Source organism: Kineococcus rugosus (genome assembly GCF_050871975.1).
Lineage (GTDB): Bacteria > Actinomycetota > Actinomycetes > Actinomycetales > Kineococcaceae > Kineococcus.
The window spans coordinates 113,820-171,036 of record NZ_JBJLSJ010000002.1 but is presented as its reverse complement, the minus strand read 5'-3'; the positions used below and the strand labels follow the sequence as shown (position 1 = coordinate 171,036).

Here is a 57,217-nt window from a genome sequence, read left to right as displayed (position 1 = left end):
CTCCGCGCCGTCGGCGACGCGGGGTGCCGCACCCGGCCCGGTGTGGGTCGCCGCGGTGCCGGGGACCACCCCGTGAGGTGGTCCCCGGCCCCGCGGGCCTCGTGGGCCCGGTCAGGACTCGAACGCGGTCGGCAGGTACTCCTCGACGTTGTCGGCCGTCACCACGGGCGCGTAGAGCTGGACGGTGCGGGGCACCTGCACCTCGACGAGGTCGGTCATGGCCTTGTCCTGCAGGATCAGCCGGGCCAGCCGGATGCCGTCGGCGGCCTGGGTGGACGGGTAGACGACGGTGGCCTTGAGCACCGAGTTCCCGGACTGGATGTCGCGCATCACGTTGGCCGACCCGGCGCCCCCGACCATGATGAACTCGTCGCGGCCGGCCTCGGAGATCGCCGCCATGACCCCGACGCCCTGGTCGTCGTCGTGGTTCCACAGGGCGTCGATCCGCGGCGCGGCCTGCAGGAGGTTGGCCGCGGCCGCCTGACCGCCCTGGACGGTGAAGTCCGCGGCGACGCGGTTGTCCACGTCGAGGCCGCAGTCGGACAGGGCGTCGGAGAAGCCCTGGCTGCGGTCCTGCGTCAGGGGCAGGGAGTCGATGCCGGCGATCTCGGCGACGACGGCGCCGGGCTTGTCGCCGACCTGCTCGCAGATGTACGTACCGGCTGAGACGCCCATCCCGTAGTTGTCCCCCAGGACGGTGGTGCGGGCGGCGAACCGGCTGGAGAACTCCCGGTCGACGTTGACGACGGGGATGCCCGCCTCCATGGCCCGGGTGGCGACCTCGGTGAGGGCGGCCCCGTCGTACGGGAGCAGGACGATGGCGTCGACGCCGTCGTTGATGAACTGCTCGACCTGGCTGATCTGCAGGTTGACGTCGTTGGTCCCCTCGGCGACGCGCAGCTCCACGTCCTCGTACCGGTCGGCCTCGGCCTGGGCGGCCTTGGTGATGGCGCCCATCCAGCCGTGGTCGGCGGCCGGGGCGGAGAACCCGATGACGACGGAGTCGCCGGGTTCGTCGTTGGCGCCGGCCGCCGCCGCGGGGGCGGACGGGGTGTCCTCGGGCTCCTCGGGGGTGTTCGACGTGCAGGCCGTCAGCAGGGTGGCGGTGGCCGCGGCGGCGCCGGCGGCGACCAGCCGGCGGCGCAGGCCGGTGCGGTGCGTGGACATGGGAGCTCCTTCGGTTCCTCGGTCCTCACGGGTGGTGCGACGGGACGAGCGGTTCGGGTGGTCTGCCGGGGACGGTCACCGCTCAGGAACTGCGGGAGCGGCCGGCGAGACGCTGCTGCAGCAGCACGGCCGCCACGATGATGGCGCCCTTGGCGATGGCCTGCACCGAGGTGGACAGGTCGTTCTGGACGAACACGTTCGTCAGGGTGGAGAAGATCAGCACCCCGAGCACCGTGCCGACGATGGTGCCCCTCCCCCCGGCCAGCAGGGTTCCCCCGACCACCACCATGGCGATGGCGTCGAGCTCGTACAGCTGGCCGTTCGTCGACGACCCGGCGGTGGTGCGGGCCAGCATCATCACCGCCGCGATGCCCGCCGTGAGCCCGGACAGGGCGTACAGGTAGGTCGTGTGCCGCTGCACCTTGATCCCGGCCAGCCGGGCGGCCTCCGGGTTGCCGCCCACGGCGACGGTGCGGCGGCCGAACGTGGTGCGGTTCAGCAGGAACCACCCGGCCAGCGCGACGAGCGCGAACAACCAGACGAGCACGGGGACGCCGAGGACGTCACCGCGGAACGCGTCGAGGAACGAGCGGACGTTCACCACCTGGGTCCGCCGGTTCGCGATGATCTCCGCGAGGCCGCGGGCGGCGACGAGCATCGCCAGCGTCGCGATGAACGCGACGACCCTCCCGTAGGCGATGAGCACCCCGTTCACCACCCCGCACGCCGTCCCCACCAGCAGCGCCGTGCTCACCATGACCAGCCAGTGGGTTTCCTCGGCCATCGTCTGCGTCGCCAGCGTGGAGGCCCATACCGAGGCCAGCCCCAGCACCGACCCGACGGACAGGTCGATCCCGCCGCCGGTGATGACGAACGTCATGCCGATGGCCAGGACCCCGTACACGGCGGCCAGGCGGAGGATGGTCAGCGCGTTGTCGACGCTGGCGAACCGGTCCCCCGCGGTCGCCACGCCGACGACGCACAGGGCGGCGAGGGCCACGACGAGACCGACGTCGCGTCCCAGGCCACCGCCGGGGACGGCCAGGCGACGCCCCGCCGGAGCACCCGGCGAGGACCCGGTGCGCTGCAGCGGTGCGGGGCGGTCGGGATCGGGGGGTACGCTCCCCGCGGTGGACAGCGGCGGCAGCTGCTCGCTCACGCGGCACTTCCTTCCATGACGAGGTCGAGCACCCGGTGCTCGTCGATCTGGGCGGCCGGTCCGCTGTGCACGACGCGGCCCTCGGCGAGGACCAGGACGTGGTCGGACAGGCCGAGGACCTCCTCGATCTCGCTGGAGACCACGACGACGGCGTTCCCCGCGCGCGACAGGGAGTTCACCAGCGCGTACATCTCGGCGCGGGCCCCCACGTCGACACCCCGCGTGGGTTCGTCCAGCAGCAGGACCCGGCACCCGTGGACGAGCCAGCGGGCCAGCATCGCCTTCTGCTGGTTGCCGCCGGACAGGGTCCGCACGGGCCGGTCCGGGTCGACCGGCCGCAGGTCCAGGGCCTGGATCTGCTCGCGCGCGACCGCGCGCTCGGACCGCTCGTCCAGCACCGGCCCGCGGGCGAACCGCCCGAACGTCGACAGGGTGATGTTGCGGTAGACGGGTTCGTCGAGCAGCAGGCCCTGCGCCTTGCGTTCCTCCGGTGCCAGCCCGATCCCGGCGCGCACGGCCGCCGGGACCGACCCGGGGCGCAGCGGACGGCCGCCGACGAGCACCTGCCCCGCGGTGGCCCGGCGCGCTCCGTAGACGGTTTCCAGGACCTCCGAGCGGCCCGACCCGACCAGCCCCGCCAGGCCCACCACCTCCCCGGCGCGGACCGTGAACGAGACGTCGGAGAACACCCCGCGCAGGGCCAGGTCGCGCACCTCCAGCAGCGGGGCGGCGTCGGCGGGCACCGGTGGCCGGGCGGGGAACGCCCGGTGCACGGTCCGCCCGGTCATGAGCCGGATCAGGTCGGCGGTCCGCGTCCCCGCGACGGGCAGCCCGGCGGCGACGGTGCGGCCGTCCTTCAGGACGGTGATGCGGTCACCGATCTGGCGGATCTCCTCCAGCCGGTGCGAGATGTACAGGACGGCCACGCCGTCGGCGGTCAGCTGCCGGACGACCCGGAACAGGTTGCCGACCTCCTCGGAGTCCAGCACCGCGGAGGGTTCGTCCATGACGATGAGGCGGGCGTCGTGGGACAGCGCCCGCGCCATGCTGACGACCTGCTGGTCGGCGGCGGACAGGGAACCCACCTCGCGGCCGGGTGACAGGCGGCCGTGACCGAGCCGGTCGAGCAGTTCCCGCGTCCTGTGGTGCAGCTCGTGGCGACGGGTGACCCCGCCCCGGGAGAGTTCGTGGCCCAGGAACACGTTCTCGGCCACGGTGAGACCGCCGACCACGTCCAGTTCCTGGTACATCGTGGCGATGCCGCTGCGCAGCGCGTCGACCGGTGACGTGGGGCGCACCTCACGGCCCTGCCACTCCACGGTTCCGCTCGTCGGCCGGTGCGCACCGGCCAGGACCTTGATGAGCGTGGACTTGCCGGCGCCGTTCTGGCCCAGCAGGCAGTGCACCTCCCCCGGGCGTACGTCGAGGTCCACCCCGTCGAGCGCGCGGACGCCGGAGAACTCCTTGACGATGCCCCGGACCGCGAGCAGGGGGGCGGGGGAACCGGGAACCGCAGGATCCCCTGAGCGGTCAGCGTCGACCATGGGAAGGAAACTAGGAGCACCTTCTGCCGGGCGTCAACCAGAAGTCGGTCACGGTTCGGAATCCCGGGTCCCCGGTGCGCCGGCACCGGTGGTTCACCGTCCGCCGTGTCCGGCGACGGCGGGGGCATCGGGAGGAACGAGGCCGACGGCCCCGGTCCCACCCCGCGGTCGCTGCGCGACGGGCGCCCCCGCACCCGGGCCGAACTCGGGCGGCTCACCGGTCAGTCCCGCTCGACCGTCTCCCAGCGCGTCGACCGGCTCGTCGCCGCCCGCCGGGTGTCCCCCGTCGGAGGGGCGGCCTCGACCGGGGGACGACCCGCGTCCGGGTGCCCCTCACCGACGTCGCCGCGATCGTCCTCACCGAGGAGTGCCGTCCGGTGGCGGTCGCGGAGGGGCCGCGGGCGGTGCTCGACCTGGTCGCCGGGGTCGAGGGGCGCGCCGGCTCGTGGCGAGCCCTGGGACGACGGCACGCGAGGTGAACCGTCGCCCTGCGGGAGGGGGTTTCGCGGTCTCGCCGGACTCGTGCTCCCCCGGCGGGCGGGGTGCGGCTGTTCCTCAGGCCGTCGCGCGGGCGGCTTGGACGATCACGTCGACGACCGCGCCGGGGCGGGAGACGGCGACCGCGTGGGAGGCGTCGACCTCGACGATCCGGGACTGGGCTCGCCGGCCCATGAAGACCTGCGCCTCGGGCGGGACGGCGAGGTCCTGGCGCGTGACCAGGGTCCAGGACGGGATCGTGCGCCAGGCCGCGGCGGTGGCCTTCTCGGAGAGGGCTTCGCTGGTGATGGGCCGCTGGGTCGCGACCATCAGTTCGGCGATCTCGGGGGCGACGTCGGCGGCGAAGACCGCCCGGAACCGCTCGGGCTGGATGTAGAGGTCGGTGACCGTGCCGCCGCGCCCGTCGCTGACGGGGACGGGGTCCAGGGCCGGTCCCAGTTCGTTGCCGGGGAACTTCCCGGCCAGCTCGCCGGTGCTCTCGCCCTCCGCCAGCAGGAAGCTGCCCACGTAGACGAGGGCTCGCACGCCGGGGTGCCCGTCGGCGGCCACGCTGACCACCGAGCCGCCGTAGGAGTGGCCGACCACCACCATCGGTCCGCCGACCCGGTCCAGGAGGCTGCGCAGCTGGGCGGCGTCGTCGGCCAGGCCGCGCAGCGGGTTGGCTGCGGCGACGACCGGGTAGCCGTCGACCGTCAGCTGCTCGATCACCCCGTTCCAGCTCGCGGACTCGGCGAAGGCGCCGTGCACGAGCACCACCGTGGGGTGGTCCCCGGTCGTGGCGCTCGTGCGGTCGTCGTCGGTCATCGTCGTCCCTCTCGGTCGGCAGCGGCCGGACGACCGGTGCGGCCGTCCCCTGCGCTGGTGGGTCGACGCTAGGGAGCCCGGTCCCCGCTCCGCGTACGTCGGATGACGGTCCCGCCGACGGTGGTCGGGCCGGTCAGGCGCCGAGCGCGGTCCGCAGGGCCCCGCGCGAGGTGATGCCCAGCTTGGGGAAGACGCGGTGCAGGTGCGTGCCGACCGTCCGGTGCGAGAGGTACAGGCGCGCGCCGATCTCCCGGTTGGTCAGACCGTCCGCGGCCAGTTGCGCGACCAGCAGTTCCTGGGGGCTGAGCTGCTCGCGCGCTTCGGGGGTGCGTGGTCGGCTCTGCTCGCCGGAGGCGCGCAGCTCCTGCCGCGCGCGGTCGCTCCAGGCGGTGGCGCCCAGGGCGTCGAGGGTGTCCCGCGCGGCGCGCAGCGGGGCGCGCGATTCCGCGGCCCGGCGCTGCCGGCGCAGCCAGGCGCCGTGGGCCAGCTGCAGCCGGGCGCGGGCGAAGGGCCAGGGGTTCAGGTCGGTCGTCAGGGCCGCGGCGAAGAGGTGTTCGGCCTCGTCGTCGGCGGCCAGGAGGGCCCGGCCGTGCTGGAGCCCGATGTGCAGTGCCGGGGACGGGGTGCGTGCTGCGACCGTCTCGAGTTCGGCGACGATCGGTTCGACGTCCGCCCGGTGCTCGCTGTGGACGGCGGCTTCGACCAGGTCGGTGACGGCGAAGGTGCGCACCACGGGGTGGTGAGCGGGGTCCGTCGCGGTGAACACGCGGAGGAGGTGGTCCCAGGCGGTGTGGTGCTGCCCGTGGTTGAGCGCGACGGCTCCGCGGGCGACCTGGACGCCGGCCAGGACGGCGCGGGAGTCGACCTGGAGCCCCAGCCGCGCCGCGTCGGCGAGGCGGTCCTCGACGTCGCCGGCGTCGCCGGCGTCGTGAACGCCCTGGGGGCCGCGGACCGCCGAGACCACCGCCTGGACCACCCGGGCGACGGTGCCCATCAGCGGTTGGGCGGAGTCGGCCGCGAGCCGGGCGGCCTCGTCCGCGGCCGTGGCGGCCAGGTCGAAGCGCCCGACGTTGAGCGCGCTCCACGCCTGCACCGCCAGGGCGCGGGCCAGCAGCCCGAGCCGGCCGTCCCCGCGCAGGCCGGTCACCGCCGACGTCAGGAACTGGACGGCGAGGGGGAAGTCCCCGACGACGCTCGCCGCCTCGCCGGCCGCCTGGGCCCGCGCGGTGTCGATCGGGCCGTCGGCCACGGTGCGCAGCCGGTCGAGCAGCACCGCGCCCCGGCTGAACGGCGCCACGTACGAGAGCACCTCGAGCGCGAGCACGTCGTCGAGCCCGAGGGTCTGCTCGACGACCTCCAGCAGGCGGGCGCGCGCCGAGGTGCCCGGTTCGGCCCACCAGCACCGCAGCGCCGCGGCGCGGAGGAACTGCAGCGCCTGGTCGGTTCGGCCGTCGGCGGCTGCTTCGACGGCCGCCTCGGTGAGCATCCGGGTGCCCGTGCGGACGTCGTGGACGCCTTCTTCGAACCCGTCCCGGATGACGGTCATGCGGACCCGTTCCCGTGCGGGCACGTCGAGCGTCGTGGTCTGGCGCAGCAGCCGGTCGACGGCGTCGGGGCGTCCCCGTTCGAACGCGAGCTCGGCGGCACGCAGGTAGCGTCGCGCCCGCTCGGCCGGGTCGGCGGTCAGCCGGGCCGCGCGTTCGATCGCCGCCTGTGCTGCGGCCGCGCCTCCGCGGCGTCGGGCACGGGCGCCGGCCTCCTCCAGCTCGGCGGCCAGGGCGTCGTCGGGGCCGTCGGCGGCGGCGGCCCGGTGCCAGACCTGCCGGTCGGGTTCACGTGAGGTCCGTGCGAGCGCGAGGTGGGCACGCCGGCGTCGGGGTGGGGTGGCCTGCTGGCGGATCGCGTGGCGGGCCAGCGGGTGGCGGAAGGTCAGCGTCCCGCCGTCGACGGCGACCAGTCCGGCCTCGACGGCCGGGAGGAGGGCCTGGGCGGTCACCGGTTCACCGCGCAGGGCGCTCGCGGCGGTCAGGGACTCCCCCGGGGTCTGGTCGTCCTCCAGCGCGGCGACGAGCAGCACGTCCCGGGTGGCGTCGGGCAGCGCGGGGAGCCGGGCCGCGAAGGCGTGCTCCAGCCGGGCGGTCAGGGTCGGGGGGTCGGCGTCGTCGTGCGCGCCGTCCAGGGGCAGTTCCGCCAGCGCGAGGGGGTTGCCCGCGGCCACGTCCAGCAGGCGTGCCCGGGTGGTCGGGTCCAGGTGCGGGGCGCGGCGGACGAGCACCTCCTCGGCGGTGCGCCGGTCCAGGCGCTGCAGGTGCTGCTCCTGCAGCCCCGGACCCGCCAGGACGTCGGGGAAGTCGTCGCGCTGGGCCGCGAGCAGGACCACCGGTTCGGACTCCAGCCGTCGGGCCACGAAGCCGAGGACGTCGGCGCTGGGCCGGTCGAGCCAGTGCGCGTCGTCGACGAGCAGCAGCAGGGGTCGGTCGGTGGCGCTGTCGCTGAGGAGGTTCAGCGCTGCCAGGCCGATCAGGAAGAGTTCGGCGGCGGTGTCGTCGGTCGTGCCGAACGCGGCCATCAGCGCGCGCCGCTGCGGGGCGGGCAGCGCGGGGAGCCGGCCGAACAGCGGCCGCAGGAGCTGGTGGAGGCCGGCGAACGGGAGGGTGGTCTCGGACTCCACGCCGGTCGCGCGCAGCACCCGCAGGCCGCGCTGGGCCGCGTCGTGGCCCGCGAGGTTCAGCAGGGCCGACTTGCCGATCCCGGCCTCGCCCCGGACGAGGACGGCGGCGCCGCGGTGCTGGACGTCACCGGTGAGCCGTTCGAGCGCGGCGAGTTCCGCGTCGCGGCCCACCACGTCGACCGCGGTCCCGTCCGCGCCCCTCAACGCCCACCACCGTTCGGCTGCCGCGAGGCGCGACCACCTCGACGACGGTCAGGGTAGTGCGCGCTCGCGGGGGCGCGGCTGAGGTGGTGGTAGCCGGTGCCGGGGCAGCGCATCCTGGCTGGGCCGACCTGGCAAGCTGCTCCCCGAGGAGGTGGGTGCCGGTGCTGCTGGGAGCCGCCGCTTGGGGCGTCGCGGTGCTGCTGGGTCTGGCTGCCGCCCGCCGGCGCAGCCGGGAGAACGCCGGGCGGTACCTGCCCTTCACCGTCCGCCGCTTCGACCGCGACACCGGCACGGTGGTGACCAGCAGGACCTGGTGGGCGCTGTCCCTGGCCGCGGTTGCGTGCACCGCCGCGGGTGTGTGGTGGGGCGTGGGACGCGTCGCCGGCGGGTACGGCGGTCTGCTGGCGCTGCTGGTGATCTGGGTGCCCGACGTGCTGGGCACGGTGGTGCACAACCGTCGCCTCACCTCGTCCGTGGATGCCGATCTGAGGGAGTTGTAGGCGACCCGGTGCGCGCCCGCTCACGACGCGGCGGGCGTCTGCCTGGCCCTGGGCGGCCGTGGTCGACCACCACCGGGTGGCACCCCACCGCCGGATCACCTCCCGGGGGCGCACCACGGGTGGGTCAGGTCCGCGGCCCGCGGCATCGGCGTGGGTTCCTCACCCCACCACGACAGGCGCAGCTCCTGCAGCAGCCCGTCGGCGGTGGTGAGGGTGACCACCCCGCCCTGCCCCGGAGCGGTGAAGTCGGCGGCCGCCGGGTGGGCGTCCAGGACGCTCGCGCGCGGGGCGTGGGCGTCGGTGACGAGCAAGGCGGTGGTGCCGCACCCGCACGGGCACCCCGGTGCGGCCAGCACGTCGGCCTCGTCCGCGCTCAAGGGGCGGGCGGCACCGGGGTCGTCCACGCGGCCACGCCAGGTCGCCGGCCCCGAGGAGCGCACTGGAGTCGTGGCGACCCCGGCGACGGTGCGCGGCGGGGACACCCGCCGAGCGCGGGGCGTCCTCGACAGCCCCGCCACGTCCAGCCCGGGGACGGGTACCCGTGGCCGGGCGCGGCGGCTCGGGTGCGGCGGCACCGCCTGCACCAGCAGCCTGACGCCCGCCGTCGACGAGGACCGGCGGCCGTGCACCTGCCGGTCGTCCCGCGATCGGAGGGTTCCGGTCAAGCCCTGGGTCATGCCCGGGTCATGCCCGGGTCACGCCCCGGGGCTCGGCCACGACCAGGTGCGCAGGTCACCGGGGGCTGCGTGCCCACGCGAGGAGCCGTTCGCGGTTCTCGGCCAGCTCCCGGCGTCCGGGGGCGGTCCAGCCGGTGCGCGTCGTGGCCTCGACGCTGACCATCGACCCGTCGCGGACCAGCACCAGCACCGCCTCCCCCACGGTCAGCGGCCCGCCCCGGGGCGCGCCCGTCCGGACGTCCTCGACGTCCGCCCGCCGGATGCGCCGCGTCCTCAGGGCGTTGCGCACCACCAGTTCCTCACCGTGCGTGCGAGCGCGCAGCAGCAGCAACCGGCTGAACAGGACGATCCCCACGGCCGCCATCGGCACGGTGACCAGCGCTCCGGCGTCGCCGTCGCGCAGTCCACGCACCGCGAGGGAGCCCAGGAGGCTGAGCCAGGCGGTGGCGAACACGACGGTGTAGATCCGTGCCCACCGCGGGGCGCGCACGTCCAGGTCGTCGGTGGGGGCCGGGGACTGGCGCTTCGACGTCGTCGACATGCCTCGGATCCTCGTGCTCCGTGGCGGCGTCGCCCACCTGGAGGGCGTGAACCACCCGATCGCAGGGCCGGTGTGGCGGTCCGCAGCCCGGTGGGCACCCACCGTCCTCAGCAGGCCGGCGCCGGTCTCCCGGTCGCTGCGCGGGGTCCGCAGCGCCGGGCTGCGCGCCGGAATCGGGCGGGCCCCCGCACCTGCGCTCCACGGGCGGCGGGGGTCTCAGGCGACGGCTGTGCGCATCAGCCGTCGCGCGGCCTCGCCGATGACGGCGCTGTAGGTGGGGTAGGCGAACTCGACGCGCGCCAGGGTCGCGACGTCGATCCCGGCGGCCATCGCCGTCGTCACGGCCTGCACGATCTCGACGGCCTCCTCCCCCACGGCGTGGGCGCCCAGCAGGACGTCGCGCCGCCGGTCGGCGATGAGCTTGAGGAACCCGCGCGTGCGGTCGTCGATGACGGCGCGTTCCACCGCCGCGAACGGCACGGTCGCCACGAGGCACTGCGGGTCCCGCGCCCGTGCCTCGTCCTCGGTGAGTCCCACCCCGGCGTAGTCGGGGTCGGTGAACCCTCCCGACGGCAGCAGCAGGTGGGGGGTGCGGCGGGTCGCGCCGAGGACGGCGTTGGTGGCGGCGGCCTCGGCCTCGGCGTGGGCGGCCTGCACGAGCATCGACTGCCCGTTGGCGTCGCCCGCGGCGAACACGTGGGGGGCTGAGGTGCGCAGGTGCTCGTCGACGGCGATGGCGGAGCGGGAGACCTCGATCCCGGCGGCTTCCAGGCCCAGCCCGTCCAGCGCCGCGGGCCAGCCGACGCTCATCACGACGGCGTCGAACGCCTCCTCGCGCCGCGCGCCGTCCTGCGACCAGGTCAGGTCGATGGCCCCGTCGGCGCGCCGGTGCAGGGAGTGCACGGCGTCGATGCCCGTCGCCACCCGGACGCCTTGTTCCTCGAACGCCCGCCGCACGGCGTGCGAGACGTCGGCGTCCGCCGTCGGCAGGACCCGCGGGGCGAGGTCCAGCAGCTGCACCTCGCTGCCCAGGGCGCCGAAGACGGTCACGAGCTGCGCGCCGGTGTTGCCCGCGCCCACGACGGCCAGGCGCCGGGGCACGGAGGGCAGGTCCAGGACGGTCTCGGGGTAGGTCGCGAGGTCGGCCCCGGGCAGCGGCAGCCGCCGGGAGCGTCCACCGACGCACAGCACGACGCTCTCGCCGCGCACCCGCCGCCCGGTCGCGGCGAGTTCGAGCACGTGCGGGTCGACGAAGCGCGCGCGGCCCTCGAGCACCAGGTCGACGCCGAGGTCGGCCAGCCGTCGCGGGTCCGCCTTCGCGGCCTGGACCCGTTCGACGGTGGCGCGCACGCGGGCGACGGTCGCGGGCCAGTCCACGCTCTGCTGCGGCACCGCGATGCCGTACTCCGCGGCGGTGCGGACCTCGCGGACGAGCCGGGCCGTCTTGGCCAGCACCCGGGTGGGCACGCAGCCGGTGTTCACGCAGGTCCCCCCGGTGCGGGAACCTTCCAGCAGCGCCGTCCGGGCGCCGAGCTCGGCGGCGCGGACCGCGGCCGAGACCCCGGCCGGGCCGGCGCCGACGACCACGACGTCGTAGGAGTCGACCGCGGTGGCGCGCACCGGGGACGGGGAGGTCGAGACGGCGGTGGGCGTCGGGGAACTCACCCGCACACCGTCCCGCGGTGCCTGCGGGCCCGCCACCTCGCCCGTTGTGACGGTGGCCACGCGGTCCGTCCCCGCCGCCGACCGCACGGGGTACCCGGCGGTCTGGCCCGGCGGTCTGGCCCACCGGCCGTGGCCGTCGGCAAGCTGACCGGGTGCCTCCCCGCGCGTCCACCACGACCCCGGCCGAACGGGCCGTCGCCCACGTCGGCCGGCGCGCCCCCGGCGGCCCCCTCGACCCCGCCTGGGCGATCACCGTGCACTTCCACCCCGACCGCCTCGTCCGCGGTCCCGGGGCGGGCACCCGCACCCGTGGCGCGGTACCGGTCCTGCGGGCCATGAGCGCCGACGGGCGCTACCGCTCGCAGTTCGAGACCGGCACCGGCAACGGCGGGCTGAGCGCCCACCCCGGCGGGGACCGCTGGAGGTGGGAGTCGCGCCTGTTCGCCGGCGCCTACGACACCGCACCGCCGGCGTCCCGCCCGGTCTACGGTTCCCTGAACCACCGGCAGCACGCCGTCGGCGGCTCACCCCGCTTCGGTTCGGCGCACCTGCGCCTGCACGCCCACGTCCTGCCCCGCGCCACCTTCTGCTACCCCGACAGCGCCGAGGAACCGGTCGACGTCGCCACCGCCGCCCGCTTCGACCTGCTGCGGGTGCGGCGGGAGCGGCCCGACACCGGCACCCGCGACCTGCTCGACGACTACGTGGAAGCCCACGTCCACGGCGGTCTGCGGTTCGAGCGCGACGTGGAGGCCCTCGTGCTGGACCCCAGCCACCGCGGCACCGACGTCGAGGACGACGCCGACCGGTTCGGCCGGCGCTTCGGGGTCGCCGTGCAGTGGCACCCCGGGTTCAGGACCACCGCGCGGGCCGTCGCCCGCCACCCCGGGTACCGCGGCCCGGTCGTCGTGGCCGCGGCGGCCCGCCTCGCCGCCGGCACCGCCGGCGGTGTCCTGACCCCGTGGGTCGTCGGCGCCGCGGCCCGCGCCGGTGGTGAGGACGAGCAGGTCCTCAAGCGGGTCTGGCACTGCCTGGCCCGTTTCGGGTGGCCGTCGCGGTGACGGGCCCGCCCCCGCGGCCTGCACCGCACGCGGTTCCCCTCCCTCCGCGTGCGGGGTTCCACCGGCTCGCCGCCTGCGGTCGCGGAGGCGTTGCGGGGCGGCCGGTTCAGCTCGCGGCGCGGGTGATGAGCTGGACGACCGCGCCCGGGTGCGAGACGGCCACGGAGTGCGAGGCCCCCTCGACCGTCACGGTGGCCCGGGAACCGGCGCGCTGGGCCATGGACCGCTGGGACCGCAACGGGATGTTGCGGTCGGCGCCGGCCAGCAGGAACCAGGAGGGGACGTCGGCCCAGGCGGGCCTGCCGGACGCCTCCTCGAGGGCGGTGTCGCGCACGGGGCGCTGGGTGGCGGCCATGAGCGCGGCCCGGGGCGCGGGGACGTCGGCGGCGAACTGCCGGTGGAACAGCGCGGGCCGGATGTACAGGTCCTGCGACCCGTCGGGCAGCGGGACCGGCGCCAGCGTCTGACCGAGCGTGCTGCCGGGGTGCTGCGCCGCGAGCTGGGCCGCGGACTCGCCCTGCGCCGGGGCGAACGCGGCGACGTACACCAGCGCCCGGACCTGCCCCGGGCGCGCCGCCACGTTGGTGATGACGGCGCCGCCGTAGGAGTGCCCGACCAGCACCACGGGACCGTCGAGGGTGGCCAGCCGCGCCTGGAGGGCGTCGGCGTCGGAGCGGACCCCGCGCAGCGGGTTGGCCACCGCGAGGGCCGGGTAGCCGCTGCGGTGCAACCGTTCCAGGACCGGACCCCAGCTGGAGCCGTCGGCGAACGCGCCGTGGACCAGGACGATCGTGGGTCTGCGCCCCGAGGGGGACGCGGGTGCGGGGACGGGCGCGGCCACCGCGCTCGGCGCGCCGAGCGCGCTGAACCCGGTGAACCCGGTGAACCCGGCGACCGCGGCGAGCGCGCCGGCGCCGACGGCCGCGCGGCGCGTGGGGTGGGTTTCGTGCACGGCGCGCCTCAGCTCGCGAGGAAGTCGAGCAGGGCGGCGTTGACCTCGGCCGCGTGGGTGAGCAGCAGGCCGTGCGGGGCGCCGTCGATCTCGACGTAGCGCGCCCCGGGCAGGCGGCGGCGGAACTCGCGGGCGGTGGCGTCGATCGGCAGGATCCGGTCGGCGGTGCCGTGCAGGATCAGCGACGGCACGTCGAGGCGTTCGACGTCGGCGCGGAAGTCGGTCAGCCACGCCGGGACGCACCGGTACGCCGCCACCGGCGCCGAGCCGATCGCGGTGATCCAGCTGGCCCGCAGGGCGGCCTCGCTGAGGCGGGTCCCCAGGTTCTCGTCGGTGTTGAAGAAGTCCACGAAGAAGTTCTCGTACCAGGCGAAGCGGTCGGCCTCGGCCTGCGCGGCGATGCCGTCGAACACCGTCTGCGGGACGCCGGCGGGGTTGTCGTCGGTCTGCAGCAGGAACGGTTGCAGCGCGGCGAGGAACGCGGCCTTCGCCACGCGCTGGGAACCGTAGGTGCACAGGTAGCGGGCGACCTCGCCCGAGCCCATGGAGAAGCCCACGAGGACGGCGTCGCGCAGGTCGAGCGCGGTCAGGACCTGGTTCAGGTCGGCGGCGAAGGTGTCGTAGTCGTAGCCCGTCATGGTCCGGCCCGAGCGGCCGAAACCGCGGCGGTCGTAGGTGATGACGCGGTAGCCGGCCTCGACCAGCGCGGTGGTCTGCTTCTCCCAGGACTGCCCGTCCAGCGGGTAGCCGTGGATGAGGACGACCGGCTGGCCCGAGCCGTGGTCCTCGTAGTGCAGTTCGACGGTGGTCGGGCCCTCGGCGCGCGCAGCGCCCTGGGTGTCGACGGCGCTGACGGTGCCGACGGTGATGGTTCCCACGGTGTGCCTTCCCGTCCCCTCCGCCCGGTGCGGAGCGGGACGGCACGAACGTAGGGAACCGGCGGGTCCGGCCGCGTCCGTCAGCCGACGTCCGTGGCGTACGTCGCGTCGTGCGGCGCGGCGTGCGTCGTGGTGCGCAGCACCGCGGCGAGCTCACCGCGGGAGGCCACGCCCAGCTTGGGGAACATCCGCTGCAGGTGGGTGCCCACCGTCCGGGGCGAGACGTACAGCCGTTCCCCGATCTCCCGGTTCGTCAGGCCCTGCGCGGCGAGCTGGGCGACGTGCAGCTCGGTCGGGGTCAGCCCGTCGACGGCGGCGGGGTCCTGGCGCGGGGAGGACGCCCCGGCCGCGCGCAGTTCCTGGCGGGCCCGTTCGGCCCACGCGGACGCGCCGAGGGCGTCGAAGGTCTCGCAGGCGGCCTGCAGGACGGCGCGGGACTCGGCGGGCCGCCGCTGGCGGCGCAGCCAGCCGCCCAGGGCCAGCTGGACCCGGGCCCGTTCGAACGGCCAGTCGAAGGGCGCGGCGTCCAGGGCCGCCCGGAACAGCGGCTCGGCCGCGTCCTGCGGCGCGAGCAGGGCGCGGGCCAGGCGCAGCCCGCACAGCAGGGCCGGGGAGGGGGCCAGCGCCTCCAGGGGGGCCAGGTCCCGCACGAGCGCGCGGGCGGGGCCGGTGGACCCGCTGCGCACCCCCGCCTCGACCAGCTCGGCGAGGGCGTAGAAGCGCAACCAGGGGTGGAAGCTGGGGTCGGCGGGGTCGAAGACGCGGTGCAGGTGGGCGAAGGCGTCGCCGTAGCGGCCCTGGCACAGGGCGGCCTGGCCCCGTGCCGTCTGCACGATGGACAGCACGGTGCGGGCGCCGGCGGGCAGGGCCACGCGCTCGGCCTCGGCCGCCCACGCCTCGGCGCGGGGGTCCCCGCAGACGGCGGCGAGCTGGGCGCGGACGGCGTCGACCATGGCGTGCACGAGCGGCTGGCCGGTCTCGCGGGCCAGGTCGGCGGACTCGTCGGCGGCCAGCAGCGCGGCGCGGACGTCGCCGAGGCGGGTCGCGCCCGCGGCGTGGGCGCACAGGGCCCGGGTCAGCATCGACAGCCGGCCCTGGGCGCGCAGGACGTCCAGGGACCTGCCCGTCAGGCGGGTCGCCAGCGCGGGGGCGCCGACGGTCACGGCCGCGCCGCCCAGCAGCTGGTCGCCCTCGGCGTCCGGGGCCGAGCGTCCCAGTTGCCGGGCCAGGGGTTCGAGCACGTCGCGTCCGCGCTCGACCGGGGCGCAGAACGCCCGCAGGGCGACCAGCTCGGCGTTGTCGGCCCGCACGGGCATCCGGTCGGCGGCGGCGGCGACGCGGGTGCGTGCCGCCGGTCCCGGGTCGCCCCAGAAGCAGTGCAGGACAGCGCTCCACAGCATGCGCAGGCCCAGTCCGGGTTCACCGCCGGCGGCGATGGTGACGGCGGTCTCGGCCAGTTCGGCCGAGGCGGTGCCGTCGCCGTGCACGCCTTCGAGCAGGGCGCTGCCGACCCACGCCGCCCGGGCCTGGTCCCAGACCGACAGGTCCAGCGAGCGCGCCCGGGTGAGCAGGTGCGCGGCGACGTCGGCCTGACCGGACTCCAGGGCGAGCTCGGCCGCGCGCAGCAGCCGGTCCGCGCGGGCCGAGGGGTCCGAGGTCAGGTCCGCGGCCCGGCGCAGCGCGGCCAGGGCCACGGCGACGCCGCCGCGGCGCAGGGCCCGGCCGGCGGTGGAGTCCAGGTCCTGGGCGACCTGCTCGTCGGGGCCGTCGGCGCCGGCGGCGCGGTGCCAGGCCTGCCGGTCGGGCTGGTCGTGCAGCACCTCGGCCAGGGCGGCGTGCGCGGCGCGGCGTTCGGCGGTGGTCGCGGCGTGGTGCAGCGCCGAGCGGACCAGCGGGTGCCGGAAGGCGATGCCGCCGTCCTCGACCAGGCCCGCCTCCACGGCCGGTCCCAGGGTCGTGGCGTCCAGCGGCACCCCCAGCTGCCGGGACGCGGCGTCCAGGCACTCGGCCGGGGTGCCGTCACCGTTGAGGGCCGCGAGCAGCAGGACGGTGCGGGTCGGCGGCGGCAGCCGGGAGACGCGGGCGGTGAAGGTGCGTTCGAGCCGTTCGGTCAGCGGCAGCGGTCCCGGGGTCAGCGCGTAGGCCCCGCCGACCGCCCGCAGCGCGGCCGGCAGCTCGGTCAGCGCCAGCGGGTTGCCGGCCGCCTCGGCCAGCAGCCGCCGGCGCACCTGCGGTCCCAGGTCCGGGGCCACCTCGTCCAGCAGCCGCGCCGAGGTCTCCTCCGTCAGCGGCTCCAGCTGCAGCACCGGCAGGCCGGCGCCGCCCAGCCGGTCGTCGGTGCCGCGGGTGACGGCCAGCACGGCCAGGGGGTCGGACTCGATGCGCCGCGCGACGAAGCCCAGGACGTCCAGGCTGGCCCGGTCCATCCAGTGGGCGTCCTCCAGGACGACCAGCAGCGGGGTCCTGGCCGCCGCGTCCGAGAGCAGGGTCAGCGCGGCCAGGCCGACGAGGTACAGGTCGGGGACGACCTCGTCGGTGAGCCCGACGGCGGCGCGCAGCGCGGCGCGCTGGGGGCCGGGCAGGTCCTCGACGCCGTCCCGCAGCTGGTGCACGAGCTGGTGCAGACCCGAGCAGGGGACGTCCTCCTCCGACTCGACGCCCACGGCCGTCACGACGCGCACGCCGTGGTCGGCGGCCCGGGCCGCCGCCTCGGCGACCAGCGTCGACTTGCCGATCCCGGGGGGACCGAGCAGGACCACCGCCCCGCCCGAGCCGGCGGCCGCCTGCTCGACCAGCCCCGCCAGCAGCCGGCGCTCGCCGTCGCGGCCCAGCAGCGTCCCTCGACGCACGACCCACCCACTTCCTCGCCGCCGCCGCGGGACCGGGACGCGCGGCACCGGCCCGCGACCCACGGTCCACGGTCCACGGCCCGCTGCCCGATCGCGACCGGCTCCGGTTGAACCGGCGAATCGTACGACGGGCGGACACGGCCGCCGGCTCCCGGAACGGCCGCCGGTGGCCGTTCCGGCGAGCGCGTCCCCCGGGTGCACCGGCGGGGCACGCGACGTGGTCGGGCGACTCCGTCCGGGGTGGTGCAGGGGCGGGGAGCGGTGGGCGGGGAGCGGTGGGCGGGGAGCGGTGGGCGGGGAGCGGTGGGCGGGGAGCGGTGGGCGGGGAGCCGTCAGCGGGAGGCGCTCGCGGCCAGTTCCACGGCCTCGTGCACCCCGGCGGCGTAGGCCTGCGGCTGTTCCCAGGCCGCGAAGTGGCCCCCCGCCCGTTCCCGGTGCCAGGAGCGGACGTCGAAGATCCGCCGGGCGAACTCCTCCGGTGCGTTGACCAGGTCGCGCGGGAAGACGGTGAACACCGCCGGTGGGGTGATCCGCTGCGGCAGGTCCCCGCCGGTGGCGTAGGGGGTGAAGGAGGTGCCGATGCACCCGCTGACCCAGTACGCGGCCACCCAGGTGAGCAGTTCGTCGCGGGAGAAGACCGCCTCGACGTCGCCGCCGCAGTCGGTCCAGCTGCGCAGCTTCTCCAGCAGCCACGCCAGCAGCCCCGCCGGGGAGTCCCCCAGCCCGACCGCCAGGGTGTGGGGCTTGGTGCGCTGCTCGTGCATGTAGCCGCCCTCGCGGGCCTGCCAGTCGTGGCCGTGGGCGAGGTAGTCCCGCTCGGCCGGGCTCGGGTCGCTGGGGGGCTGGACCAGGAAGTGGTACTGGGACACGTCGGTCAGGTGCAGCGCGCTGACCCGGTCGGGGTGCAGGTCGGCCAGGTGCTCGGCGACGTCGCAGCCCACGTCGCCCGCGGAGACGACGTAGCGCGCGTACCCCAGGTCGGCCATCAGCCCGGCGACCACCACCGCGATCTGCCGCGCCGACAGGCCCGCACCGGCCACGGGTGCGGCGAAGGGGAAACCGGGCAGCGCCGGGACCACGACGTGGTGGCGCGCCAGCAGCGGCAGGACCCGCTCGAAGCGCAGGACCGAGTCCGGCCAGCCGTGCAGCAGCAGTACCGCGGTGGCCCCGGGCGCGGCGGCGCGCTGGTGCACCGCCCGCACCGGTGTCCGCCGGGCGTCGGCGGTCTCGACGTGGGCCAGGTGCCAGGGCCAGGACCGGATGCGCTGCTCGTGGACCCGCCAGTCGTAGGAGGCGGCCCAGTGGTGCACCAGCTCGGCCAGGGCGGCGGCGTCGGTGCCGCGGTCCCAGGCCGCGCCGGGCGGCAGCGGGGGCAGCGGCACGGGCCGGTGGGCCAGCAGCCGCCGGCGCAGGTCCTGCAGGACGTCGTCGGGCACCCGGGCCGGGACCGAGGGGAGCTCGGGGACAGCGGGAGGGGTCTGCATCGGGTCATCCTGGCGCAGGGGTTCGTCCCGACGGCCAGCCGACGGGGACGACGGTCCTGGCGGTGAGGTCCCCGCCACCGGGGACGGGGACGGGTCCCGGCCCCCTGCGGCGAGACCGGTGGAACCCTCCCCCTCCTCGCCGCAGCAGGCCCCGGTGCCGCGGCCCGCTGCTCGTGCGTCGACGGTCGTCGCGGAGGACACTGCGGTACGTGTGTGGCCGCTACGCGCGTTCCCGATCCGACGACGAGCTCGCCGACCTGTTCGACGTGGGTGAGCTCGTCGGCGACCCGCCGCCGGCGTCCTACAACATCGCTCCCACGCAGCAGGCCCGGGTCGTCCTCGAACGCGCCCCGCGCGGGGACGACGGAACGGACGAGCGCGCGGGCGCGGGCTCCGGTGCGGTCACCCGGCAGTTGCGGACCCTGCGCTGGGGGCTGGTCCCGGTGTGGGCGAAGGACGCCAGGATCGGCAACCGCATGGTCAACGCCCGCGTGGAGACCGTCACCGAGAAACCCGCGTTCAAGCGGGCCGCCGCCCGGCGGCGTCTGCTGGTGCCCGCCGACGGGTACTACGAGTGGGAGGAGCGGGAGGGCCGCGCGCAGAAGGTCCCGCACTTCCTGCACGCCCCCGACGGCGGGGTCCTCGCCTTCGCGGGCCTGTACGAGGTGTGGCCCGACCCCGCCAAGGCCGAGGACGACCCCGACCGGTGGCTGTGGACGTTCACGATCCTCACCACCCGGGCCGGCGACGCCCTCGGCCACATCCACGACCGCACCCCCGTCATCGTGCCCCCGGACGTGCGCGACGACTGGCTGGACCCCACCCTCACCGACCTCGACCTCGTCCGGCAGGTCCTCGAGGCGCTGCCGGAACCGGAACTGGCCACCCACGAGGTGTCGACCGCGGTGAACTCCCCCCGCAACGACTCCCCCGACCTGCTGACGCCGGTCACCTGATCCGGCCGGGCCCCCGCACCGCGGCGCGCGTCAGAGGAAGGCCCACACCAGGGCCACCATCGCGAAACCCACGACGGACAGGATCGTCTCGAGCACCGTCCACGTCGCCAGCGTCTGCTTCACGGTCATCCCGAAGTACCGCGAGATGATCCAGAAACCGCCGTCGTTGACGTGGCTGGCGATGATGGAGCCCGAGGCGATGGCGATGGCCAGGACGGCCAGCTGCGCCGGGGAGTACCCGGCGCCCTCGACGAGCGGGCCGACGATCCCGCCGGTGGTGACCAGCGCCACCGTGGCCGATCCCTGCGCCACGCGCAGGCCGCAGGAGATGAGGTAGGCCAGCAGGATCACCGGCAGGCCCGCGTCGCTCATGGTGTCGGCCAGGGCGGCGCCGACGCCGGTGGCGGAGATGACCTTGCCGAAGAACGCCCCGGCGCCGACGACGAGCAGGATCATCCCGACCGGGCGCAGGGAGTCGGCGGTGACCGAGCCCAGTTCGGCCACGCTGGTGCCCCGCCGGACCCCGAGCAGCCAGAACGCCAGCAGCACCGCGACGGTGAGCGCGACGGCGGGGTTGCCCAGGAACGTCAGGACGCTGAGCAGGCTGCTCTCCTCCAGGGTGACGGTCCCGAAGGTGGCGCCGAGGATGAGGACGAGGGGGACGGCGACGATGCCGAGCACGGTCGGGAGGCGGACCGGGGTGGTGGTCCGCTCGGCCACGGCGGTACCACCGCCACCGCCACCGGTACCACCGGTACCTCCGTCGGCACCGTCACCGGCCCCGCCGGCGGGGGGCCGGGTGTCCTGGACGAACTCCGCGGGCACCTCGACGTGGATGCGGCGGCCGATGACGTACGGCCAGGCGATCCCGGCGGCGGCGAAGGCGGGCAGGCCGCACACCAGGCCCATCAGGATGACCCAGCCGAGGTCGACGCCCAGCAACCCGGCCGCGGCCGTGGGCCCGGGGTGCGGGGGCAGGAAAGCGTGGGTCATCGACAGCCCCGCCAGCATCGGCAGCGCGTACAGCGCCAGCGAGCGGCCGCCGCGGCGGGCGGCGATGTAGGTCAGCGGGGCCAGCACGAAGATGCCGATGTCGAAGAACACCGGGATCCCGAAGATCAGGCCGGTCAGGCCCATCGCGACCGGGGCTCCGCGCTCGCCGAACAGGCCGGTGAGCTTGGCGACCAGGACGTCGGCCCCGCCGGAACGCTCGAGGATCGCGCCCAGCACCGTGCCCAGCCCGACGATGACGGCGATGTGCCCCAGGATCCCCCCGAACCCCTTCTCCAGCACCGAGTCCGAGGCGGACAGGGCGGTGCCGACGATCTCGGTGACGGGCAGGCCGGCCGCCAGGGCGAGGGCGAACCCGGCGATGAGCAGCGCGATGAAGGGTTCGAGCTTGACCTTGATGATGAGGACGAGCAGGACGGCGATGGCCAGCGCGCACAGCAGCAGCAGGCCGGCGGTCGACTCGTGGAGCCAGGTGAGCATCAGAGTCCTCCGGTGAACTCGGTGGCGCGGGCGGTGATCGCGGCCCAGTCGCCCGCGGCGACGACGTCGGGCGGCACGACCCCGGTGCCGGCGGTCACGGCCGCCGCGCCGGCGGCCAGGAAGTCGGCGGCGTTGCCGGCGGTGATGCCGCCCGAGGGCACGAGCCGCAGGTCCGGGTAGGGGCCGTGCAGGTCCTTCAGGTACGCCGGGCCGAACGCGGAGGCGGGGAACACCTTGACCGCGCTCGCACCGCCCTCGTGGGCGTCCAGCACCTCGGTGGGCGTCAGGGCCCCCTGAAGGAAGGGGATCCCGGCCGCCCGCGCGACCTCGGCCACCGCGGGGCGCAGGCCGGGGGTGACCAGGAACCGGGCCCCGGCGTCGATCGCGGCGCGGGCGTCGTCGGCGGTCAGGACGGTGCCCAGGCCCAGAGCGACGCCGGCCTCGGCGGTGCCGGTGGCGCCGGCGGCCTTCCGCAGCAGGTCCAGCGCCCCGGGGGTGGTCAGGGTCAGTTCCACGGTGCGGATGCCGCCGGCGGCCAGGGCCTCGCACAGGGCGACGGGGTCGGGCACCACGGGGGCGCGCACGACGCACACCACGCGGTCGGTGAACAGGGTGTCGAGCACTGCGGGGTTTCCTCCTCGGGAGGGGCCGCCGGGCGTCGCCGGCGGCGGGGTCGGGTGGTCCTGGACGTGCGGGCGGGCCGGGGTTCTGGCGGTGGTTCTGGCGGTGGTTCAGGCGGCCCGGTGGCGCAGCGCCCGGCCGGGCGTCGCCGCGGTGCGCACCCCGTCGCGGACGACGAACCGCCCGCCGAGCAGGACGTGCGGGATCCCCACGGCCTGTCGGCGCGGTTCGTCGAAGGTCGCCCCGGCCGCGACGGTCGCGGGGTCGAAGAGCACGAGGTCGGCGACGGCGCCGGGACGCAGGACCCCCCGGTCGCGCAGGCCCAGCCGCGCCGCCGGGCGGGAGGTCATGCGGGCCACGCACTCCTCCAGCCCCAGGACGCCCTCCTCGCGGACGTAGTGCCCCAGGTAGTGCGGGAAGGTGCCCCAGGCGCGCGGGTGGGGGCGTTCGCCCACGAGCAGCCCGTCGCTGCCGACGGTGTGGGCGCGGTGGCGCATGATGGTGCGCACGTTCTCCTCGTGCCCGACGTGCTGCAGGATCGTGGTCCCCAGCCGGTCGCGCACGAGCAGGTCGACGAACATCTCGAAGTCGCGGACGCGTTCGCCGACGACGGCGGACAGCCCCGGGTCGCGGACCCCGGCGATCTGCAGCGTGCCCCACTCGACGGTCACGCCGTGACACCCGTCCGACCCCTCGACCTCGACGGCGTACCGGATGCGCCGCAACGCCTCCGGGTCCTGCAACCGGGCCAGGGTCGCCGCCGGGCCGCCGGCCGAGGCCCAGCTGGGCAGGACCGCGGCCAGCGTGGTCGAACCCGGCAGGTAGGGGTAGGTGTCGAGGGTGACGTCGACCCCGGCGGCCGAGGCCGCGTCGACGAGGTCGAGCAACTCCCCGGCGCGCCCGGCGTTGGGGGCGAAGTTCATGGTGGCGTGGGTCAGGTGCAGGGCGCACCCCGAACGCCGGGCCACCTCGACGACCTCGGCGTAGGCCTGCAGGGCCCCGGCGCCGTAGGAGCGCTGGTGGGGGGCGTAGAAACCCCCGTGCTCGGCGACCACGGCGGCCAGGGCGACGAGCTCGTCGGTGCCGGCGAACATGCCGGGGGTGTAGGTCAGCCCGCTGGACATCCCGAACGCGCCGTCGCGCATGCCCTCGCCCACCAGGGCGCGCATGCGGTCCAGCTCGGCGGGCGTCGCGGCCCGGTCCTCGGTGCCCACGACCAGCATGCGCACGGTGCCCTGCGGGACGAGGTAGCAGACGTTCACCGCGGCCCCGGCGTCGACGCGCTCGAGGTAGGCGGCGACGCCGGGCCAGCCGAACGCGGTGTCGGGGACGCCGTTCCAGCCGGCGAGCTGCTCGCGCAGGACGGCGAGCGTGGCCTCGTCGACCGGGGCGTAGCTGAGGCCGTCCTGGCCGACGACCTCGGTGGTGACGCCCTGGGTCGTCTTGGCCAGGTGCTCGGGGTCGGTGAGGACGGCGAGGTCGGAGTGGGCGTGCATGTCGATGAACCCCGGGGCCAGCACGAGGCCGGTGGCGTCCAGGACCTCGGCGCCGGCGGCCTCCCCCCAGTCCCCGCGGTCCCCCACCTCCCCCAGGGCGGCGATCCGGCCGTCGGCGACGAGGGCGTCGCCGCGGCGGCCGGGTGCGCCGGTGCCGTCGACGAGCGTGGCGCCCCGCACGAGCAGCGGGCGGGTCACCCGAACACCGTCCGCAGGTAGTCCACCAGGTGCGGTTGCGCGGCGCGGGCGTCGTCCAGGACGGGGATGAGCTGCCACTTGTCGAAGGTGGTGCAGGGGTGGGACAGGCCCAGGCGCAGGACGTCGCCGACGGCGAGGTCCTGCGCCTGGCCGGTCAGGCGCACGAAGGTGTGCTGGTCGTTCAGGGCGGTGACGCTCGCCCCGTGCAGCGCGGTGGTGTCCCCGGTCCCGCCGCGGCGCACGGCCTGCACGGTGGGCAGCCCCTCGTCGAAGGGCAGGTCCCGCTTGCCGCCGTCGGCCAGCGCCAGCCCCGGTTCGGGGCGGGAGATCACGCGCACCCACCCGTGCAGGGCCGCCTGGAACCCCTCCCCGGCGCCGCGGCCCATGGGGGTGATGCCGGCGTAGAAACCGTCGTCGTGGGCGAGGTAGGCCCCGGCGCGCACGACGGTGCGGACGGCGGGTCCGCGCTCGCCGGCGGGGTCGTGCAGGGGGGCCAGGAGGTCGGCGACCGCGTCGAAGTAGGCGCTGCCGCCGGCGCTCACGACGATCCCGCCGGGGACCGGGCCGTACAGGTCCGCGGCGAGCAGGCTCTCGTGCAGGCGGCGCAGGTCGTGCAGGTAGGTGCGGACGACGGTGAGGCTGGCGGGTGAGGCGTCGTGGGCCAGCGCCCCCTCGTAGCCGGCGACCCCGGCCAGGCGCAGGCCGTCGGTGGCGGCCACGGCGCGGGCGGTCTCGACGGCGGCGGCCAGGGAACGGGCCCCGGTGCGCCCGCCCGGGGCGCCGAGCTCGACGAGGACGTCGAGGGGTTCGGCGGCGCCGGTGACGTGCGGGGCCATGGCCGCGACGACGTCGACGCCGTCGGCCCAGACCAGGACCCGCGTCGTGCGGGCCCGGCCGAGGTGGCGCAGCACCGCGGGGTCCAGGACGGGGTAGGCGGCCAGGACGGTCCGCAGGCCGGTGGTGGCGGCGGTGGCCAGGGCGAAGGTGAGCTGCCAGGGGGTGGCCACGGTGATGCCCCAGGCGCCGGCGGCGAGCTGCTGGCGCCACAGCGAGGGGGCCATGGTCGTCTTGCCGTGGGGGGCGAGGTCGACGCCCGCGGCGCGGGCCCAGGCGGCCATCGCGGCGACGTTGTGCCTCGCGGACCCGGCGTCGAGGGTCACCAGCGGGGTGGGCATCTCGTCCAGACCGGGGCGGGTCGCGGCGTGCGCGGCCGCGTCGAGGCCGTGGGCGGTGACCGGGGCGGCCTTGTGGGTCGGTCCCAGGATCCCGGTCGTGGTGGCGTCGTAGTCCACGGGCACTCCTCTGCGCGGCCGATCCGGCCGCGTCGTTGCATCTCACGCAATGGGTGTTGCACATTTCGTCGTCGCTGTTCTAGCATCGCGCCATGCCCCGGTCAACGCCCTCCCCCGCGATCACCTGCGTCGGTGAGGCCATGGCCGTCCTGACCCCCGTCGAGGAGGTCCCCCTGGCCCGCGCCGACCGGTTCACCCGCACCGTCGGCGGCGCGGAGTTCAACGTCGCGCTCACCCTGGCCCGCTTCGGCGTCCCCACGGCCTGGGTCTCCCGCCTGGGCGACGACGGCTTCGGGGAGCACGTCCTGCACGTGGCACGCGAGCACGGCGTGGACGTCAGCGGCGTCGAGATCGACCCCGACCGCCCCACCGGGCTGTACGTCAAAGCCCCCGGCACCGCCGCCGACGGCTCGCGCCGATCCCGGATGCACTACTACCGCAACGGTTCCGCCGCCTCGGCGATGACCCCGGAACTGCTCGCCGCCCCCGCGGTCGCGGCCCTGCTCACCGGCTCGCGCACCGTCCACGTCAGCGGCATCACCCCCGGGCTGTCCGCCTCGGCCGGCCGGACCTGCGACGCCCTGGCCGACCTGCTGCGCCCCCTGCCCACCGTGCTGTCGGTGGACCTCAACCACCGCCCCGCCCTGTGGCGTGACCTCGACGACGCCCCCCTGCACCGCCTGCTCGACGCCGCGGACGAGGTGCTGCTCGGCGAGGACGAGGCGGTGCGGGTCCTGGGCACCGGCACCGCCGCCGGGGTCCGCGCCGCCCTGCCCCGCGCCCGGCGGATCCTGCTCAAGGCCGAGGAGCGCGGCGTCCTCGTCCTCGAACCCGGCCGCCCCGACCTGCACGTGCCCGCCCTGACCGTCGACGTCGTCGAACCCGTCGGCGCCGGGGACGCCTTCGCCGCCGGGTACCTCGCCGGGCGCCACACCGGCCTGCCCGTCCCCGACGCCGTGCTGCTGGGCCACCGCTGCGCCGCCGCGACCCTCGTCGTGCGCGGCGACCAGCCCCGGCAGCTGCCGGAGCCGGTCGCGTGAGCCAGTCCCTGCTGCGCGCCATCGCCCTGCTGGAACGGGTCGCCGCCGGCACCGCCACCCTCGGCGAGCTCGCCGAGGCCGAAGGCGTCCACAAGAGCACCGTCCTGCGCCTGCTGCGCGTCCTGGAGGACAGCGGCTACGTCCAGCGCACCGACGACTTCCGCTACTCCCTGGGCCCGGGGCTGTTCCGCCTGGCCCAGCAGGCCCTCGACGACATCGACGTCCGCGCCCTGGCCGCTCCCCGGCTGCGGCGGCTGCGCGACGAGGTGGGGCAGACCGTCCACGTCGCCGCCTTCGACGGCCGCACCGCCACCTACGTCGACAAGCTCGAACCGCGCGACGCGGCCGTGCGGATGGCCTCCCGGATCGGTTCCCCCGCCGCCCTGCACTGCACGGCCGTGGGCAAGGTCTTCCTGGCCGCCCTGCCGCTGCCCGAGCGCGAGGCGCTCGCCGACGCGCTGGACTACCCCCGGCTGACCCCGAACACCCTGACGTCCCCGCGCGAACTGCTCGCCGCCGCCGCCGAGGTCGCCGAACGCGGCTGGGCCTACGACGACGCCGAGAACGAGACGTTCATCAACTGCGTCGGCGCTCCGGTCCTGGGGCCCGGCGGCCGCGTCCTGGCCGCGGTGTCGATCTCCGTCCCCGACGTCCTCCTGCCGCGCGACGCCGTCCACGACCTGGTGCCGCAGCTGCTGTCCGCGACGCGGGAGGTGTCCCGGGCCTGCGGGTACCTGCCCGCCCCGCCCACCGAACCCGAACCCGATCCAGAACCCGACATCAAACCCGAAACCGAAACCGAACCCACCGAGGAGCCCGTCCCGTGAGCACCCGCACCGCGATCACCACCTCCGAGGCCCCCGCCCCGATGCCGATGTTCTCCCAGGGCGTGCGCAAGGGCCCGCTCCTGCAGGTCTCCGGCCAGGGCCCGGTCGACCCCGCCAGTGGTGAGTACCTCTTCCCCGGCGACGTCCAGGCGCAGACGCGCCGGACCCTGGAGAACGTCGAGGCCGTCCTGCGGGCCGGCGGCGCCGGGTTCGACGACGTCGTCATGCTCCGGGTGTACCTGACCACCCGCGACCACTTCGCGGCCATGAACGAGGTCTACGCCGAGTTCGTGACCGCCCGCTGCCCCTCCGGCGTGCTGCCCGCCCGCACCACGGTCTTCACCGGCCTGCCGCGGGCGGAGATGCTCGTCGAGGTCGACGCGCTCGCCTGCGTGGACTGACCCCGGGAGGTCACCGGTGAGCCCGGAGGAGCGCCGACGCCGCTGGGCCGGCACCGCCCGCACCGCAGCCGCCGGCACCGTGCTGGGCGCGGCCGGCGGAGCCGTCACCGGCACCTGGACCCTGCTGGGGGACGAGGGGTTCTCCACCGGCGCCGCCGTGTTCTTCGGGACCGGGCTCGGCGCCCTCGTCGGGGCGGTCCTCGGGGTGTTCAGCGGCGCCGTCGCCGGGTGCCTGGCCGTGCACCTGGCCCCTCGCCACGCCCTGCTCGCGCGGGTGGCGCCGGCCCTGTGCTGCGGCGTCCTCATCGGCCTGGCCGCGGCGGGGGGCCTGCCGCCGGGGGCCCACCGGCCCGGGTGGGCCGCCGTGGCCGGCGGGGTCGCCGCCGCCGCGGCCTGGTCCTGCACCCCGTGGTGCCTGCGCTCCCGGCCCCTGCCGGTCCCGCCACCGACCTCGGGCCCGGGTGCTCGCGCGGGCGGCGGGGACGGGTCGTAGGGTCGAGCCCGTGCAGACGAGGACGTTGGGCAGGACAGGGCGCACGGTCGGTGCGATCGGCATGGGGTGCTGGCAGATCGGCGGCAGCTGGGGCAGCGTGGACGAGGACGCCGCCCTGGCGACGCTGCAGGCCGCGGCCGCGGCGGGGGTCACCTTCTTCGACACCGCCGACGTCTACGGCGACGGGCGCAGCGAACGGCTGATCGGCCGTTTCCTGCCCTCGGCCCCCGAGGGGGTCGTGGTGGCGACGAAGATGGGGCGGCGCGCCGACCCGCACGAGGCCCCGCAGTACTCCCTCGACAACTTCCGCGCCTGGAACGACCGCAGCCGCGAGAACCTCGGCGTGGACACCCTGGACCTGGTGCAGCTGCACTGCCCGCCGCCGCCGGTGCTGAGCACCGACCAGGTCTTCGACGACCTCGACACCCTCGTGCAGGAAGGCCGCACCCGCGCCTACGGCGTGTCGGTCGAGACCGTCGCCGAGGGCCTGCAGGCGGTCGCGCGGCCCAACGTCGCCAGCGTCCAGATCATCCTGAACCCGTTGCGGCTCAAGCCCGTCACCGAGTTCCTGCCCGCGGCCGCCGAAGCCGGCGTCGGGGTCGTCGTGCGCGTCCCGCTGGCCTCGGGCCTGCTGTCGGGCAAGATCGACGAGAACACCACGTTCGCCGCGGACGACCACCGCACCTTCAACCGCCACGGGGAGTCCTTCGACGTCGGTGAGACGTTCGCGGGGGTCCCGTTCGACGTCGGCGTCCAGGCCGCCCGGCGGCTGGCGGACGTGGCCGGCGGCACCCCGCTGGCCGCCTTCACCCTGCGCTGGATCGTCGAGCAGCCCGGCGTCAGCGTCGTCATCCCCGGGGCGCGCTCGGCCGAGCAGGCCCGCGCCAACGCGGCCGCCGCGGACCTGCCGGCTCCGACCGCCGCCCAGGCCTCGGCCGTCGAGGAGGTCTACCGCGACCTGGTGGCCGAGCACGTGCACGACCGCTGGTGACCAGGCGGGCGGGCCCCGGGGACGTCGAACTCCCGGAGCCCGTCCCGCCGCCGTCCCGCCGCCGTCCAGGACGCCCCCGTGATGACCCCGTGATGCCCCCCTCGTGACGCGGGTGACCGGGTCGGTGCGGGGCGTCCGGCCGCAGGTCGCCCGGCGCAAACCCGTGGCCGGGCAGCGGCCCCGTCCGACACGCTCGGGGTCGTGACCCGATCCGCGCGGCTGCCCGACGTCACGACCGAGGACGCCTTCCACCGCGTCGCCCGCGACGAGAGCGCCCTGCGCCCCGGCGTCGACGCCCTGGCCGACAGCCTGGCCCTGCCCACCGGGCGGCTGCGGCGGCTCCCGAACGGGTCGCTGCCCGTCTACGCCGACGACCACCTCGTCCTGAAGCTCTTCCCGCCCCCGCAGGCCGCCGCGGCCCGGGTGGAGGCCGCGGTGCTGGAGGCGGTGAGCGGGCGCCTGCCCGTCCCCACCCCCGCGGTGCGCGCCGCGGGCAGCCGCGACGGCTGGCGCTACGTCCTCATGGACCGCCTCCCCGGGCAGGACCTGTCCACGGTCTGGGCCGACCTGACCCGGGAGGACCGTCGCCGGGTGGCCGCGCAGGCCGGTGCCCTGACCCGGGCGCTGCACGAGGTGACCCCGCCGGCCCTGCAGGACTGGTGGCCGCAGGACTGGACGGCCTTCGTGCGCGAGCAACGCCTCAGCGCCGCCGGACGCCACCACCGCCGGGGCCTGCCGCCGGCGTGGTCGGAGCAGGTCGACGACTTCCTCGACCGCACACCCCTGCTGCCCGGACCGCGGGTGCTGCTGCACACCGAGATCATGCCCGCCAACCTCCTCGCGGTGCCCGACGCGGACGGGCGGTGGTCCCTGTCCGGCCTGTGCGACGCCGAACCCGCGATGCGCGGGCACCACGAGTACGACCTCGTCGCCCTCGCCGTCTTCCTGACCGGGGGCGACCGGACCGCCCTGCGGGAGGCGCTGACCGCCTACGGCTACGACGCCACCGAGCTCGACGAGGACCTGAGCCACCGGCTGCTGGCCTGGACCCTCCTGCACCGCTTCGGTGACGTCGCCGCGTTCCTGGAGTTCCTGCCGCGGCCGGACTCGCCCACCCTGCCCGCGCTGGCGCGCAGCTGGTTCGGCCTCACGCCCTGAGCCCGCCGAACCCGATGAGCCCGCCGAGTTCGCTGAGGTGGGCCTCGAAGGTCTCCGTCGACTGCTCGGGGGCCGCGAACCCGGCGGCCACGATGCGCGCCACGACGTCGCGGTAGTCCCCCGAGGCCTCCAGCGCCTCCACGTCCGCCGGGCTGCGCCAGCACGTGATGACGATGCACCGGTCCCCGCGCCGCCCCATGAGGACGCCGAGGTGCCCGGCGTGCCGGGCGAACATCGGCAGCGACACCTCGCGCGCGAAACGCTCGTACTCGGCGGCGCTCGCCTCGTCCACCGCGGTGCGCCAGATGCGGATGACCACTCCTGCTCCCCTCCCCCCGTGCTCGACGAACCCGTCCACCCCCTGCGCCCGGGACGGCGCCCGCGACGGGCGCCGTCCCGGGCGTGAGGTCACCGCGGCACGGTCCCCGGCCCGGCCAGCACGACGAACCAGCCCTCCCGGGGGGTCCAGCTGACGTACCCGTGCTGGAAGTCGGTGCGCGTCCCGCCGGCCACCGGGTACTCCTGCGACGTCGGGTAACCCAGCGGCCCGTTCTCGTACTGCACCGAGGCGTAGGCCTGCAGCACCGGGCCCGTCAGCACGTGCGCGCCCGTCGCCGCCGTCCAGTACATGACCCCGCCCTGGTAGTTCTGGTAGACCCCGCCGTCGCGGATCGCGACCTCCTGGGTCGACGGGTACCCCAGTCGTCCCCGCTCCCACCCGGCGGCGCGGTACAGCCCCAGGAACGCGCCGGTGACGCTGTGCGCGCCCGTCGCCGCCGTCCAGTACGCCACGCCGTGCTCGTAGTTCTGGTGGACCCCGCGGCCCACACCGGCGATCTCCTGCGTCAACGGCAGCCCCAGGCGCCCGTACACGCCGCCCTGGTCGGCGTACAACCCGCGGAACGCCCCCGAGATCGAGTGCGGGCCGGCGCCGGCCGTCCGGGAACTCCAGTAGAGGTCACCGCCGTCGTAGGCCTGCTGGACCACGCCCCCGTTCGTCCAGACCTCCCCCGAGCGCGGGTAACCCAGGAACCCGTTCTCATGACCGTGGGAGCGCCACAGCCCGAGGAACGAACCGGACACGTCCCACGCCCCCGTCGCCGGGCTCTGGTACACCACCCCGCTGCGGAAGGTCGCGAACGACCCGCTCCTGGACGCCGTCGCCCGTTCGCACGCCGTCACCGGGCCCAGCGGGCCCTGCTCGCCGCCCAGTTGCGCGTAGCGCGCGGCCACCGTCCCGCGCAGGCAGTCCTGTGCACCGGCGGCCGCGCCCGCGGTGGTCAGCCCCACCGCGGCGGCCGCCGCCACCACCCCCGAGGCGATCCGACGGAACCGCACCTGTCGACTCGTTCCCACGACCCCTCCTGAACACACGTCGCGCCCGGCAGATCCCCCCTGGACCCGGGCGGGGCACACCCTACGACCAGTTCCCCGCCCCCCGAGGGTTCATCGGGAAAACTCGTGAGATAAAACGTTGCAGCGCAGGGATTCCGGCTCGGGTGACCGTCAGGTCGGGGAAACCGGGGATATTCGGGTGCGCCGCCGCGCCGCGCTCCGGTAACGTTCCCGCCGCGCGATCCGGGGGGACCGCGCACCGCGCGACGGGGGGTCGCGCGGCACGACCGGGGGGAACACCGATGACCATCCGCAGATCAACGCTGCCCGCGCGAGCCACCGACGACCGCACCGGGAGTTCGGCAGCACGACCGGGTTCGACCACCACCAGGCGCGGGTTGCTGCGCTGGGGCGCGCTGGCCGGGACCGGCACCCTGCTCACGGCCTGCGCCGGTGGCGGCCAGGCGCCGGGGACCGGGGCGCCGCCCGAACGCCCGGAGGTGATCGACGACCCCGACCAGGCCCTGGAACTGCTGCGCGAGGGCAACGCCCGCTTCGTCACCGCCCACGAGCAGCACACCACCGGCACCCTGCAGCGGCGCGTGCACGTCGCCGCCGCGCAGCACCCCTTCGCCATCGTGCTCTCCTGCGCCGATTCGCGGGTCCCGCCCGAGCTCGTCTTCGACCGGGGCCTGGGTGACCTGTTCGTGGTGCGCACGGCCGGTCAGGTCCTCGCCCCTCCGGTCCTCGGCAGCATCCAGTACGGCGTCGAGCACCTGCACGTGCCGCTCGTCGTGGTGCTCGGGCACGAGAACTGCGGGGCGGTCGGCGCGACCCTCGACGCGGTCCAGCACCACAGCCCCGCCTCCGGCACCGCCGTCGACTCCCTGGTCGAGGCCATCCGGCCCGCCGTGGAACGCGCGCGGGCCAGCACCGGCGGCACCGACGGCACCGGCGGCACCGACCTCCTGGCCCGGGCCGTGCGCGCCAACGTCGCCGCCGAGGTGAGCGCGCTCGCCGCCGACCCGCTGCTCGCCGCGGCCGTGGACGACGGGCACCTGCGCATCGTCGGCGCCACCTACGACCTGGACGACGGGAACGTCACGTTCACCTCCGCGCTCGCGCCGGGCCGGGCCGCCTGACCCGACCGTGCGAACCCCCGGCCGGGACGGTCGGGCACCACGTGGTGGCGCCGCGGCCGCACCTGCGCACGCCTGCACCAGCCGCGTCGACCTCGCACCCCGCGGCGACCGGGGGCGGTGACCGGAAGCGGTGACCGGGGGCGCGTCCTCCGGTCACCGCACCTCACGCCGCCGGCGGGGGCCGCCGGTGGGTCAGGCCCCGGCGCGGGGGCCGTCCAGCACGTCCCGCCAGGAGTGCTGCGGGGCGTAGCCGAGCAGGTCGCGGGCCTTGTCGATGCTGTACAGGGTCTCGTGCCCGTCCGGTTCCCGGCGCACCTCGACCCCGTCGTAGAAGGTGTCGACGACCTCCCGGGTGGTCACGGCCACGGACGTGTCGGCGTTGGCGACGTTGAACACCTGGAAACCGAGGCCGTCGGTCTGCAGGGCGCGCAGCGTCATCTGCCCCAGGTCGCGGACGTCGATGTAGCCGAACAGGTTCCGCCGGCGCAGCGACGGGTCGGCCAGGAAGGGCGGGAACATCTCGGCGTACTCGTGGGGCTCGATGACGTTGTTGATCCGCAGGCCGTAGACGTCGGCGCCGGTGCGGGCCTGGAAGGATCGCGAGAGCACCTCCCCGGCGACCTTCGACATGGCGTAGGAGTCCTCCGGCACGACCGGGTGCTCCTCGTCGACGGGCACGTACAGCGGTTTCCGCTCGCCGCGGGCGAAGCACACCCCGTAGGTCGTCTCGGAGGAGGCGAACACGACCTTGCGCACGCCCAGCCGGGTCGCGGCCTCCAGGACGTTGTAGTGGGCCACGACGTTGGCCTGGAAGGTCGCGGCGTCGGGGACGAGCAGGATCCGCGGGACCGCGGCGAAGTGGACGACGGCGTCGTACTCCGACCCGCCGCCGGCGGCGGGTCGTGGCTCGTCGAGGTCGGCCATGGTGGGCATGCCCGCCAGGGCCGAGTAGACCTGGCCCGCGTCGGTCAGGTCGACCCGCAGGTCGGTGACGTCGGGGTGGCCCAGCGGGGTCAGGTCGGCGTTGGTGACCTGGTGCCCCTGGGAGGCCAGGTACGGCGCGACGTGGTGGCCGGCCTTGCCGCTGCCGCCGGTGAAGAAGATGCGCATCCGAGCAGCGAACCACCTCCGGGTGCTCCCGGCGCGACGAGCCGCCCGGACCGGTCCCCGCAGGAGCCGGCCCCCGCGCCGGCGCGGGGGCCGGCCCGCCGTCACGACGGTCGCCGGCCGACCAGGTCCCGGGCCCCCACCCCGACCCCGGTCCCGGCGGCGACGTCGGCGACGACCTCGGCGAGGCGGTCCAGCAACGTCCGCACGTCGTCCTCCTCGATCGCCGGCGGCGGCCGGATCGTCAGGACGTTCCCGTGCCGGCCGGTGCGGCTGATGAGGACCCCGGCCCGCCGCACGCCCTCGACCACGGCGCGGGCGCTCTCGCCGTCGGGTCCTCCGGTGGCGGGGTCGACGAAGTCGACGCCTTGGAACAGGCCCTGGCCGCGGACGGCGCCGATGCCGGGGCTGGTCGCGGCGACGGCGTGCAGGCCCGCGCGCAGCACCGGGGCGAGCTCGGCGGCCCGCTCGCGCAGCCGCTCGGCCCGCATCACCTCCAGCACGGCCCGGCCCGCGGTCGCGGCGTCCGTCGCCGACCCCGCCGCCCGCACCCTGGAGGACCAGGGCCGGCTGAGCCTGCGCGTGCCCACCACCCGCACCACCACCCGCACCACCGCCCTGCTGACGCCCTCCCGGTGCCACCACCGGCACGACACCCCCCGAGCGCGGGGAGCTGTACTGGACGCCGCAGGACCTGCGCGAGCAGGTGGAGCACTGCTACGACCTCGGGATCGGGGCGAAGTTCCACGCCACCGGCGACGCCTCCGCCCGCGCCGTCCTGGACGCCGTGGCAGCCGTGCGGGCCGCACGCGGCCCCGGCCCGATCTTCCCTGTCGCGCACGCCGAGTGGATCCACCCCGACGACCTGCCCCGCTTCGCGGCCCTCGACGTCGTCGCCGACGCCTCGCCGTACATCTGGTACCCCGGGGTGATCCCCGACGCGATCGCCGCCGAGGTGCCCGCCGAACTGGTGGAGACCATGTGGCCGCTGCGGGCGTTCGTCGACGACGGCGCCGTCGTGGCGGCCGGGTCGGACTGGCCCTGCGCCCTGCCCACCCCCGACCCCTGGACCGGGCTGGAGACCCTGGTGACCCGCCGCAACCCCGACCCGACCGTGCCGGGCGCGCTGAACCCCACCCAGGCGCTGGAACTCACCGACGCCCTCACCGCGTTCACGTCCGGGGCGGCCGCCACCGGCCTGGCCGACGTCGCCGGACGGCTGGTCCCGGGCCTGTCGGCCGACCTGATCGTGCTGGACCGCAACCTGTTCGAGGTCCCCGCCGAGCAGATCCACGACACCACCGTGCTGCAGACCTGGTTCCGCGGGGAGCTGGTGCACGAGGCGGGAACGGCTCCCGTCCCGGCGCCGCCGGGGCACCGCGAGGTCGTGGACGCGTCGGTGTCCTGACCCGTCCGGGGCCCCGCGGGTTCCAGGTCGTGGGTTCCGGGTTTCGAGTTCCAGGTTTCGAGTGCCGTGTTTCGAGTGCCGAGAGCAGGAGGTGGTCCGTGCCGGACCTGGGGTTGGGTGGTTCACGGGTCCTGGTGGTCGGCGGGGCCTCCGGGGTCGGGCTCGCCTTCGCGCGGGCCTTCGCGCGGGCCTTCGCGCGGGAAGGCCCACGGGTCGGCGGCCTGGACCACCTCGTGGTGTCCGCCGGGGTGGACGGGGAGTTCGGCGGCGGCGTCGACGAGGTCACCCGCGCGGGATTCCGCGACGTGCTGGAGGTCAACGTCGCCGCCGCGGGGACCGGGACCCGGGTGAACAGCGTCTGCCCCTCGATCACCGACACCCCGATGGCCCGCCGCGGGCTGGGCGTGGACGACTTCTCCGCCGCGCCGTACCCGGTGAACACCGCCGACGACGTCGCCCGGGCGGTGCTGTTCCTCAGCTCACCCCGGTCCCGGGCCGTCAACGACGTCTCGCTGCTGAGCGACTCCGGGTACAGCAGCCGGTCGACCTCCCCCGCGTGACCCCCGAGGGGTGCCCGGGGCAGCCGAACCGGGAACGCGCCCCGCGGGCGGGTCACTGCTCGACGGCGGGGTCGACCCCCAGGTCGAACTCGTTGCCCTCCGGGTCGGTCAACGTCACCCAGCACCACCCGAAACCCTCCCGCTCGGCCACCAGCCCCGCACCCAGCACGACGACCCGCTCCACCTCGGCGCGCCACGTGGTCCGGTCGTCGTGCACCAGGTCCAGGTGCAGGCGGTTCGCGGGCGCGCCCACCGCCGGCCCGGGCAGGAACATCAGCGCCAGCCGCCCCTCCTCGCGCCGGGCCACCCCGATCCCCGCGTACCCCGGACCCGCACCGTCGTCGACGGGACGGCCCAGCACCTGCGACCAGAACCGGGCCTGCCCCGGCACGTCGCGGCACGAGACGACGAGCTGGGCGACCGCGCAGCTCACGCGGCCCCCACCGGCCAGCACACCTCGGTGCGCAGCGCCCGCGGGTCGGTCGTGTCGGCCCCGCTGACCAGGTAGTGCTCCCGGACGGGCCCGGACCCGCCCACGCCCAGCCCGAGCACGTGCCGGCCCAGGCGGCCGTAGGTCAGGTCCAGCTCCGAGCACGGTCCCTCGTGGACGGCGCTCGCGTACGTGCCGCCGGGCAGGTCCCGCAGCACCACCGCGTCGGGCCCCGCACCGCCGGCCGGGGCACCGGCGGGCAGCGGGGCCGGCGCGACCGGCAGGAACGCGGTCACCGTGCCGCCGTCCCCGCTGAACCAGGACGCGTCGTACGCGGCGCCGTAGGGGCCGCGCGGGTGCAGCCCCAGGGTGCGCGCGGCGTCACCCAGCCGCGGGTACACGACGGCGCACCAGTCGGCGAGGTCGGCGGGGCCGACCTCGCTGCTGCTGACCAGGCAGCGCTGGGCCGGCAGCACGGTGCGGGTGACGACCGGTTCGGCCCGCCCCAGCAGCGCGCTCAAGGAGGCGACCGCGGCCGCCGTCCCCAGCAGCTCGGCCCGCAGGGCGTCCAGGTGCTCCAGCAGGTGCTGCTCCCGCTCGGCCCCGGTGGCGGCCAGGGTGGCCTGGACCTGCGCCAGCGGCATCCGCGCGGCCCGCAACCGCCGCACCAGGTGGGCCCGGTCCACCTGGTCGGGGCCGTACCAGCGGTACCCCGTGACCGGGTCGGTGCGGGCCGGTTCCAGCAGGCCGAGCTGGTGGTAGTGGTGCAGCGCCTTGGTCGTCAGGTGGGTGAGGCGGGAGAACTCCCCCACCAGCATCAGCTCGTTCACGCGCCCACCCTGGACCCTCCTGCGGCAGGAGGGTCAACCCCCGCCCGGACCGGCGGTCCACCGGCGATCCACGGGTGGTCCACCGGCGATCCGCCGGGTCCCGAGGGGTCGTGCCAGGTCCTGCCAGGGTCAGGCCGGGTGCGCCCCGCGGCCCCCGCCGACGGGCACGATGAGGGCCGGAACCCGATCACCCGGAAGGACCGGCATGACGTCCGCCGCCGCCCGCACCGCGGGCACCACCGGTCCCCCCGACCCGGCGTCGCCGTGGGCCCCGCTGCGCAACAAGGCCTTCCGCGTCCTGTGGATCGCCTCGGCCGTCAGCAACGTCGGCGCCTGGATGCAGACCGTGGGCGCGCAGTGGTACCTGCTCGACGCCCACGCCGCCCCCACCCTCGTGGCCCTCGTGCAGAGCGCCACGAGCCTGCCGGTGTTCCTGCTCACCCTGCCCGCCGGGGTGCTCGCGGAGTTCCTCGACCGGCGGCGCGTGCTGCTGGCCGTGCAGTGCTTCCAGGTGCTGCTGACCGCGCTGCTGTGCTTGCTCACGTTCAGCGGTCACCTCACCCCCACCGCGCTGCTGCTCACGACGTTCCTGCTCGGGTGCGGCTCGGCCGTGCAACTGCCCGCCTACCAGGCCCTCGTCCCTACCCTCGTGGCCCCGGCGCAGATCGGCGCCGCGGCCTCGCTGAGCTCGATCGGGGTGAACCTGGCCCGGGCCGTGGGCCCGGCCGTCGCCGGCCTCCTCGTCGGCAGCCTCGGCGTGGGCGGGCTGTTCGCCCTCAACGGCCTCACCTTCGCCGTCTTCGTCGTCGCCCTGCTCAGCGTGCCCGCACCGACCGCCGCGCCCCCCGGCCCCCACCCGCGGTTCGTGCAGGGCCTGCAGGCCGGCGGGCGGTACGTGCGCCACAGCCCCTTCGTGCGCCGGGCGCTGCTGCGGCTGGTCCTGTTCGTGGTCCCGGCCAACGTGCTGTGGGCGCTGCTGCCCCTGCTGGCCCAGCAGCGGCTGGGTCTGGGCTCAGCCGGGTACGGGCTGCTGCTGGCCGCCGCCGGCGTCGGGGCCGTGGCCGGGGCGCTGCTGATGCCGCGCCTGGCGCGGGCGCTGGACCCCACCGCCCGCCTGGCCTGGTCCGGCGCCGTCTTCGGTGCCGGGATGCTCGTGCTGGGCACCGGGCGCTCGCTGCCCCTGGCGCTGGGGACCCTCCTGCCGGTGGGGGTGGCCTGGATCGTGGTGATCGCCGGCCTGAACTCCGCGGTGCAGGCCTCGCTGCCGCCGTGGGTGCGGGCCCGGGCCCTGTCGATCTACCAGGTGGTCCTGTTCAGCGCCACGGCGGCCAGCGCGGCGCTGTGGGGTGTCGTGGCGCAGCGGACCGGGCTGCCGCAGGCCTTCGGCGCGGCCGGGGTGCTGCTGCTGGCCGGGACCCTCAGCGCGCGCTGGTGGCGCCTGCACGAGCACCCGGCCGGGGCGCGGGAGGTCGTGGACTACTGGCCCGCCCTCGACGTGGCGGCACCCGGGCCCGCGGACGGGGAGGACGAGCACACCGGACCGGTCCTCGTGCAGATCCGCTACGAGGTGGCGCCCGGGCAGCTGGCGCGGTTCCTGTCCGCCGCCGGGCCGGTGGAGCACTCCCGGCGGCGCACCGGCGCCCTGTCCTGGGAGCTGTACCGCTGCCTCGACGAGCCCGGCGTCCTGGTCGAGCAGTTCACCGTGGCCGACTGGGACGACCACCTCGCCCAGCACCGCGAACGCCTCACCCGCACCGACCAGCAGGACCAGGAAAGGCTGCGGGCCGCGGCCACCCGCGTCGGCGACGCGCGGCACCTCGTCCGCGTCCCCCGACCCTGACCCGCCGGCCCTGACCCGCCGACGGCGGCCGGTTCAGGCGCGGGCCGGGCCGGTCGCGGCGGAACGGGCAGCTGCGGCGCGCTCCACGGTCACGACGGCGGCGGTGACCGCGACCGCCGCCACGACCAGCGGCTGCGGCGCGAAGGCGGCGGCACCGGCGAGGAGCCCGAACAGCACGACCAGGACGTCGCCCGTGCGGTCCAGGTCGTGCCGCAGCACCAGGCCCCACGTCGCGAGCAGGAACAGCGCCACCGGCACCGTCACCGTCGCCGCCGAGGCCACCGCCCCCAGACCGCCGTGCCCGGTCTCGTGGTCCAGCAGGACCTCGATCCCGGCGGAGAAGGCCCCGGCGGCGGCGAAGACGACGTAGTGCACGTAGCCGTAGACCAGCCCCGCGCGGCGGCTGCCCAGCCGCTGGTGGTGCTGACCGGCGAAGTACACCCACCACAGGCCGGCGGCCAGCACCAGCGCGCAACCGGCGAAGACGAGCAGCTCCCCCAGGTGCTCGCTCTCGCGCAGGGCGTCGATGAGGGCGTTGGCCGAGGCCAGGAGCGACTCGCCGAGCAGGATGAGGGCGAACAGGCCGTACCGCTCGGCGACGTGGTGCGGGTGCCACGGCGTGGGACGGGCGCGCTCGGCCCACACCGGCACCGCCAGCTCGGCCAGGGCCAGCACGACGAAGGTGAGCGTGCCGCCCTGTCCGGGCAGCGCCAGCCGGGCCAGCCAGGCCACCTGCACCACGGCGATGCCCACCGCGTAGCGGTGCGTGGTCGCGCGCAGGGAGGCGTCGGCCCGCGAGGCCCGCAACCACTGCAGCACCAGGGCCAGCCGCATCACGACGTACCCGGCGGTCACCACCGTCAGGTCCCCGGCCGCGAACGCGTCGTGGACACCGGCGGCCACCACCAGGACGCCGGCCATCTGCACCAGGGTGAGGACGCGGTACAGCCAGTCGTCGGTGTCGAACGCGGACGCGAACCAGGTGAAGTTCATCCACGCCCACCACACGGCGAAGAAGACCGTGGCGTACGCGACCAGCCCGTGGGTGACGTGCCCGGCGCCGAGGTCGTGGTGCAGCTCGACCGCGGCCGAGGACACCGCGACGACGAAGACGAGGTCGAAGAACAGCTCCAGGGGACTGGCCGCGCGGTGCGGCTCCCGCCGGTCGCGCGGGTGCATGGGCCGCAGGCCTGCGCGCGGTGCGCGCCCGCCGGGTCCGCCCGTCGGCGCCTGCGCCGGGGATCCGGTGCTCATCGTCCTCCTCCGTCGCTCCTGCCGCGGGCCCGCACGGCCACGGTCCACCCCGCGCTGCGGGGCCGCCGCAGTCTGGCAGGGCACGGGCCGCCCGCGGCGGGCGCCGACGCCGACCCGGCGGCCCCCCACCCGGGGCGGCCGCAGGGCGCGGAGGGCCTCCCCGGGGAGCGGACGTGAACCGCCGCAACGGATCACGACTCCTCCCCGGCGGCCGGCGCACGTCGGCCCACCCGCGGACCCGGACCGTCCCTGGTCTTCCCAGGGTCACCCTCGCGCCGGTCACCGCCCCCGCGGCGCAGTGCCGACCGGCCCGGACGGGGTGAGCGGCGCACCCTCCGGCGCCGGCGACGTGGCACCATGTCACCCCGGTGGCGGCGGGGCTCGGCACGTCCGCTGCCCGCGACGGCGCGTCCCCCGCCCTGCGAGGCGGAGGGACGAGGGACCAGTGGAGCTGATCGGCCGCACCGGGCTGTGGCGGACCCTGACGGAGCTGACCCGGCGCCCCGGCGGGCGCGCCGTCCTCCTGACCGGCAACGCCGGGGTCGGCAAGACGGCCCTGCTCGACGCCCTCGCCGACCACGCCCGCGCCCGGGGCGACCGGGTGCTGCGGACCGCGGGCAACCGCTCGGGACGCATGTCGTCCCTGACCAACCTGCGCGAGCTCCTGCGGGAACTGCCCACCCCCCACCTGGCGGACCTGCCGGACCGGCAGGCCGCGGTCCTGCGCCACGTCCTCGACGACCCGGCCACCCCGCAGACCCCGGCCACCCCGCAGACCCCGGACACCCCCGGCGGACCACCGCCGGCGCTGCTGCGGCTGGCGGTGCGCTCAGCCCTCGAAGCCGCCTCCGGCGGCGCCCCCCTGCTCCTGGCCCTCGACGACGTCGACCGCCTCGACGAGAGCACCTACGACGTCCTGCTGCCGGTGCTGAGCAGCCCACCGGACGGTCCGGTCACCGTCGTCGCCACCTGCCGGGAGGAACTGGTCCCCCGCGAACTCGGCCCGGTCACCGAACAGGTCCGGGTCGGACCGCTGGACCACGCGGCCGCGGTCGAGCTCCTGGAGACCAGCGGGCACCACCTCGGCGGCCGGGTCCGCGACGCGGTCCTGCGGGCCGGGGCGGGCAACCCGCTGGCCCTGCGGGAACTGGCCCGCAGCGCCGCCGCGGGCGCGGCCGTGGAACCGGTCGCGCTCAGCGGGGCGCTGCCCGTGCCGCAGGTGCTGGCCGACGTCTTCGCCCGCGACCTCGAGGGCCTCACCGACGACACCCGCCACCTGCTGCTGCTGGCCGCCTGCGGGGAGAGCGACGTGCAGGTCCTGCTGCGCGCAGCCGGGCAGCCGGGGACGGCCGCGTGGGAACCGGCCGAACAACGCCGCCTCGTCAGCATCGACGGCGGCCGGGTGGTCTTCCGCCACCCCCTGGTGGAGTCCCACGCCTACTTCAGCGCCCCCGCCGCGCAACGGGCCCGGGCGCACCGGGCGCTCGCCGCGGCCCTGGGCGACCGGCCCGAGCAGGCCGCCTGGCAGCTGGCCGCCGCGGCCACCGCCCCCGACGACGACCTCGCCGGGCACCTGGCCGACGTCGCCCTGGCCCAGCGCGGCAGCGGCCGGCCACTGCCCGCGGCGGTGCTGTTCGAACGGGCCGCCGACCTGTCGACGACCCCCGCGGGACGGGTCCACCGGCTGCTGGACGCGACGGTGACGGCCGCCGGCCTGGGGCGCCTGGCCTGGGTGCGCGACCTGCTGGCCCGCGTCCAGGACACCGGGGGCGAGCACCGCGACCTGCGGGCCCCCCACATGGCGGCCTGGCTGGAGACCATGCGGGGCAACCCCCGCGCCACGCTCGAAGCGCTCCTGCAGGAGCTGCACCAGCTGGCGGCAGACCCCCCGGAGGGCGAGCCCGCCGGCGCGGACACCGCAGCGGACACCGCAGCGGACACCGCAGCGGACACCGCAGCGGTCAGCTCGGCGATCGCCACGGTCGGGTTGTCGGCGACCTACCTCGGCGACCCCACCTCCCAGCGGGCCACCGCCGACCTGCTGCCCCGTGCAGCCGCCCGGTGGGGACCGGCGCTGCAGGACAGCACGTCCTTCCTGTTCGCCCGCACCGTCAGCGACCCCGACGAGCAGGTGCGCGCAGCCGTCCTGGCGGCGGCGTTCGAGCACGGCCGGCACGGCGGCCGCGGGGACGCCGCCGCCCAGCTCGGGGCAGCCGCCTCGCTGCTGGACGAGCAGCCCCTGGCCGCCGACCTCCTGACCCCCCCGGTGCGGGCGGTCCTCAGCGGACAGGCCCCCACGATCTACCTCAGCGCCCCCAACGCCCTGGTGTGGGCGCTGATCGACCTCGGACGCTGGGACGAGGCGTCGAACGTGGCGGTGGCGAACCTCGAAGCCACCCGGGTCAACGACATCCCCGGGCTGCGCGCCATCGCCCACGCCCAGCTCGCCGTGCTGGAACTGCTGCGCGGGCACCGCCGCGGCGCGGCCGCCACGACCGAGCAGCTGCGCGGCGAAGTGCCCCTGGTCCCGCTGGCCCACCTGCGGCTGCGGTGGGCACAGGCCCTGGCCGCGGCCGCCGACGACGAGCACGAGGACGCCTTCGCGCTGCTGGACGCCGCCCTGACCCCCCACCCGGGCACCGGCCCCGGAGGGGACGTCGTCCCGCAACCGCACGGGCTGCTGGTCCTGCCCGACCTGGCCGCCGCGGCGCGCCGCACCGGGCGCACCGACCGGGCGCGCGAACTCCTCGAACAGGTCCGCGCCCCCCGGCGCGGACGCTGGCGCACCGCCCGCCAGCGGCTGCGCCTGGCCGCGGCCGAAGCCCTGCTCACCCCCGACGCCGAGGAAGCCGCGACCCGGCTCGGGCAGCGGGCGTCGTCCCCGCAGGCCGGCACCTGGCCCGTGGAACAGGCGGTGCTGCTGCTGGAGCTGGCCGAGCTGCAGCACGGCGCGCACCTGCCCGGCGCGCAGGAGACCGCCGCCGCCGCCCTCGACGCGTTCACCCGGGTCGGCGCCGCCGGCTGGGGCGGACGGGCGCGCCGGCTGCTGCGCGCCACCGGGATCCAGGTGCGGCCCGCCACCGACGACGTGCTGGCGGCCCTGACCCCGCAGCAGGAGCAGATCGCCCGCCTGGCCGCCGCGGGCCTGTCCAACCGAGACATCGGCGAACGGCTGTACCTGTCCCCCCGCACGGTCGGGTCCCACCTGTACCGGGCGTTCCCGAAGCTCGGCATCAGCAACCGCGGCCAGCTGGCCGCGCTCCTGGAAGGCGCCACCGGCGGGCCGTGAGCCTCAGGCCCGCGGCCGCAGGTGCTCGGCCAGCTGCGCCCGGCGCTGCACCCCCAGCGCCCGGAACACGTGGACGAGGTGGGTCTGCACGGTGCGCGAGGAGATCCGCAGGCGCTCGCCGATCTGGGGGTTCGTCAGGCCCGCGGCCGCCAGCTCGGCCACCGCGCGCTGGCGCGAGGTGAGCCGGGAAGCGCCCGCTCCCCCCTCCACGGCGTCGTCCGCGGCGTCGTCCGCGGGGCCGGTGGCGGCCAGCTCCTGACGGGCGCGGTGGGCCCAGGCGCGGGCCCCCAGGGACTCGAAGGTGTCCAGGGCCGCCCGCAGCGGGACCCGCGCCCGGGCCCGCCGCTGGTGGCGGCGCAGCCACTCCCCCTGCTCCAGCAGGGTCTGCGCGCGGGCCAGCGGCCACCGCTCGCTGCCCGGGGCCAGGGCGAGGTCGTGGAACTCCCCCGCGTCCTCGACCAGCAGCGCGCGGGCCCGGTGCAGGACGAACCGGCGGCGGGCCGACGGCACGTCGGGACGGGCCCGCACGCGCTCCAGCAGGGCGTGGGCGCGGTCCGGTTCCCCGGCGGCCAGGTGCGCGGCGACGGCGTCGGCGGTGGCCAGACCGGAGACCATCGGGTGCAGCGGCTCGCCGTCGGGGCGCCACAGCTGCGCGAGGAACCGCGCCGCGAGCCGGTGCTCACCGGCTGCGGCGGCGGCCAGCCCGCGGGCCAGCAGCAGCCGCGCCAGGTGCAGGCCGGACGCGGCGGGCGACAGCAGCCGCGCGGCGGTCAGCACGTGCTCCTCGGCGCCGTCCTCGGCGCGCAGCAGCGCCAGGACGGCCCGGGACGTCAGGCTGCTCAGCCGGGGCCCGCCCGGAGCCTCCCGCAGGGACCGCGCGGTCCAGGTGGCGGCCTCGTCCCAGCGGCCGGTGTCGACCAGCGCCAGGACCAGCAGCTCGGGGATCGCGCGCCCCTCGCCGGACACCGCCCGCGGAGCCCGGTGCAGCGCCTCGGTGAACAGCCGGACGGCGCGCTCGCTCTCGTCGCTGACCAGGGCCAGCCCGCCCAGGGCGGCCGCCTCGGAGACCGGCGCGGAGCGCAGGGCGGCCAGCACGTCGGACTCCCCCGCCAGCGCGGAGGCGATCGCCCCCGCCCCGCCGACCGGGTCCAGCAGGTGCCGGCCCCAGGTGCGGACCGCCGCGTGGGCAGCGGGGAACGTGGCGGAGAGCGTGGCGGAGAGCGGTGCCGTGGTGGCGTCGGCGTCGGCGTCGAGGAGGTGCCGGGCTCGGCGCAGCACCGACGGGTCCCCGCTGACCCAGGCCTGCCCTGCCACCTCGACCAGCGCGTCGAGGTCCCCGGCCGAGGGCACCCCCTCGGCGCTGAGCTGACTGGCCGCCGCCGCGGCCGACAGGCGCTCGGACCAGCGCGGGTCCCCGGCGGCCCGGGCGTGCCGCGCGGCCTCGGCCAGGTGGTGGGAGCGTCGCCGCCCGCCGTCGACACCGTCGACACCGGCGGCGACCGCCAGGACGTGGGCCGCGGCCCCCGGTGCCCCGGCGACCGCGAGCCGCCGCGCGGTACCGGCCAGCTCCCCGGCCAGCTCGGCCGCCCGGGCCGGGTCGGCGGGACCGCCGGCGCGGGCGGCGTGCCAGGCGCGCGCGGGGTGGCCGGCGGGCAGGGCGTCGGCCAGGGCCCGGTGGGCGGTGACGCGCTGGTGCAACGTGGAGTCCTCCAGCACCGCCAGCGCGCTGACGGGGTGGACGAAGGCGGACCCGTCGCGGTGCACGATTCCCGCCCGCGACGCCGGCCCCCACACGGCGTCCGGCCGGGACCGGCCGGCCAGGCGGGTCACCGCCCGCTGCTGGGTCTCCCCGGCCAGGGCCAGCAGGACCAGCGCCCGCCGGGTGTCGCCCGGCAGCTCCCGCAGGCCCGCGGTGAAAGCGTCCCGCAGGCGCACGGTGCTGCGGGGGTGGGTGATGCGCGTCCCCCGCCCGGGCTCCGGCCCCTGCCACGAACCACCCGCGTCGTCCAGCGCGTTGCGACGGGCCAGTTCCACGAGCACGAGCGGGTTGCCCGCGGCGAACCGCAGCAGCGGGGACCGGACGCCGGGGTCGGTGCCGACCCCCAGACCGTCGAGCAGCTCCCCGGCCGCCCGGCGGGACAGAGCGGGCAGCGGCACGGGCGTCCACGCGGCGGCGACCGCCGTCGCCGGGCCCGCCGCGGCCAGCACCGGCACCCCGGTCGCGGCGCTCGCCGCGGCCAGGTGCTCCACGACGGCGCGGGAATCGGGGTCGGCGTGGTCGAGGTCGTCGACGGCGAGGACGGTGGGCACCGCCCGGCCCAGCCGCGTCACGACGTCGACGACGTCACCGGCCGCGGTGGCCGGGACGGGCAGGTCGTGCACCCGGTCCACCAGCAGGTCCAGGGCGCGGTGCAGGGCGGTGGCGGACCGGGTGGCGGGGTGGGCGCGGGCGGTGCTGCGCAGCCTGCTCACGAGCTGGACGACGAGGGCCAGCGGCACCGCGGCGTCGGGGCGCAGGGCGACCACCGGCACGACGAGGCCGCCCCGGTCCCGGTGCGGCTGCACCGCGGCGTGCAGCACCGCGGTGCGGCCGCTGCCCCGCGGCCCCAGGACCAGCGGGTCGCCGCCCCCGGCGAGGGTCGAGGCGAGCCGGGCCAGTTCCCCGTCGCGGCCCCGCAGGGGGCGGGGACCGGGGACGACGGGGTCGGGAGGAGTCGGCACCACCGGCCCTGCCACGTGCACCTCGCCCCTCACCCGCTGAGGGACCGATTATGGCACCGCGGGGGCGAGGCCGGTCGCCGTGACCGCCACGACCGTTGCGGCGCAGGGCTTCCGGCGGGCTCAGCCCTGGGGCACGAGTTCGTCCCGGGACAGGCTCCTGCGGTGCACGACGTCCAGCGCCCGTTCGGCCTCGGCGTCGGCGGGCGTGAAGACGATGAGGGCGTACCCGGGCCGGTCGGGCAGGCTCAGCTCCTGCCAGCGCATCGTCACGACTCCGGCCCCGTCGACGGCCACGGGGACCGCGCCCCGGCGGGCGGCGTCGACCTCGTGGGTGCTCCACCACCGGCGGAAGTCCTCGTCGCGGACCGAGAGGGTGCCGACGATCTCCTGCAGGCGGGTGTCGCGGACGTCGGCGGTCAACCGCAGGGAGGCCACCACGGACCGGGCGTGGGCCGGCCAGCCGGGCATGCTGCTCTTGACGAGGGGGTCGAAGGTGTTCAGGACGATGTTGCGGCCCGGGCGGAACCACCCCTGCACCATCGAACGGGCCAGCCGGTTGCTGGCGACGACGTCCTTCGTGGAGTCCACGAGGATCGCCGGGGCCCCGCGGACCGCCGCGACGACCGACTCCAGGTCCTCCCCGGGGCACGCGCGCGGTCGCGGGACGAGGGCCTGCCGCCGGAACGGGTGCACGAGGCCGTAGAGGTACTCCGCGCCGGCCGCGTCCAGCCGCAGGGCCCGGCTCAGAGCGGCCAGGACCTGCCCGGAGGGCTGGTGGTCGTGCCCCTGCTCCAGTCGCAGGTAGTACTCGGAGCTGATGTCCGCCAGGCGCGCGACCTCCTCCCGCCGCAGCCCGGGAACCCTGCGCCCGGGTTCACGGCGCAGCCCGACGTCCTCCGGTTGCAGGGCGTCGCGCCTGGCGCGCAGGAACTTCCCCAGGTCGCTGTCGTGGTTGCCCACCTGTCACCTCCGCCTCGTGGAGCTCCATGCTGCCGCGCCCGGGGGCGGATCGGCGTCCGCCAGATGACTGCACTCCCCGGGCCGGTGGGCTCGGTCCCCGCGTGCAGCTGCCGGTCCCGGCGAGGGTGGGCTTCTGGTTGTGGCCAGGTTTTTCGCAACGCCAAGTATGTGTGCGGAATTAGCTCCGGTAACTGAACTTCCTCTATTGATGGTGCAGTGAACGCCGCTGCCGGTGGCGGTCAGGCGAGGCCCGCGGGGCACCGGACGGCCGTCCCCGTCCCCGCTCCGGCCACCGCGAACTCCTGGAGCGGCAGGTGCAGGACGCCGGTCACGAGCCGGCGGACCACCCCTCGTCGGAGGCCCGCACGTCGAGGGACCGATCGCGCACGACGGCCGGTGCACGCCCGCTCCCCGCTGCACGCCGCGAGGCTGGGGAGGCGGCGAAGGGGCAGCCAGACCTCCCGAGGGTCAGGCTGGTGAGACCGTGCGGACGCCGGCGTCCGGCAGGATCGCCTCACCGGTCCTGCGGGTCGCCGACGGGGCCGCGCGGAGACGTCCGGAGGGGAACGTCTCCCCGCGGAGCCCGACCCGCCGCCGATCCACCACCCACGACGACCGGCTCAAACCGTTCGGGAACCGGAGCCCACCGGCGAGCACCACGACCCGCCCTTCGTGCCCTCCTCCCCCACCACCCTGCTCGGGCACGTCGCGGCCCTGACCGGACACATCGTCCTGTCCACCGCCACCGCGGTGATCACCACCGTGGCGCCGTTCGTGTGGCACGGTTCCATCCGCAGCCCCGAGATCGCCGAGCAGGCCGCCTACTACGGCGACGGTTTCTTCCACAACAACATCTTCTGGCCCATCACCCACACCCAGCAGATGGTCCAGCGGTACCGCGAACGCTTCGAGCACTACGGCCACGGCCCGGCCGACACCGCGATCGTCGGCCTCGGGGGCAGTTCTTCGCCCGGGAACGGTCCCAGGACGCGGTGCGGGAGTTCCGGCCCTCCTTCGACGTCGCCCCCGTCCACGGCCACGGCCCCTCCCTGGAGGAGTTCACCGCGACCACGCCGCAGCGCTCGCACCCCAGGGCCAGGCCTGAGCCGCGCCCGGGTCGTCCCCGGGGTTTCAGCGCGCGGTGTTCCGCACGGCGTGGCGCAGCAGGACCGCACCGCTGGCGAACCGCCTCTCCTGCAGCAGGTCCAGGTCGAGGCGGACCCCGCGCGGCAGCGCCGGCTTGCCCCCGCCGACCACCGCGGGGTGCACCACCAGGACGCACTCGTCGACCAGTCCGTGCCGGAACGCCTCGGCCCCCAGCGTGGCGCCGCCGACGCTCAGGTCGGCGGTGGACGTCTCCTTGAACCGGCGCACCGCGTCGGGGTCGAAGGTGCGTGCGAGCGTGGTCCGCGCCGTCGACACCTCCGTCAGCGTCGTGGAGTGGACGACCTTGTCAGCGGCCCGCCAGATCCGCGCGTAGTCGCGGACGACGGCGGGTTCGCCCCGCAGCCAGTCGTCGTCCTCCCACACGCGCATCGTCTCGTACATCCGGCGGCCGTACAGGGACGTGCCGATGCGCTGCTCGTGCTCGTTCCAGAAGGTGTGCACCTCCTCGTCGGGCACCGACCAGTCGAAGGCCCCGGACTCGTCCTCCAGGTAGCCGTCGAGGGAGGTGTTCGCTGCGTAGACGAGCCTGCCCACGGTTCCTCCTGGGGTGCGGGGTCCCAGCTTGCGGCGTCGAGGCGGTGCGGGGCAAGGGGTCAGGCCCGCCGGGCCCGCGCCAGCACCCAGCGCACGGCGTCGAGCACGGCGGCCGGTTCCTCCCGCGGGACGAGGTGCCCGCTGCCGGTGGCGACGCTGAGGCGGGTGCGGGACGACAGGCCCAGCAGCCGCCGTTGCCCGTCCTGCCAGACCTCCTCCAGGCGCCGCCCGGTGGCGGCGTCGATCCCGGCGGCGGCGTAGTCCTGGGCGCGGCCGCGGGCGACGACCGCGACGGGCAGGTCGCCGAGGAACTGCCCGCGCACCCGGTCCTCGGTGGTGGCCACGGCCGCCGCCTCCAGTTCCCGGGCGCGGAAGTAGGCGCCGGTCGCGGTGACGTCGAGGAACTCCGCCCGCGCGTCGGGGGGAACGGCGGCGCCCAGCAGGGTCGGGGCCAGCGTCCGCAGCACGCCCGTCCGGGCGAGCAGGGTGAGTTCCCGCCAGGACGGCTGGGCGGCCGGGCCGGCGGCGCGCAGCAGGTCCGCCGTGCGGCGGGCGTCGTCCTCGGGCCGGGCGTCGACCAGGACCAGGCCGGCGACCTCGCCGGGGTGGTCCAGGGCGAACTCCCGCACGAACAAGCCGCCCATCGAGTGCCCGACGAGGACGTACGGCGGCTCGCAGCCGCTGCGGCGCAACGCGGCCCGCAGTTCACGGACGACGTTGGCGCCGGTGCGCGGCAGGGTGGAGGGGCCGCTGCGCCCGTACCCGGCGCGGTCGACGGCCACGACGGCGGCGGGGAGGTCCCAGTGCCGCAGGACGCGGGCGAAGGACGCGCTGGTCTCCCCGCTGCCGGCCTCCAGCACAACGGTCGGGCCGCCGCCGCTGCCCGGGGCGGCCCCGCGGCGCACCAGGTGCAGCACGGCGCTGCCGACGTCGACGGTGGTGCTCCCGGCGGGGGCGGGTGGGCGTCCGCTCCAGCGGGCCAGCTGCTCGCCGCCCGCGCCCCCCGCCGCGGCGCCCGCCAGCAGGACCGGGGCCACCAGGGCCAGTCGCAGCGCGGTCCGCCGTCGCGCGCTCACGACCGCCGCCCGGCCGCGGTCGCGAGCGCCGGCTCCGGGGCGGCCTTGGGCCACACGGTGTAGGAGATCGCCCAGACCAGCTCGACCGCGCACACCACGCCGAGCAGCGGGAGGAAGCGGTCGAGGGCGGCGGTGCGGGTGGGGTCGCCGACCCAGTGCTGCCCGGCGACCAGGAGCCCGGCGGCCAGCAGGGAGGAGAGCAGGGTGCGCAGCACGTCGCCCCAGCAGCGGCGCGCGTGGGCCCGGCCGTGCAGGCGGACGGGGGGCGGGCCCCCGGCGAAGCGGTGGGCGAAGCGGACGTCCGCCCAGGCCACCAGGCGGCGGCCGTAGGCGAGGGTGAAGCCGAGGTAGACCGCGGCCAGGCCGTGCGCGGGTGTCGCCTCGGCTCCGGCGCGCAGGTGCAGGGCGGTGGCGGTGAGCAGGAGCAGGTCGACGAGCGGCACGGCCGCCAGCAGGGTGGCGCCGGTGCGCGGGGCGCGCAGCGGGTAGCGGGCCAGCAGGCCGGCGACGACGAGCACCCAGAACGCGATCTCGCAGCCGACGATGAGCAGGAGCACGGGACCTCCGTGGTCGATGTGTGAACACGACTGTGTTCACAAAGAAGCTAGCACGGTCGTGCCAGATCCGGGGTAGGGTCCGGAGGTGCCCAAGCTCATCGACCACGCCGCCCGGGAGGTCGAGGTCGCCGAGGCCGCCTGGCGGGTCGCGGCCCGCGACGGGGTGCGCGGGGTGTCCGTGCGCAGCGTCGCCGCCGAAGCCGGCCTGGCCACCGCCTCCCTGCGCCGCGCCTTCCCCACCCAGGCCTCGCTGCTGGCCTACTGCCTGGACCTCGTGCGCCGCCGGGCCGCCGGGCGGCTGGCCGGCCTGCCCGAGGTCACCGACGTCGACTCCGCCTGCGCCGTCCTGGCCGAGCTGCTGCCGCTGGACGCCGGGCGCCGCCTGGAGGCCGAGGTCCAGATCGCCCTCGGTGTCGCCGCCCTGGCCGACGCCGACCTGCGCCCGGTCGCCGACGCCGCGCACGACGACGTCGCCCTGGTCTGCCGCCACGTCGTGCGGGCGCTGTCCGGCCACCGCGACGGCGCCACCGACGAGGAGGCCGGGGACCAGGTCGGGGAGGACCGCGTCGCCCACCTGCACGCGCTGCTCGACGGCCTCGCGCTGCACCTGGTGCGCAGCGCCTCCGGCGCGCCGGACGACCGGGCCCCGCGCCTGCTGCGCGAGCACCTGACCGGTCTCGCGGGCGGGCGGTCGCGCTGACCCCTTGACGACCGGCACCGGGCGGCGTGTACTTGTCGATGTCGTCAATTGCGGAGGTGCTCAAGTGCGCGACCCGCTCAGCACCACCTTCGCGGCCCTCGCCGACCCCACCCGCCGCGCCCTGCTGGCGCAGCTGGCCCGCGGCGAGGCCACCGTCAACGAGCTCGCCGCCCCGCACGAGCTCACCCTGCCCGCCGTCTCCCGGCACCTGGCGGTGCTGGAGCGGGCCGGCCTGGTCGCCAAGACGCGACAGGCCCAGTGGCGGCCGTGCCGCCTGGTCGCCGACCCGCTGCGCGAGGTCGACGCCTGGGTCGAGGAGTACCGCCGCTTCTTCACCGGCCGGTTCGACCGGCTCGCCGAGCAGCTGTCGAAGGAGACACCGTGACCGCACCCGCCAGACCCACCGGACCCGCCACCGGACCCGCCACCGGACCCGCCACCGGGCGCAGCGTCGAGCTCGTCCGCGACTACCCCGTCGAACCGGCGCGCGTCTTCGCCGCCTGGACCGACCCCGACCAGCTGGAGTGGTTCTCCGGACTGCCCGCGGCGCAGTCCGGACCGACCGTCGACCTGCGCCCGGGAGGCCTGTGGCGGGTCACCCTGCAGGAGGGGCCCGGCGGGCGGCGCTACCCGACCGGCGGGCTGTACCACGTCGTCGACCCGCCGCACCGCCTGGAGTTCAGCTGGGGCGCCCCCGGCGGCTGGCCCGACCTGGACCCGGCCGCCCCGGACACCGTCCCGCGGGTCGTCGTGACCTTCGAGCCGCTGCCACCGCCGGGACCGGGGACGCCGGGGACCCGGATGACGGCCACCCTGCTGCTGCCCGGGCACCTCGACGACGCGCAGGTCGCGCACTGGTTCGACCTCGGGATCCGCCGCGGCTGGACCGTCACCGTCGACCGGCTCCGCGCGCACCTGCTGACCCGGCGCGACCAGCCGCGGTGACGGGCCGTCGCCGCCGGAGCGGAGCACCGGCGACGCCGTGGCCGGGGCGCGACCTCCCCGGCCACGGCGAGCGCCGTCACCACCACCGGCGGCGCGGCCCCGGTCCAGCGGGGCGCGCGGCGCTCACACCGTCGACAGCCGCCGCAGCAGCGCACCGGCGAAGTCGCCGGGGACCTCCAGCGCCACCCGGGTCCCGCCGGGGTGGCTGCGCGGGAAGCCGTGGTAGCGGTCGCGCAGGTCCGCGATCGTCTGGCCGCGCCCGGGCCCGTCGGTGTGGTCGACGACGACCGGGACCGTCGGGGCCAGCGCCGGTTCCAGCTCCCCGGTCGCCACGGCCGCGGCCAGCGGGTCGTGCAGGACCGCGCAGGGCCGCCCGAACCGCTGCGCGTAGAAGGTGAAGTAGTGCTCCAGCATCCCGGCGATCGCCACCGCCCCGGGGGTCCCGGCGGCCAGCAGCGCCTGGCGGTGCGACTCCTCGAACACGTGCTGCATGGTGACGTCCAGGCCGATCATCGTCAGGTCGAACCCGGCGGTGAAGACCCGGTGGGCGGCGAGCGGATCGTTCGCGACGTTCGCCTCCGCGACCGCCGACACGTTCCCCGGGGCCTGCGCCGCCCCGCCCATCACCGTCACCCGCGCGACCAGCTCGGGCAGCCGCGGTTCCAGGTCCAGCGCCAGCGCGAGGTTCGTGAACGGCCCCACGGCCAGCAGGCGCAACCGCCCCGGGTGGGCCCGGGCGGCGTCCACGATCGCCTGCGCCCCGGAGGTCCCCGTCGGCTCGGCCGCCGCCCGCGGCAGCTGCACCTCACCGATCCCGTTGACGCCGTGGACCTCCGGCGCGCCACCGCTGTAGGGGTGGTCGAGGAAGTCGTGCGCGCCGACGCTGACCGGGACGTCCGGGCGCCCCAGCAGGGCCAGCAGGTCCAGCGTGTTGCGGGCGCCGCCGGCGGCGTCGAGGTTGCCGCTGACGGTGGACACGCCCACCAGGTCGACCTGCGGGGAGCCGACCAGCCACCCGATGGCCATGGCGTCGTCGATGCCGGTGTCGCAGTCCAGGAAGAGGGGGTCGCTCACGCCCGCAGTCTAGGTCGGCGCCCGCTCAGCGCCCCGGCCCCGCGGGGCCGTCCCAGCCCTCCTGCGGGGTGCGGCACGTCTCGCGGAACACGTACTGCGACACGTGCCGGCGCTGGGAGCTGGTCCAGTCGATGACCGGGCGGTGCGCCTGCTCGGGCACGTACCCCACCCGGTAGACGGCCATGAGCTCCAGGTCGTCGGGCACCGCGAGCAGCTCGACGATCTCGTCCCACGCACCGGGGACCTCCATGGGGAAGCTGATGAACTGCAGCCCCAGCCCCAGCTCGGTCGTGGTCAGCCAGACGTTCTCCATCGCCGCGCCCATCGAGAACAGCGAGTAGAACGCCGACAGCTCCCCCGGCCGGTACTCGGCGCGGTCCAGCATCACCCCCAGCAGCAGCGGCGACCCCGCGACGAGCTGCCGGTTCTGCTCCCCCAGGGTCGCCGGCACCCGCAGGACGTTCATCGCCGCCTGCCCCCAGCGGGTGAAGACGCTGCGGCTGAACGGGCGCAGCGGGGCGGGCAGCTTGTCGAAGAACATCCCGGTCCGGGTGCGCTCCATCTCCTGCTCGCTGAACCGGAAGTACCGCTTGTAGCGCTCGAAGAAGGTGCCGTTGCCCATCGCGGTGCGCATCGAGCGGCCGCTGACGGCCGCGACCGCCTCGATGGTCTCGCGCGACTCCACGAGCACGAAGCGCCACGGCTGGCTGTTCAGCTGCGAGGGGGCGCGGGCCGCGACCTCGACGAGGATCCGCTGGTGCTCGGCGCTGACCGGGTCCGGCAGGAACGGCCCGTTCGTGGTGCGGCGCGCGGCGATGGCCTCCCGCAGCTCCATCAGCGCACCCCGCCCGGTGCGCGGCCCGCCGCGCGCAGGCCCGCCAGGTAGGCCGGGGCCGCGGTGGCCGCCAGCACCGGGTGCCACGGCGAGCGCGCCGGGACCGCCGGGATCGCCAGCAGCGGCGCGGCGACCGGCAGCAGCCGCCAGAACGCCCCCGACCGCCGCCGGGCCAGGTCCAGGCCCGCGGCGGCGGTCAGGGTCGCGGTGGTCACGTACAGGCCGTGGTGCACCCACCGCACCCCGGAGGTGTCCAGGACGCGCGCGGCGACGGCCGCGCCGAGGGCGCAGTTCAGGAGGTAACCGCCCGCGGCGGCCACCAGCAGCGGAGAGCGTGCGGGCACGGGCGACAGTGGACCACGCCCGGTCCGGCGGTGCGTGCCGGGGCGCTCAGGCGGTCTCGCGGATCGCCAGCAGCACCTGACCGACGAGGTCGGCCGGCACGTCCGGCAGGCCGTGGTCGTGCCGGGCGTGCCCGGAGACCTGGGCCAGGATCCCGTCGCTGTCGGCGGCGGTGAAGACCTCCCGGCAGCCGGCGACGACGTCGCCGCAGGTGAACGTCTTCACGCTGGTCCTCCCCCGACGGTCCGCTGCTGCACACCGGGGTCCTCGGCGCCCGGCGGCGGCGACCTGAGGCCGGTGCGGGGATCGCACCCGGACGGCGCAACGCCCGCCCCCGGGGTCCGGGGACGGGCGTCGCGAGGTGGTGCGGGGTCGTGCGGGGTCGTGCGTCAGTGCTTGGGCGAGCCCCGGTGCTCGTCCTGGGGCTCGTCCTGGGGCTCGTCCTGGTGGTCGCCCCCGTCGGCCGGCTCCACCGGAGCGGGCCGGCGCAGGCTCAGGACGATCGCCAGCGTCAGCGAGACCACGATGACGCTGAGGCTGATCCAGGTGGGGATGTGCGGGATGGAGGGGCTGATGACCTCGTGCCCGGCCTGGAAGAACAGCTTCACGCCGATGAAGGCCAGGATGAAGGCCAGCGCCTTGCTGAGCAGGTGGAAGCGCTCGAGCAGACCCGACAGCAGGAAGAACAGCGCCCGCAGGCCCAGGATCGCGAAGGCGTTGGAGGAGTAGACGATGAACGGCTCGTCCGAGACGGCCAGCACGGCGGGCACGGAGTCGACGGCGAAGATCAGGTCGGCGGCCTCGATGGCGGCCACGACGGCCAGCAGCGGGGTGCCGTAGCGCTTGCCGGCTTCCTTGATGAAGAACTTCTGGCCGTGGTACTCGTCCTTCAGCGGGATGATCCTCTTGAGCATCCGGACGCCGATGTTGGTGCTCGGGTCCATCTCCTCGTCGTCGTCCTTGAGCATCTTCCAGGCCGACCACAGCAGGATCGCGCCGAAGATGAACAGGACGAAGGTGAAGCGCTCGACGACCGCGACACCGACGCCGAGGAAGATCCCGCGGAAGACGAGCGCGCCGAAGACGCCGAAGAACAGCACCCGGTGCTGGTACTCGCGGGGCACCTTGAAGTAGGCGAAGATCAGCGCGAAGACGAAGAGGTTGTCGACCGACAGGCTCTTCTCCAGCAACCAGGCCGTCGTGTACGCGGTGCCGGCCTCGACGCCGTAGGCCCAGAAGATGATGCCGCCGAAGACCAGCGCGATGACGACCCAGAGGATGCTCCAGGCCGCGGCTTCCTTGAACTTGATGACGTGGGCGCCGCGGTGGGCCAGCAGGTCGACCGCCAACATGACGACGATGACCGCGCCGAGCGCCACCCACGCCCACAGGGGGACGTTGAGGTCCAGGTCCACTGCGTGCTCCCGGGTTCGGAGGGACGAACGGGGCAGGTTGCTGCCCCGCTGTCCATGGTGACTGCCGGGAGAAGGAAACGCGAAGTCGAGAAGCCGACGAGTTCACCGGCGGTCATTGCGCAGTGTCGGCAATCAGGCAGGGTTCTCCGGCCAGCCGAGGGCGCGCGCGGCCAGCACGGCGGCCTGGATCCCGAAGCGGGCGTCGGGACGGGTGGGGTCCACCCCCGTGAGGTCGCGCACCCGGGCCAGGCGGTAGGTCACGGCGCGCACCGACAGGTGCAATCGTCGCGCCGCCTCGGTGGTGTTGCCTCCCGAGGCCAGGTAGGCCTCCAGGGTGTCCAGGAACGGGGCGGCGCCCCCGCGCCCCTCCCGCAGCGGACCGAGGGTCGTCTCGACGAGGTCGGCGGCCACGGCGCGGTCGCGCAGCAGGACCTCGAAGACCAGCAGGTCGGTCGCGTCGGCGACCGGGTCGCCGCCGAGCCGGTCGCCGAGCTCCAGGGCCCGGCGCGCCTGCTCGTAGGAGCCCACGACCCCCGCCGCGCCCGGGGCGGGGCGCCCGACCCCGGCGCGCCAGCCGGTGCGCCCGGGCGGGCCCAGGACGGCGCGCACCCGGTCCAGCACCTCGGTCACCGCGGCCCGGTCGGGGGCGGCGAAGACCACGACCAGCGCCCCGTCCTTGGTGGCGACCAGGGCGTCGGCGTCGGCCTGGGAGCCCTGCAGCCGTCGTTCGACGGCGGCCAGCGGGGCGGTGCCGTCGTTGAAGGCGGTCTCGGCGCGCACGACGCACACGGCGTGCGGGCCGGTGAGGTCCAGGCCGTGGCGGGGGGCCCGGCGCAGCAGGCCGGGCAGGTCGGCGGTGCCGGCGAGCAGGTCGTCGACGAACTCGCGGCGGTCGGACTCCTCGCGGCGCACCAGCTGGCGGCGGGCGATCTGGTAGCCCTCGGTGAGGGCGGCGACGGCGTCGTCGGTGGCCCGCAGCACCACCTCCCCGGCCGTGACGACCCCCTCGGGGTGCTCACCGGCCCGCGCGACCGGCGGCAGGTGCCGCCACAGCCGCCAGGCCGCCGACAGGTACAGGTCCAGCAGCGCCCGCAGCGCGACCCCGGCGGTGGCCGCGCCCTCGCCGACGACGCGGTACCGCGCGATCCGCGCCGCGCTGAGGCGGCGGCCGTCGACGACGGCGCGCCACACGGCTTCGAGGAAGTCCTCCAGCAGGCCGGGGTCCAGGCCGCCGGCGTCGGTGGAGGCGTCCCGGGCGACGGTCCGCAGCCGGTCGGCGTCGGGCCGGTCCACCGGCCCGGTCGGTCCGGCAGCGGGTCCGTCGGCGGGGCGGTGGGTGGACACCGGCGGATGATGCCACCGCGCCCCGCACCGCGCGGCGGGGCGGGGGTGCGCCCGGGCCGGGCGGGCTGTGATGCTCGTCACAGACCCCGTCCACACCTACGTGTTGCTCCTGCCGGTGCCGAGGTAGCGGAGGGTAAGGTCCCAGCGGACGGTTCGTCACAGGACCTCCACCCAGGCTCGACAGTCCACCCCCGTCACAGCAGTCACCGCCACCCGATCCGCCCCCCGAACCGCCGATCCGGGCTCGCGCCCCCGACGCTCTGGACGTACACGACGTGCTCTCGCCGCAGGCCCGCCCCACCCGCCGACCGACGACCCCCGCCCGGCTGCGCTCGGCGCTGCTGATCGCGGCCGCCGCAGCGAGCACCGGCTGCCTGACGCTCACCGTGGCCTCCCCCGCCTCCGCGCTGCCCGGCGCCGCCGTGAACACCGTCCCCGCCGCCGCCCCGGTCGTCGCCCCCGCCGCGGTCGCCGCCGACGAGCCCACCCAGGCCGAGGTCGACGCCGCCCGCCAGCGGGCCGCCGAGTCCGCCGCCAAGCTCGCCCAGGCCCAGGCCGACCTCGCCGCCGCCCAGGCCCGCCTCGACGGCCTCGCCGCCCAGGCCGGGGCCGCGCTGGAGACCTACCAGCAGGCCATGGAGGCCAAGCAGGCCGCCGAGACCGAGGAGGCGGCCCAGCGCGAGCGGCTCGCCCAGGCGCAGGCCCGGCTGGAGCAGGGCAAGAAGGACCTCGGG

General features: G+C 76.3%; 53 protein-coding genes and 1 pseudogene (1 of these 54 running past the window's edge). 20 read left to right on the top strand and 34 right to left on the bottom strand.

What is annotated here, in order from left to right:
• Positions 1-111: 111 nt before the first annotated feature.
• The 3 genes from ACRYM6_RS01845 to ACRYM6_RS01835 form a co-directional block, all read right to left on the bottom strand.
• Entirely contained in the window at positions 112-1,167 is a 1,056-nt protein-coding gene (locus ACRYM6_RS01845) for a substrate-binding domain-containing protein (RefSeq protein WP_432540713.1), read from the bottom strand.
• Positions 1,168-1,249: 82 nt separating this feature from the next.
• Positions 1,250-2,326 carry an ABC transporter permease gene (locus tag ACRYM6_RS01840; RefSeq protein WP_432540712.1) on the bottom strand — a complete coding sequence of 359 codons (1,077 nt, stop codon included), beginning with the start codon at positions 2,324-2,326 and terminating at the stop codon, positions 1,250-1,252.
• On the bottom strand, positions 2,323-3,870 hold the full coding sequence (locus tag ACRYM6_RS01835; protein ID WP_432540710.1) for a sugar ABC transporter ATP-binding protein: 1,548 nt from the start codon (positions 3,868-3,870) through the stop codon (positions 2,323-2,325). Before ACRYM6_RS01835 ends, ACRYM6_RS01840 begins: the two co-directional genes overlap by 4 nt.
• A 326-nt stretch (positions 3,871-4,196) precedes the next feature.
• Between ACRYM6_RS01835 and ACRYM6_RS01830 the strand changes: the two genes are divergently transcribed.
• Positions 4,197-4,349 carry a hypothetical protein gene (locus ACRYM6_RS01830; RefSeq protein WP_432540708.1) on the top strand — a complete coding sequence of 51 codons (153 nt, stop codon included), beginning with the start codon at positions 4,197-4,199 and terminating at the stop codon, positions 4,347-4,349.
• A 76-nt stretch (positions 4,350-4,425) separates the two neighbouring features.
• On the opposite strand, the gene ACRYM6_RS01825 is transcribed toward ACRYM6_RS01830, so the two are convergent.
• Together ACRYM6_RS01825 and ACRYM6_RS01820 are read right to left on the bottom strand one after the other, a co-directional pair.
• Complete coding sequence (locus tag ACRYM6_RS01825; protein WP_432540707.1) at positions 4,426-5,172, bottom strand: alpha/beta fold hydrolase; 747 nt, start codon at positions 5,170-5,172, stop codon at positions 4,426-4,428.
• A gap of 133 nt (positions 5,173-5,305) precedes the next feature.
• A complete protein-coding gene (locus ACRYM6_RS01820; protein WP_432540706.1) occupies positions 5,306-8,047 on the bottom strand; it encodes an ATP-binding protein in 2,742 nt (913 codons plus the stop codon).
• 155 nt (positions 8,048-8,202) lie between these two features.
• Here ACRYM6_RS01820 and ACRYM6_RS01815 point away from each other — a divergent pair, with 155 nt between their 5' ends.
• Positions 8,203-8,547 carry a hypothetical protein gene (locus ACRYM6_RS01815; protein ID WP_432540704.1) on the top strand — a complete coding sequence of 115 codons (345 nt, stop codon included), beginning with the start codon at positions 8,203-8,205 and terminating at the stop codon, positions 8,545-8,547.
• Positions 8,548-8,642: 95 nt separating this feature from the next.
• Here ACRYM6_RS01815 and ACRYM6_RS01810 read toward each other — a convergent pair whose 3' ends face one another.
• From ACRYM6_RS01810 to ACRYM6_RS01800, 3 genes are all read right to left on the bottom strand, one after another.
• Complete coding sequence (locus ACRYM6_RS01810) at positions 8,643-8,951, bottom strand: hypothetical protein (RefSeq protein ID WP_432540703.1); 309 nt, start codon at positions 8,949-8,951, stop codon at positions 8,643-8,645.
• Positions 8,952-9,279: 328 nt separating this feature from the next.
• Positions 9,280-9,765, bottom strand: a complete 486-nt coding sequence (locus ACRYM6_RS01805) for a hypothetical protein (protein WP_432540702.1) — start codon at positions 9,763-9,765, stop codon at positions 9,280-9,282.
• A 216-nt stretch (positions 9,766-9,981) separates the two neighbouring features.
• The gene (locus tag ACRYM6_RS01800) at positions 9,982-11,430 is read right to left on the bottom strand and encodes a dihydrolipoyl dehydrogenase family protein (protein ID WP_432540701.1); all 1,449 of its coding nucleotides are present in this window, start codon (positions 11,428-11,430) and stop codon (positions 9,982-9,984) included.
• A 152-nt stretch (positions 11,431-11,582) separates the two neighbouring features.
• On the opposite strand from ACRYM6_RS01800, the gene ACRYM6_RS01795 reads away from it, so the two are divergent.
• Positions 11,583-12,491 (top strand): DUF3626 domain-containing protein, encoded by a 909-nt coding sequence (locus tag ACRYM6_RS01795; RefSeq protein WP_432540700.1) that lies wholly within the window; start codon positions 11,583-11,585, stop codon positions 12,489-12,491.
• A 106-nt stretch (positions 12,492-12,597) separates the two neighbouring features.
• Here ACRYM6_RS01795 and ACRYM6_RS01790 read toward each other — a convergent pair whose 3' ends face one another.
• The 4 genes from ACRYM6_RS01790 to ACRYM6_RS01775 form a co-directional block, all read right to left on the bottom strand.
• A complete protein-coding gene (locus tag ACRYM6_RS01790; RefSeq protein ID WP_432540699.1) occupies positions 12,598-13,443 on the bottom strand; it encodes an alpha/beta fold hydrolase in 846 nt (281 codons plus the stop codon).
• An 8-nt stretch (positions 13,444-13,451) separates the two neighbouring features.
• A complete protein-coding gene (locus ACRYM6_RS01785) occupies positions 13,452-14,240 on the bottom strand; it encodes an alpha/beta fold hydrolase (RefSeq protein WP_432540783.1) in 789 nt (262 codons plus the stop codon).
• A gap of 161 nt (positions 14,241-14,401) precedes the next feature.
• Entirely contained in the window at positions 14,402-17,170 is a 2,769-nt protein-coding gene (locus ACRYM6_RS01780) for an ATP-binding protein (protein WP_432540698.1), read from the bottom strand.
• Between the two features lie 332 nt (positions 17,171-17,502).
• Positions 17,503-18,654, bottom strand: coding sequence for an epoxide hydrolase family protein (locus tag ACRYM6_RS01775; protein ID WP_432540697.1), 1,152 nt, complete (start codon positions 18,652-18,654; stop codon positions 17,503-17,505).
• 209 nt (positions 18,655-18,863) lie between these two features.
• Here ACRYM6_RS01775 and ACRYM6_RS01770 point away from each other — a divergent pair, with 209 nt between their 5' ends.
• Complete coding sequence (locus ACRYM6_RS01770) at positions 18,864-19,610, top strand: SOS response-associated peptidase (protein ID WP_432540695.1); 747 nt, start codon at positions 18,864-18,866, stop codon at positions 19,608-19,610.
• Between the two features lie 30 nt (positions 19,611-19,640).
• On the opposite strand, the gene ACRYM6_RS01765 is transcribed toward ACRYM6_RS01770, so the two are convergent.
• The 4 genes from ACRYM6_RS01765 to ACRYM6_RS01750 form a co-directional block, all read right to left on the bottom strand.
• Positions 19,641-21,101 carry a GntP family permease gene (locus ACRYM6_RS01765; RefSeq protein ID WP_432540693.1) on the bottom strand — a complete coding sequence of 487 codons (1,461 nt, stop codon included), beginning with the start codon at positions 21,099-21,101 and terminating at the stop codon, positions 19,641-19,643.
• Positions 21,101-21,724 carry a bifunctional 4-hydroxy-2-oxoglutarate aldolase/2-dehydro-3-deoxy-phosphogluconate aldolase gene (locus ACRYM6_RS01760; protein WP_432540691.1) on the bottom strand — a complete coding sequence of 208 codons (624 nt, stop codon included), beginning with the start codon at positions 21,722-21,724 and terminating at the stop codon, positions 21,101-21,103. Before ACRYM6_RS01760 ends, ACRYM6_RS01765 begins: the two co-directional genes overlap by 1 nt.
• Positions 21,725-21,832: 108 nt before the next feature.
• Positions 21,833-23,416, bottom strand: a complete 1,584-nt coding sequence (locus ACRYM6_RS01755) for an N-acyl-D-amino-acid deacylase family protein (RefSeq protein WP_432540689.1) — start codon at positions 23,414-23,416, stop codon at positions 21,833-21,835.
• Positions 23,413-24,708, bottom strand: coding sequence for a type III PLP-dependent enzyme domain-containing protein (locus tag ACRYM6_RS01750; protein WP_432540688.1), 1,296 nt, complete (start codon positions 24,706-24,708; stop codon positions 23,413-23,415). The genes ACRYM6_RS01755 and ACRYM6_RS01750 overlap by 4 nt, the downstream gene beginning before the upstream one ends.
• A 92-nt stretch (positions 24,709-24,800) precedes the next feature.
• Between ACRYM6_RS01750 and ACRYM6_RS01745 the strand changes: the two genes are divergently transcribed.
• From ACRYM6_RS01745 to ACRYM6_RS01720, 6 genes are all read left to right on the top strand, one after another.
• On the top strand, positions 24,801-25,748 hold the full coding sequence (locus ACRYM6_RS01745; RefSeq protein ID WP_432540687.1) for a sugar kinase: 948 nt from the start codon (positions 24,801-24,803) through the stop codon (positions 25,746-25,748).
• Positions 25,745-26,575, top strand: coding sequence for an IclR family transcriptional regulator (locus tag ACRYM6_RS01740; protein ID WP_432540686.1), 831 nt, complete (start codon positions 25,745-25,747; stop codon positions 26,573-26,575). The genes ACRYM6_RS01745 and ACRYM6_RS01740 overlap by 4 nt, the downstream gene beginning before the upstream one ends.
• Positions 26,572-26,976 (top strand): RidA family protein, encoded by a 405-nt coding sequence (locus ACRYM6_RS01735; RefSeq protein ID WP_432540685.1) that lies wholly within the window; start codon positions 26,572-26,574, stop codon positions 26,974-26,976. The genes ACRYM6_RS01740 and ACRYM6_RS01735 overlap by 4 nt, the downstream gene beginning before the upstream one ends.
• Positions 26,977-26,992: 16 nt before the next feature.
• The gene (locus ACRYM6_RS01730) at positions 26,993-27,469 is read left to right on the top strand and encodes a hypothetical protein (RefSeq protein ID WP_432540684.1); all 477 of its coding nucleotides are present in this window, start codon (positions 26,993-26,995) and stop codon (positions 27,467-27,469) included.
• Positions 27,470-27,479: 10 nt separating this feature from the next.
• On the top strand, positions 27,480-28,460 hold the full coding sequence (locus ACRYM6_RS01725; RefSeq protein WP_432540683.1) for an aldo/keto reductase: 981 nt from the start codon (positions 27,480-27,482) through the stop codon (positions 28,458-28,460).
• Positions 28,461-28,661: 201 nt separating this feature from the next.
• On the top strand, positions 28,662-29,618 hold the full coding sequence (locus tag ACRYM6_RS01720; protein ID WP_432540681.1) for a phosphotransferase family protein: 957 nt from the start codon (positions 28,662-28,664) through the stop codon (positions 29,616-29,618).
• Here the strand turns inward: ACRYM6_RS01720 and ACRYM6_RS01715 are convergent.
• Positions 29,608-29,937 (bottom strand): antibiotic biosynthesis monooxygenase family protein, encoded by a 330-nt coding sequence (locus tag ACRYM6_RS01715; protein ID WP_432540680.1) that lies wholly within the window; start codon positions 29,935-29,937, stop codon positions 29,608-29,610. The genes ACRYM6_RS01720 and ACRYM6_RS01715 overlap by 11 nt on opposite strands.
• An 89-nt stretch (positions 29,938-30,026) precedes the next feature.
• Positions 30,027-30,956, bottom strand: coding sequence for a hypothetical protein (locus ACRYM6_RS01710; protein WP_432540678.1), 930 nt, complete (start codon positions 30,954-30,956; stop codon positions 30,027-30,029).
• Between the two features lie 299 nt (positions 30,957-31,255).
• Between ACRYM6_RS01710 and ACRYM6_RS01705 the strand changes: the two genes are divergently transcribed.
• Positions 31,256-32,095, top strand: a complete 840-nt coding sequence (locus ACRYM6_RS01705) for a carbonic anhydrase (RefSeq protein ID WP_432540677.1) — start codon at positions 31,256-31,258, stop codon at positions 32,093-32,095.
• A gap of 192 nt (positions 32,096-32,287) precedes the next feature.
• Here the strand turns inward: ACRYM6_RS01705 and ACRYM6_RS01700 are convergent, their stop codons facing one another.
• Both ACRYM6_RS01700 and ACRYM6_RS01695 read right to left on the bottom strand, forming a co-directional pair.
• Positions 32,288-33,205 carry an NAD-dependent epimerase/dehydratase family protein gene (locus ACRYM6_RS01700; RefSeq protein ID WP_432540676.1) on the bottom strand — a complete coding sequence of 306 codons (918 nt, stop codon included), beginning with the start codon at positions 33,203-33,205 and terminating at the stop codon, positions 32,288-32,290.
• 101 nt (positions 33,206-33,306) lie between these two features.
• Positions 33,307-33,792 (bottom strand): aminotransferase class III-fold pyridoxal phosphate-dependent enzyme, encoded by a 486-nt coding sequence (locus ACRYM6_RS01695; RefSeq protein WP_432540674.1) that lies wholly within the window; start codon positions 33,790-33,792, stop codon positions 33,307-33,309.
• 83 nt (positions 33,793-33,875) lie between these two features.
• Between ACRYM6_RS01695 and ACRYM6_RS01690 the strand changes: the two genes are divergently transcribed.
• Positions 33,876-34,610, top strand: a complete 735-nt coding sequence (locus tag ACRYM6_RS01690) for an amidohydrolase family protein (protein WP_432540781.1) — start codon at positions 33,876-33,878, stop codon at positions 34,608-34,610.
• 98 nt (positions 34,611-34,708) lie between these two features.
• Complete coding sequence (locus ACRYM6_RS01685; protein WP_432540673.1) at positions 34,709-35,170, top strand: SDR family oxidoreductase; 462 nt, start codon at positions 34,709-34,711, stop codon at positions 35,168-35,170.
• A gap of 52 nt (positions 35,171-35,222) precedes the next feature.
• On the opposite strand, the gene ACRYM6_RS01680 is transcribed toward ACRYM6_RS01685, so the two are convergent.
• Both ACRYM6_RS01680 and ACRYM6_RS01675 read right to left on the bottom strand, forming a co-directional pair.
• The gene (locus ACRYM6_RS01680; protein ID WP_432540672.1) at positions 35,223-35,603 is read right to left on the bottom strand and encodes a VOC family protein; all 381 of its coding nucleotides are present in this window, start codon (positions 35,601-35,603) and stop codon (positions 35,223-35,225) included.
• Complete coding sequence (locus tag ACRYM6_RS01675) at positions 35,600-36,430, bottom strand: MerR family transcriptional regulator (RefSeq protein WP_432540671.1); 831 nt, start codon at positions 36,428-36,430, stop codon at positions 35,600-35,602. The genes ACRYM6_RS01680 and ACRYM6_RS01675 overlap by 4 nt, the downstream gene beginning before the upstream one ends.
• 205 nt (positions 36,431-36,635) lie before the next feature.
• Here ACRYM6_RS01675 and ACRYM6_RS01670 point away from each other — a divergent pair, with 205 nt between their 5' ends.
• A complete protein-coding gene (locus ACRYM6_RS01670; RefSeq protein WP_432540669.1) occupies positions 36,636-38,270 on the top strand; it encodes an MFS transporter in 1,635 nt (544 codons plus the stop codon).
• Between the two features lie 33 nt (positions 38,271-38,303).
• Here ACRYM6_RS01670 and ACRYM6_RS01665 read toward each other — a convergent pair whose 3' ends face one another.
• Positions 38,304-39,524, bottom strand: a complete 1,221-nt coding sequence (locus ACRYM6_RS01665; protein WP_432540668.1) for a low temperature requirement protein A — start codon at positions 39,522-39,524, stop codon at positions 38,304-38,306.
• 445 nt (positions 39,525-39,969) lie between these two features.
• Between ACRYM6_RS01665 and ACRYM6_RS01660 the strand changes: the two genes are divergently transcribed.
• Complete coding sequence (locus ACRYM6_RS01660; RefSeq protein WP_432540666.1) at positions 39,970-42,813, top strand: helix-turn-helix transcriptional regulator; 2,844 nt, start codon at positions 39,970-39,972, stop codon at positions 42,811-42,813.
• 3 nt (positions 42,814-42,816) lie between these two features.
• Here ACRYM6_RS01660 and ACRYM6_RS01655 read toward each other — a convergent pair whose 3' ends face one another.
• Together ACRYM6_RS01655 and ACRYM6_RS01650 are read right to left on the bottom strand one after the other, a co-directional pair.
• Positions 42,817-45,534 (bottom strand): LuxR C-terminal-related transcriptional regulator, encoded by a 2,718-nt coding sequence (locus ACRYM6_RS01655; protein WP_432540665.1) that lies wholly within the window; start codon positions 45,532-45,534, stop codon positions 42,817-42,819.
• A gap of 120 nt (positions 45,535-45,654) precedes the next feature.
• A complete protein-coding gene (locus ACRYM6_RS01650; RefSeq protein ID WP_432540663.1) occupies positions 45,655-46,494 on the bottom strand; it encodes a helix-turn-helix domain-containing protein in 840 nt (279 codons plus the stop codon).
• Between the two features lie 645 nt (positions 46,495-47,139).
• On the opposite strand from ACRYM6_RS01650, the pseudogene ACRYM6_RS01645 reads away from it, so the two are divergent.
• A pseudogene (locus ACRYM6_RS01645) lies at positions 47,140-47,570 on the top strand (LLM class flavin-dependent oxidoreductase); the annotation flags it as partial.
• 55 nt (positions 47,571-47,625) lie between these two features.
• On the opposite strand, the gene ACRYM6_RS01640 reads toward ACRYM6_RS01645, so the two are convergent.
• From ACRYM6_RS01640 to ACRYM6_RS01630, 3 genes are read right to left on the bottom strand one after another with little or no spacing between them, the layout of a single operon-like run.
• Positions 47,626-48,195, bottom strand: coding sequence for a dihydrofolate reductase family protein (locus tag ACRYM6_RS01640; protein ID WP_432540661.1), 570 nt, complete (start codon positions 48,193-48,195; stop codon positions 47,626-47,628).
• A 59-nt stretch (positions 48,196-48,254) separates the two neighbouring features.
• Entirely contained in the window at positions 48,255-49,271 is a 1,017-nt protein-coding gene (locus ACRYM6_RS01635; RefSeq protein WP_432540660.1) for an alpha/beta fold hydrolase, read from the bottom strand.
• Complete coding sequence (locus ACRYM6_RS01630; protein ID WP_432540658.1) at positions 49,268-49,828, bottom strand: hypothetical protein; 561 nt, start codon at positions 49,826-49,828, stop codon at positions 49,268-49,270. Before ACRYM6_RS01630 ends, ACRYM6_RS01635 begins: the two co-directional genes overlap by 4 nt.
• A gap of 85 nt (positions 49,829-49,913) precedes the next feature.
• Here ACRYM6_RS01630 and ACRYM6_RS01625 point away from each other — a divergent pair, with 85 nt between their 5' ends.
• The 3 genes from ACRYM6_RS01625 to ACRYM6_RS01615 all read left to right on the top strand — a co-directional run bounded on the left by ACRYM6_RS01625 (position 49,914) and on the right by ACRYM6_RS01615 (position 51,473).
• Positions 49,914-50,528, top strand: coding sequence for a TetR/AcrR family transcriptional regulator (locus ACRYM6_RS01625; RefSeq protein ID WP_432540656.1), 615 nt, complete (start codon positions 49,914-49,916; stop codon positions 50,526-50,528).
• A gap of 64 nt (positions 50,529-50,592) precedes the next feature.
• Positions 50,593-50,913, top strand: a complete 321-nt coding sequence (locus ACRYM6_RS01620; RefSeq protein WP_432540655.1) for an ArsR/SmtB family transcription factor — start codon at positions 50,593-50,595, stop codon at positions 50,911-50,913.
• Positions 50,910-51,473 (top strand): SRPBCC family protein, encoded by a 564-nt coding sequence (locus ACRYM6_RS01615; RefSeq protein ID WP_432540653.1) that lies wholly within the window; start codon positions 50,910-50,912, stop codon positions 51,471-51,473. The genes ACRYM6_RS01620 and ACRYM6_RS01615 overlap by 4 nt, the downstream gene beginning before the upstream one ends.
• 123 nt (positions 51,474-51,596) lie before the next feature.
• Here the strand turns inward: ACRYM6_RS01615 and ACRYM6_RS01610 are convergent, their stop codons facing one another.
• The 6 genes from ACRYM6_RS01610 to ACRYM6_RS01585 form a co-directional block, all read right to left on the bottom strand.
• Positions 51,597-52,547, bottom strand: coding sequence for a nucleoside hydrolase (locus ACRYM6_RS01610; RefSeq protein ID WP_432540652.1), 951 nt, complete (start codon positions 52,545-52,547; stop codon positions 51,597-51,599).
• Positions 52,548-52,572: 25 nt separating this feature from the next.
• Positions 52,573-53,382, bottom strand: coding sequence for a nitroreductase family protein (locus ACRYM6_RS01605; RefSeq protein ID WP_432540650.1), 810 nt, complete (start codon positions 53,380-53,382; stop codon positions 52,573-52,575).
• Positions 53,382-53,726, bottom strand: coding sequence for a hypothetical protein (locus ACRYM6_RS01600; protein WP_432540649.1), 345 nt, complete (start codon positions 53,724-53,726; stop codon positions 53,382-53,384). The genes ACRYM6_RS01605 and ACRYM6_RS01600 overlap by 1 nt, the downstream gene beginning before the upstream one ends.
• A 46-nt stretch (positions 53,727-53,772) precedes the next feature.
• Positions 53,773-53,949, bottom strand: a complete 177-nt coding sequence (locus ACRYM6_RS01595) for a DUF1059 domain-containing protein (RefSeq protein WP_432540647.1) — start codon at positions 53,947-53,949, stop codon at positions 53,773-53,775.
• A gap of 164 nt (positions 53,950-54,113) precedes the next feature.
• Positions 54,114-55,076 carry a TerC family protein gene (locus ACRYM6_RS01590; RefSeq protein WP_432540779.1) on the bottom strand — a complete coding sequence of 321 codons (963 nt, stop codon included), beginning with the start codon at positions 55,074-55,076 and terminating at the stop codon, positions 54,114-54,116.
• 195 nt (positions 55,077-55,271) lie between these two features.
• Positions 55,272-56,483 (bottom strand): PucR family transcriptional regulator, encoded by a 1,212-nt coding sequence (locus tag ACRYM6_RS01585; protein WP_432540645.1) that lies wholly within the window; start codon positions 56,481-56,483, stop codon positions 55,272-55,274.
• Between the two features lie 275 nt (positions 56,484-56,758).
• Between ACRYM6_RS01585 and ACRYM6_RS01580 the strand changes: the two genes are divergently transcribed.
• Positions 56,759-57,217, top strand: the beginning of a protein-coding gene (locus ACRYM6_RS01580; protein WP_432540644.1) for a M15 family metallopeptidase. 882 nt of this gene lie beyond the right edge of the window; the window shows 459 of its 1,341 coding nt (coding positions 1-459); its start codon is at positions 56,759-56,761; its stop codon lies beyond the right edge, outside the window.

Excerpts from the sequence above, each read along its gene's own strand:
- ACRYM6_RS01845 (WP_432540713.1), bottom strand. The coding sequence starts at position 1,167 with ATGTCCACGCACCGCACCGGCCTGCGCCGCCGGCTGGTCGCCGCCGGC.
- ACRYM6_RS01835 (WP_432540710.1), bottom strand. The coding sequence starts at position 3,870 with ATGGTCGACGCTGACCGCTCAGGGGATCCTGCGGTTCCCGGTTCCCCC.
- ACRYM6_RS01825 (WP_432540707.1), bottom strand. The coding sequence starts at position 5,172 with ATGACCGACGACGACCGCACGAGCGCCACGACCGGGGACCACCCCACG.
- ACRYM6_RS01805 (WP_432540702.1), bottom strand. The coding sequence starts at position 9,765 with ATGTCGACGACGTCGAAGCGCCAGTCCCCGGCCCCCACCGACGACCTG.
- ACRYM6_RS01775 (WP_432540697.1), bottom strand. The coding sequence starts at position 18,654 with ATGCAGACCCCTCCCGCTGTCCCCGAGCTCCCCTCGGTCCCGGCCCGG.
- ACRYM6_RS01765 (WP_432540693.1), bottom strand. The coding sequence starts at position 21,101 with ATGCTCACCTGGCTCCACGAGTCGACCGCCGGCCTGCTGCTGCTGTGC.
- ACRYM6_RS01745 (WP_432540687.1), top strand. The coding sequence starts at position 24,801 with ATGCCCCGGTCAACGCCCTCCCCCGCGATCACCTGCGTCGGTGAGGCC.
- ACRYM6_RS01705 (WP_432540677.1), top strand. The coding sequence starts at position 31,256 with ATGACCATCCGCAGATCAACGCTGCCCGCGCGAGCCACCGACGACCGC.
- ACRYM6_RS01700 (WP_432540676.1), bottom strand. The coding sequence starts at position 33,205 with ATGCGCATCTTCTTCACCGGCGGCAGCGGCAAGGCCGGCCACCACGTC.
- ACRYM6_RS01670 (WP_432540669.1), top strand. The coding sequence starts at position 36,636 with ATGACGTCCGCCGCCGCCCGCACCGCGGGCACCACCGGTCCCCCCGAC.
- ACRYM6_RS01665 (WP_432540668.1), bottom strand. The coding sequence starts at position 39,524 with ATGAGCACCGGATCCCCGGCGCAGGCGCCGACGGGCGGACCCGGCGGG.
- ACRYM6_RS01605 (WP_432540650.1), bottom strand. The coding sequence starts at position 53,382 with ATGGAGCTGCGGGAGGCCATCGCCGCGCGCCGCACCACGAACGGGCCG.
- ACRYM6_RS01590 (WP_432540779.1), bottom strand. The coding sequence starts at position 55,076 with ATGTTGGCGGTCGACCTGCTGGCCCACCGCGGCGCCCACGTCATCAAG.